Origin of the sequence: Bacillus sp. 7705b (assembly GCF_002289525.1) — a bacterium.
Classification (GTDB): Bacteria; Bacillota; Bacilli; order Bacillales; family Bacillaceae; genus Bacillus; species Bacillus halotolerans.
In genome coordinates this window covers 1-56,678 of record NZ_NSDH01000022.1, presented here as the reverse complement: position 1 = coordinate 56,678, position 56,678 = coordinate 1, and the positions used below count along the sequence as shown (strand labels likewise).

General features: G+C 43.9%; 63 protein-coding genes, 2 pseudogenes, 2 riboswitches and 1 other annotated feature (1 of these 68 running past the window's edge). Of the genes and pseudogenes, 45 read left to right on the top strand and 20 right to left on the bottom strand.

Annotation, left to right across the window (positions count from 1 at the left end):
* The 3 genes from CJU60_RS09400 to comZ all read left to right on the top strand — a co-directional run.
* Positions 1 to 472: the 3' portion of a hypothetical protein gene (locus CJU60_RS09400; RefSeq protein WP_095713628.1), read on the top strand. Its footprint begins 92 nt before the window's first position; the window shows 472 of its 564 coding nt (coding positions 93-564); the start codon falls outside the window, past its left edge; the stop codon is at positions 470 to 472.
* A 90-nt stretch (positions 473 to 562) separates the two neighbouring features.
* Positions 563 to 1,516: a BMP family ABC transporter substrate-binding protein gene (locus CJU60_RS09395; RefSeq protein ID WP_095713627.1), complete on the top strand. Its 954-nt coding sequence runs from the start codon at positions 563 to 565 to the stop codon at positions 1,514 to 1,516.
* Positions 1,517 to 1,530: 14 nt separating this feature from the next.
* Positions 1,531 to 1,722, top strand: coding sequence for a ComG operon transcriptional repressor ComZ (gene comZ / locus CJU60_RS09390; protein ID WP_003224559.1), 192 nt, complete (start codon positions 1,531 to 1,533; stop codon positions 1,720 to 1,722).
* A gap of 29 nt (positions 1,723 to 1,751) precedes the next feature.
* Here the strand turns inward: comZ and yjzB are convergent, their stop codons facing one another.
* The gene (gene yjzB, locus CJU60_RS09385) at positions 1,752 to 1,982 is read right to left on the bottom strand and encodes a spore coat protein YjzB (RefSeq protein ID WP_081638273.1); all 231 of its coding nucleotides are present in this window, start codon (positions 1,980 to 1,982) and stop codon (positions 1,752 to 1,754) included.
* A gap of 165 nt (positions 1,983 to 2,147) precedes the next feature.
* Between yjzB and fabH the strand changes: the two genes are divergently transcribed.
* The 9 genes from fabH to CJU60_RS09340 all read left to right on the top strand — a co-directional run bounded on the left by fabH (position 2,148) and on the right by CJU60_RS09340 (position 12,001).
* Positions 2,148 to 3,086: a beta-ketoacyl-ACP synthase III gene (fabH, locus tag CJU60_RS09380; protein WP_010333732.1), complete on the top strand. Its 939-nt coding sequence runs from the start codon at positions 2,148 to 2,150 to the stop codon at positions 3,084 to 3,086.
* Between the two features lie 22 nt (positions 3,087 to 3,108).
* Positions 3,109 to 4,347, top strand: a complete 1,239-nt coding sequence (gene fabF / locus CJU60_RS09375; RefSeq protein WP_095713626.1) for a beta-ketoacyl-ACP synthase II — start codon at positions 3,109 to 3,111, stop codon at positions 4,345 to 4,347.
* Between the two features lie 79 nt (positions 4,348 to 4,426).
* Complete coding sequence (locus CJU60_RS09370) at positions 4,427 to 5,212, top strand: DUF2268 domain-containing putative Zn-dependent protease (RefSeq protein ID WP_024120906.1); 786 nt, start codon at positions 4,427 to 4,429, stop codon at positions 5,210 to 5,212.
* 190 nt (positions 5,213 to 5,402) lie between these two features.
* Complete coding sequence (appD, locus tag CJU60_RS09365; protein ID WP_010333735.1) at positions 5,403 to 6,389, top strand: oligopeptide ABC transporter ATP-binding protein AppD; 987 nt, start codon at positions 5,403 to 5,405, stop codon at positions 6,387 to 6,389.
* A complete protein-coding gene (gene appF / locus CJU60_RS09360) occupies positions 6,386 to 7,375 on the top strand; it encodes an oligopeptide ABC transporter ATP-binding protein AppF (RefSeq protein WP_044156397.1) in 990 nt (329 codons plus the stop codon). Before appD ends, appF begins: the two co-directional genes overlap by 4 nt.
* A gap of 88 nt (positions 7,376 to 7,463) precedes the next feature.
* A complete protein-coding gene (locus tag CJU60_RS09355) occupies positions 7,464 to 9,092 on the top strand; it encodes a peptide-binding protein (protein ID WP_095713625.1) in 1,629 nt (542 codons plus the stop codon).
* A gap of 74 nt (positions 9,093 to 9,166) precedes the next feature.
* Positions 9,167 to 10,117, top strand: coding sequence for an ABC transporter permease (locus CJU60_RS09350; protein ID WP_024120910.1), 951 nt, complete (start codon positions 9,167 to 9,169; stop codon positions 10,115 to 10,117).
* Positions 10,118 to 10,133: 16 nt separating this feature from the next.
* Positions 10,134 to 11,045 (top strand): oligopeptide ABC transporter permease AppC, encoded by a 912-nt coding sequence (appC, locus tag CJU60_RS09345; protein ID WP_024120911.1) that lies wholly within the window; start codon positions 10,134 to 10,136, stop codon positions 11,043 to 11,045.
* Positions 11,046 to 11,248: 203 nt separating this feature from the next.
* Complete coding sequence (locus CJU60_RS09340) at positions 11,249 to 12,001, top strand: YjbA family protein (RefSeq protein WP_024120912.1); 753 nt, start codon at positions 11,249 to 11,251, stop codon at positions 11,999 to 12,001.
* Positions 12,002 to 12,039: 38 nt separating this feature from the next.
* Here the strand turns inward: CJU60_RS09340 and trpS are convergent, their stop codons facing one another.
* Entirely contained in the window at positions 12,040 to 13,032 is a 993-nt protein-coding gene (trpS, locus tag CJU60_RS09335; protein ID WP_010333741.1) for a tryptophan--tRNA ligase, read from the bottom strand.
* Between the two features lie 58 nt (positions 13,033 to 13,090).
* Positions 13,091 to 13,302, bottom strand: a binding site (T-box leader).
* 471 nt (positions 13,303 to 13,773) lie between these two features.
* On the opposite strand from trpS, the gene oppA reads away from it, so the two are divergent.
* The 8 genes from oppA to spx all read left to right on the top strand — a co-directional run bounded on the left by oppA (position 13,774) and on the right by spx (position 22,018).
* Positions 13,774 to 15,411 (top strand): oligopeptide ABC transporter substrate-binding protein OppA, encoded by a 1,638-nt coding sequence (gene oppA, locus CJU60_RS09330; protein ID WP_095713624.1) that lies wholly within the window; start codon positions 13,774 to 13,776, stop codon positions 15,409 to 15,411.
* Between the two features lie 107 nt (positions 15,412 to 15,518).
* Positions 15,519 to 16,454 (top strand): oligopeptide ABC transporter permease OppB, encoded by a 936-nt coding sequence (gene oppB, locus CJU60_RS09325; RefSeq protein ID WP_044156389.1) that lies wholly within the window; start codon positions 15,519 to 15,521, stop codon positions 16,452 to 16,454.
* Between the two features lie 3 nt (positions 16,455 to 16,457).
* Entirely contained in the window at positions 16,458 to 17,375 is a 918-nt protein-coding gene (gene oppC / locus CJU60_RS09320; protein WP_024120915.1) for an oligopeptide ABC transporter permease OppC, read from the top strand.
* Positions 17,376 to 17,379: 4 nt separating this feature from the next.
* A complete protein-coding gene (gene oppD / locus CJU60_RS09315; RefSeq protein ID WP_095713623.1) occupies positions 17,380 to 18,456 on the top strand; it encodes an oligopeptide ABC transporter ATP-binding protein OppD in 1,077 nt (358 codons plus the stop codon).
* Between the two features lies 1 nt (position 18,457).
* Positions 18,458 to 19,375, top strand: a complete 918-nt coding sequence (gene oppF / locus CJU60_RS09310) for an oligopeptide ABC transporter ATP-binding protein OppF (protein WP_095713622.1) — start codon at positions 18,458 to 18,460, stop codon at positions 19,373 to 19,375.
* A gap of 106 nt (positions 19,376 to 19,481) precedes the next feature.
* Entirely contained in the window at positions 19,482 to 20,699 is a 1,218-nt protein-coding gene (locus tag CJU60_RS09305) for an MFS transporter (protein WP_095713621.1), read from the top strand.
* Between the two features lie 165 nt (positions 20,700 to 20,864).
* Positions 20,865 to 21,443, top strand: coding sequence for a GNAT family N-acetyltransferase (locus CJU60_RS09300; protein WP_010333747.1), 579 nt, complete (start codon positions 20,865 to 20,867; stop codon positions 21,441 to 21,443).
* A 179-nt stretch (positions 21,444 to 21,622) separates the two neighbouring features.
* The gene (gene spx / locus CJU60_RS09295; RefSeq protein WP_024120919.1) at positions 21,623 to 22,018 is read left to right on the top strand and encodes a transcriptional regulator Spx; all 396 of its coding nucleotides are present in this window, start codon (positions 21,623 to 21,625) and stop codon (positions 22,016 to 22,018) included.
* A 42-nt stretch (positions 22,019 to 22,060) separates the two neighbouring features.
* On the opposite strand, the gene CJU60_RS09290 is transcribed toward spx, so the two are convergent.
* Positions 22,061 to 22,717 carry a TerC family protein gene (locus CJU60_RS09290; protein WP_044156385.1) on the bottom strand — a complete coding sequence of 219 codons (657 nt, stop codon included), beginning with the start codon at positions 22,715 to 22,717 and terminating at the stop codon, positions 22,061 to 22,063.
* 185 nt (positions 22,718 to 22,902) lie between these two features.
* Between CJU60_RS09290 and CJU60_RS21380 the strand changes: the two genes are divergently transcribed.
* The 4 genes from CJU60_RS21380 to pepF all read left to right on the top strand — a co-directional run bounded on the left by CJU60_RS21380 (position 22,903) and on the right by pepF (position 27,019).
* The gene (locus CJU60_RS21380) at positions 22,903 to 23,028 is read left to right on the top strand and encodes a hypothetical protein (RefSeq protein WP_120698858.1); all 126 of its coding nucleotides are present in this window, start codon (positions 22,903 to 22,905) and stop codon (positions 23,026 to 23,028) included.
* Positions 22,995 to 23,651, top strand: a complete 657-nt coding sequence (mecA, locus tag CJU60_RS09285; protein WP_024120921.1) for an adaptor protein MecA — start codon at positions 22,995 to 22,997, stop codon at positions 23,649 to 23,651. Before CJU60_RS21380 ends, mecA begins: the two co-directional genes overlap by 34 nt.
* Before the next feature lie 157 nt (positions 23,652 to 23,808).
* Positions 23,809 to 24,960, top strand: coding sequence for a competence protein CoiA family protein (locus tag CJU60_RS09280; protein ID WP_024120923.1), 1,152 nt, complete (start codon positions 23,809 to 23,811; stop codon positions 24,958 to 24,960).
* A 229-nt stretch (positions 24,961 to 25,189) separates the two neighbouring features.
* A complete protein-coding gene (pepF, locus tag CJU60_RS09275; protein ID WP_176471078.1) occupies positions 25,190 to 27,019 on the top strand; it encodes an oligoendopeptidase F in 1,830 nt (609 codons plus the stop codon).
* Positions 27,020 to 27,054: 35 nt separating this feature from the next.
* Here the strand turns inward: pepF and CJU60_RS09270 are convergent, their stop codons facing one another.
* From CJU60_RS09270 to CJU60_RS09245, 5 genes are all read right to left on the bottom strand, one after another.
* The gene (locus CJU60_RS09270; RefSeq protein ID WP_024120925.1) at positions 27,055 to 27,222 is read right to left on the bottom strand and encodes a hypothetical protein; all 168 of its coding nucleotides are present in this window, start codon (positions 27,220 to 27,222) and stop codon (positions 27,055 to 27,057) included.
* 313 nt (positions 27,223 to 27,535) lie between these two features.
* Positions 27,536 to 28,435 carry a protease adaptor protein SpxH gene (gene spxH / locus CJU60_RS09260; RefSeq protein WP_024120926.1) on the bottom strand — a complete coding sequence of 300 codons (900 nt, stop codon included), beginning with the start codon at positions 28,433 to 28,435 and terminating at the stop codon, positions 27,536 to 27,538.
* Positions 28,432 to 28,830, bottom strand: coding sequence for a globin domain-containing protein (locus CJU60_RS09255; RefSeq protein WP_010333756.1), 399 nt, complete (start codon positions 28,828 to 28,830; stop codon positions 28,432 to 28,434). The genes spxH and CJU60_RS09255 overlap by 4 nt, the downstream gene beginning before the upstream one ends.
* 256 nt (positions 28,831 to 29,086) lie before the next feature.
* Positions 29,087 to 29,818, bottom strand: coding sequence for a bifunctional muramidase/murein lytic transglycosylase (locus CJU60_RS09250; RefSeq protein WP_255238335.1), 732 nt, complete (start codon positions 29,816 to 29,818; stop codon positions 29,087 to 29,089).
* A 14-nt stretch (positions 29,819 to 29,832) separates the two neighbouring features.
* On the bottom strand, positions 29,833 to 30,405 hold the full coding sequence (locus CJU60_RS09245; protein ID WP_095713618.1) for a CYTH domain-containing protein: 573 nt from the start codon (positions 30,403 to 30,405) through the stop codon (positions 29,833 to 29,835).
* Positions 30,406 to 30,528: 123 nt separating this feature from the next.
* On the opposite strand from CJU60_RS09245, the gene CJU60_RS09240 reads away from it, so the two are divergent.
* Genes CJU60_RS09240 through CJU60_RS09225 form a run of 4 tightly spaced genes read left to right on the top strand, consistent with a single transcriptional unit; the run spans position 30,529 to position 33,295 of the window.
* Positions 30,529 to 30,897: a UPF0738 family protein gene (locus CJU60_RS09240; RefSeq protein WP_095713617.1), complete on the top strand. Its 369-nt coding sequence runs from the start codon at positions 30,529 to 30,531 to the stop codon at positions 30,895 to 30,897.
* A gap of 28 nt (positions 30,898 to 30,925) precedes the next feature.
* Entirely contained in the window at positions 30,926 to 31,561 is a 636-nt protein-coding gene (gene yjbM, locus CJU60_RS09235; protein WP_024120930.1) for a GTP diphosphokinase, read from the top strand.
* Between the two features lie 19 nt (positions 31,562 to 31,580).
* Positions 31,581 to 32,381, top strand: coding sequence for an NAD kinase (locus CJU60_RS09230; protein WP_010333761.1), 801 nt, complete (start codon positions 31,581 to 31,583; stop codon positions 32,379 to 32,381).
* A gap of 14 nt (positions 32,382 to 32,395) precedes the next feature.
* Entirely contained in the window at positions 32,396 to 33,295 is a 900-nt protein-coding gene (locus tag CJU60_RS09225; protein WP_176471077.1) for an RluA family pseudouridine synthase, read from the top strand.
* A 17-nt stretch (positions 33,296 to 33,312) separates the two neighbouring features.
* Here the strand turns inward: CJU60_RS09225 and prpE are convergent, their stop codons facing one another.
* Positions 33,313 to 34,071 carry a bis(5'-nucleosyl)-tetraphosphatase PrpE gene (prpE, locus tag CJU60_RS09220; RefSeq protein ID WP_095713616.1) on the bottom strand — a complete coding sequence of 253 codons (759 nt, stop codon included), beginning with the start codon at positions 34,069 to 34,071 and terminating at the stop codon, positions 33,313 to 33,315.
* Between the two features lie 162 nt (positions 34,072 to 34,233).
* On the opposite strand from prpE, the gene CJU60_RS09215 reads away from it, so the two are divergent.
* The 10 genes from CJU60_RS09215 to cotO all read left to right on the top strand — a co-directional run bounded on the left by CJU60_RS09215 (position 34,234) and on the right by cotO (position 43,272).
* Positions 34,234 to 36,078: a monovalent cation:proton antiporter family protein gene (locus tag CJU60_RS09215; protein WP_095713615.1), complete on the top strand. Its 1,845-nt coding sequence runs from the start codon at positions 34,234 to 34,236 to the stop codon at positions 36,076 to 36,078.
* A gap of 62 nt (positions 36,079 to 36,140) precedes the next feature.
* A riboswitch (TPP riboswitch) is annotated at positions 36,141 to 36,249 on the top strand.
* Between the two features lie 80 nt (positions 36,250 to 36,329).
* Entirely contained in the window at positions 36,330 to 37,037 is a 708-nt protein-coding gene (tenA, locus tag CJU60_RS09210) for a thiaminase II (RefSeq protein WP_095713614.1), read from the top strand.
* Entirely contained in the window at positions 37,015 to 37,632 is a 618-nt protein-coding gene (gene tenI / locus CJU60_RS09205; RefSeq protein WP_095713613.1) for a thiazole tautomerase TenI, read from the top strand. Before tenA ends, tenI begins: the two co-directional genes overlap by 23 nt.
* Positions 37,616 to 38,725: a glycine oxidase ThiO gene (gene thiO, locus CJU60_RS09200; protein WP_095713612.1), complete on the top strand. Its 1,110-nt coding sequence runs from the start codon at positions 37,616 to 37,618 to the stop codon at positions 38,723 to 38,725. Before tenI ends, thiO begins: the two co-directional genes overlap by 17 nt.
* Complete coding sequence (gene thiS / locus CJU60_RS09195) at positions 38,725 to 38,925, top strand: sulfur carrier protein ThiS (protein ID WP_081638285.1); 201 nt, start codon at positions 38,725 to 38,727, stop codon at positions 38,923 to 38,925. The genes thiO and thiS overlap by 1 nt, the downstream gene beginning before the upstream one ends.
* Positions 38,922 to 39,692, top strand: a complete 771-nt coding sequence (thiG, locus tag CJU60_RS09190; protein WP_081638278.1) for a thiazole synthase — start codon at positions 38,922 to 38,924, stop codon at positions 39,690 to 39,692. Before thiS ends, thiG begins: the two co-directional genes overlap by 4 nt.
* Positions 39,689 to 40,699, top strand: a complete 1,011-nt coding sequence (thiF, locus tag CJU60_RS09185; RefSeq protein WP_095713611.1) for a thiazole biosynthesis adenylyltransferase ThiF — start codon at positions 39,689 to 39,691, stop codon at positions 40,697 to 40,699. The genes thiG and thiF overlap by 4 nt, the downstream gene beginning before the upstream one ends.
* Positions 40,700 to 40,717: 18 nt before the next feature.
* Entirely contained in the window at positions 40,718 to 41,533 is an 816-nt protein-coding gene (thiD, locus tag CJU60_RS09180) for a bifunctional hydroxymethylpyrimidine kinase/phosphomethylpyrimidine kinase (protein ID WP_095713610.1), read from the top strand.
* A gap of 136 nt (positions 41,534 to 41,669) precedes the next feature.
* Positions 41,670 to 42,446, top strand: a complete 777-nt coding sequence (gene fabI, locus CJU60_RS09175) for an enoyl-ACP reductase FabI (protein WP_095713609.1) — start codon at positions 41,670 to 41,672, stop codon at positions 42,444 to 42,446.
* Between the two features lie 100 nt (positions 42,447 to 42,546).
* Positions 42,547 to 43,272, top strand: a complete 726-nt coding sequence (cotO, locus tag CJU60_RS09170; RefSeq protein ID WP_081638279.1) for a spore coat protein CotO — start codon at positions 42,547 to 42,549, stop codon at positions 43,270 to 43,272.
* Positions 43,273 to 43,358: 86 nt separating this feature from the next.
* Here cotO and cotZ read toward each other — a convergent pair whose 3' ends face one another.
* From cotZ to cotV, 5 genes are all read right to left on the bottom strand, one after another.
* Positions 43,359 to 43,808: a spore coat protein CotZ gene (gene cotZ, locus CJU60_RS09165; RefSeq protein ID WP_095713608.1), complete on the bottom strand. Its 450-nt coding sequence runs from the start codon at positions 43,806 to 43,808 to the stop codon at positions 43,359 to 43,361.
* 127 nt (positions 43,809 to 43,935) lie between these two features.
* Positions 43,936 to 44,424 carry a spore coat protein CotY gene (gene cotY, locus CJU60_RS09160; RefSeq protein WP_003239243.1) on the bottom strand — a complete coding sequence of 163 codons (489 nt, stop codon included), beginning with the start codon at positions 44,422 to 44,424 and terminating at the stop codon, positions 43,936 to 43,938.
* Between the two features lie 150 nt (positions 44,425 to 44,574).
* Complete coding sequence (cotX, locus tag CJU60_RS09155) at positions 44,575 to 45,081, bottom strand: spore coat protein CotX (RefSeq protein WP_095713607.1); 507 nt, start codon at positions 45,079 to 45,081, stop codon at positions 44,575 to 44,577.
* An 88-nt stretch (positions 45,082 to 45,169) separates the two neighbouring features.
* Positions 45,170 to 45,499: a spore coat protein CotW gene (cotW, locus tag CJU60_RS09150; protein WP_095713606.1), complete on the bottom strand. Its 330-nt coding sequence runs from the start codon at positions 45,497 to 45,499 to the stop codon at positions 45,170 to 45,172.
* A 40-nt stretch (positions 45,500 to 45,539) separates the two neighbouring features.
* Positions 45,540 to 45,926, bottom strand: a complete 387-nt coding sequence (gene cotV / locus CJU60_RS09145) for a spore coat protein CotV (RefSeq protein WP_095713605.1) — start codon at positions 45,924 to 45,926, stop codon at positions 45,540 to 45,542.
* 155 nt (positions 45,927 to 46,081) lie between these two features.
* Between cotV and CJU60_RS09140 the strand changes: the two genes are divergently transcribed.
* From CJU60_RS09140 to spoVIF, 4 genes are all read left to right on the top strand, one after another.
* Entirely contained in the window at positions 46,082 to 46,438 is a 357-nt protein-coding gene (locus CJU60_RS09140) for a DUF1360 domain-containing protein (protein ID WP_010333781.1), read from the top strand.
* Positions 46,439 to 46,723: 285 nt separating this feature from the next.
* Entirely contained in the window at positions 46,724 to 46,930 is a 207-nt protein-coding gene (locus CJU60_RS09135) for a hypothetical protein (protein WP_095713604.1), read from the top strand.
* Positions 46,931 to 47,011: 81 nt separating this feature from the next.
* Positions 47,012 to 47,152, top strand: coding sequence for a YjcZ family sporulation protein (locus CJU60_RS09130; protein WP_010333783.1), 141 nt, complete (start codon positions 47,012 to 47,014; stop codon positions 47,150 to 47,152).
* A 163-nt stretch (positions 47,153 to 47,315) separates the two neighbouring features.
* The gene (spoVIF, locus tag CJU60_RS09125) at positions 47,316 to 47,570 is read left to right on the top strand and encodes a sporulation-specific transcription regulator SpoVIF (protein ID WP_010333784.1); all 255 of its coding nucleotides are present in this window, start codon (positions 47,316 to 47,318) and stop codon (positions 47,568 to 47,570) included.
* A gap of 65 nt (positions 47,571 to 47,635) precedes the next feature.
* Here the strand turns inward: spoVIF and CJU60_RS09120 are convergent, their stop codons facing one another.
* Positions 47,636 to 49,915 carry an ATP-dependent helicase gene (locus CJU60_RS09120; protein ID WP_141243774.1) on the bottom strand — a complete coding sequence of 760 codons (2,280 nt, stop codon included), beginning with the start codon at positions 49,913 to 49,915 and terminating at the stop codon, positions 47,636 to 47,638.
* 115 nt (positions 49,916 to 50,030) lie between these two features.
* On the opposite strand from CJU60_RS09120, the gene CJU60_RS09115 reads away from it, so the two are divergent.
* On the top strand, positions 50,031 to 50,285 hold the full coding sequence (locus CJU60_RS09115) for a hypothetical protein (RefSeq protein WP_095713603.1): 255 nt from the start codon (positions 50,031 to 50,033) through the stop codon (positions 50,283 to 50,285).
* Between the two features lie 71 nt (positions 50,286 to 50,356).
* Here the strand turns inward: CJU60_RS09115 and CJU60_RS09110 are convergent, their stop codons facing one another.
* From CJU60_RS09110 to CJU60_RS09100, 3 genes are read right to left on the bottom strand one after another with little or no spacing between them, the layout of a single operon-like run.
* Positions 50,357 to 50,779: a GNAT family N-acetyltransferase gene (locus CJU60_RS09110; protein ID WP_010333787.1), complete on the bottom strand. Its 423-nt coding sequence runs from the start codon at positions 50,777 to 50,779 to the stop codon at positions 50,357 to 50,359.
* A 4-nt stretch (positions 50,780 to 50,783) separates the two neighbouring features.
* Entirely contained in the window at positions 50,784 to 51,299 is a 516-nt protein-coding gene (locus CJU60_RS09105) for a YjcG family protein (protein ID WP_010333788.1), read from the bottom strand.
* 28 nt (positions 51,300 to 51,327) lie between these two features.
* A complete protein-coding gene (locus CJU60_RS09100) occupies positions 51,328 to 52,050 on the bottom strand; it encodes an esterase family protein (RefSeq protein WP_095713602.1) in 723 nt (240 codons plus the stop codon).
* Positions 52,051 to 52,216: 166 nt separating this feature from the next.
* Positions 52,217 to 52,337: riboswitch (SAM riboswitch) on the top strand.
* Between the two features lie 67 nt (positions 52,338 to 52,404).
* On the opposite strand from CJU60_RS09100, the gene metI reads away from it, so the two are divergent.
* Positions 52,405 to 53,526, top strand: coding sequence for a cystathionine gamma-synthase/O-acetylhomoserine thiolyase (gene metI, locus CJU60_RS09095; protein ID WP_095713630.1), 1,122 nt, complete (start codon positions 52,405 to 52,407; stop codon positions 53,524 to 53,526).
* Entirely contained in the window at positions 53,519 to 54,679 is a 1,161-nt protein-coding gene (metC, locus tag CJU60_RS09090) for a cystathionine beta-lyase (protein WP_095713601.1), read from the top strand. Before metI ends, metC begins: the two co-directional genes overlap by 8 nt.
* Before the next feature lie 43 nt (positions 54,680 to 54,722).
* Here the strand turns inward: metC and CJU60_RS09085 are convergent.
* Positions 54,723 to 55,268: pseudogene (locus tag CJU60_RS09085) on the bottom strand (GNAT family N-acetyltransferase).
* Between the two features lie 57 nt (positions 55,269 to 55,325).
* A pseudogene (locus CJU60_RS09080) lies at positions 55,326 to 56,515 on the bottom strand (DUF819 family protein).
* Between the last annotated feature and the right edge of the window lie 163 nt (positions 56,516 to 56,678).

Below are 56,678 nucleotides of genomic sequence, written 5' to 3'. Positions count from 1 at the left end.
TTTGGCTGAAACAGATGATGAAAACAGACAAATGTACTTAGAAGAAAGACTCATGTGGCTTGGAAGAAACGAACACTTTCGGCAGCTTGAGCACATTGAGGATCAAAAGTATGATACAATTTGTATCCAATATGACTGCGGCTTTTTGCCTTTGGACCAATATAAATCCGCTTATGTATTGGTATACGAACAAGACCGAAAAGAGTGGGAGAAACGTGAAAAGACAGGTTCAGAAAAAGCGGTGATCCTTCCTAAAATGTATGGGCCGTGGAAAGAAGAACAGGAGGAAGAGGGCTTTTATACAGAAGATGTAGCTGACGAGCTGTTGAGATTCCTGCTTGAGCCCGGCCGTGATACCGGCAAAGATTGCATTTTTGATTTGCAAGTCACGAAAAAAACTTCAAAAGATGAAGCGAAAACAAAAATTCTCGGGTGGAAAAGACAATTTTCATCAATTTTCGACAAATATTAAGAAAAACCTTCCATGTTTCGAGTTTTCTAGATACAATAAACGTATCATTTTAATACATGTGATAGCTTGTCAAAAGGAGTTGAACATGACTTGATCACAAGGCTTGTCATGATCTTTTCTGTCCTCCTTTTATTAAGCGGATGTGGACAAACTCCGTTTAAAGGAAAAATTGAGAAGGTCGGCATGCTCTTTCCTGATACGATTAATGACCTCGTATGGGGCACAAAAGGGTATAAAGGATTACTGAATATACAATCTAAATACAATGTGGACGTCTACTATAAAGAAGGCGTAAAAACAGATGAAGATATTATAAATGCGATTGAAGATTTTCATAAGCGCGGCGTCAATCTCCTCTTTGGCCATGGAAGTGAGTATGAAGAAGTATTTAACTTGGTCAGTGAAGACTATCCGGATATGCAGTTTGTGATTTCAAATGCAAAAGCAAAAGCGGACAATGTCACAAGCGTTCATCTCAGCGGGGAAGCAATCGGCTTTTTCGGCGGAATGACCGCTGCCCATATGTCAAAAACCAATCAGGTCGGCGTCATCGCTTCTTTTTCATGGCAGCCAGAAGTGGACGGCTTTATAAAAGGGGCTAAGTATGAAAATCCTAATATAGAAGTGAATACAAAATATACGGATCACTGGGATGATGATTCGACTGCGGTGAACCTTTATCAAAAAATGAAGAACGAAGGCGCGGATGTTGTGTATCCTGCCGGAGACGGGTATAATGTTCCTGTCATTCAGCAAATCAAAAAAGACGGCCTATATGCGATCGGCTATGTCACAGATCAATCCGATCTTGGCGAAAACACCGTGTTAACCAGCACGGTGCAAAATGTGGACAAGGCCTATGAAATTATAGCTGAGCAATTCGACAAAGAGACTTTAAAAGGCGGCGATCACTATTACGATCTGAAAAGCCGAGTTGTCGAAATGGGAACCTTCAGTCCGCTTGTGGACAAAGCCTTTCAGAAAAAAATCGCCAAACTGGTCAAAACATATAACAAAACAGGTGAACTGCCAAAAAACGAGTAACGGGGTGACTTTACATGCAGCACGAAAAATCACTTGAGTTTCTGCAAATAGCAATGAAATATCTGCCTGAAGCGAAAGAGCAGCTTGAAAAATCAGGAATAGAGCTGTCGATGGAGGCCATTCAGCCGTTTATGAATTTATTTACAACGGTAATGGCGGAAGCCTATGAGCTGGGTAAATCCGACGCGAAATCTGAAACCGAATAAGAAGAAGCCACTTTCTCGAAAGTGGCTTTTCACATGATTTTCTTTTTAATAGCGGATACCATAGGCGCGAGTTCCTTCAGAGCGGGCTTGATTTGATCGAGAGAGTTCATAATCGAACCGATTTGGTTCATAATATACATGTAATCAATCGTCTCTTCTTCGTTTGTCGGGGAAACCTCCTCCTCCTGCACTTCTTCTTTTTCTGTTTTTTGTTTGGCGTTATCGCCGAACATCATTTTTGAAAACACATCCACCTGCATACGCCTCCTTTTCCATATACCATACTCTATGAGTAAGATGAACCGATAGTTTAGACGAATATATTGCCATGTGAAAAAAAATAAGATAGAATTAGTACCTGATACTAATAATTGATCATAACCTGATTGATCTTCTAAATTAACTATATAAAGGAGTCTTCCCTTATGAAAGCTGGAATACTTGGAGTTGGACGTTATATCCCTGAGAAGGTTTTAACAAATCATGATTTAGAAAAAATGGTTGAAACTTCTGACGAGTGGATTCGTACAAGAACAGGAATAGAAGAAAGAAGAATTGCCGCTGATGACGTATATTCATCACATATGGCTGTTGCAGCAGCGAAAAAAGCGCTGGAACAAGCTGAAGTGTCCGCTGAGGATCTCGATATGATTCTCGTTGCGACTGTCACACCTGATCAGTCATTTCCTACAGTTTCTTGTATGATTCAAGAACAGCTCGGCGCAAAGAAAGCATGTGCCATGGATATCAGCGCGGCTTGTGCAGGCTTTATGTACGGGGTTGTAACGGGTAAACAATTTATTGAATCCGGAACTTATAAGCATGTCCTTGTTGTCGGTGTAGAAAAGCTCTCAAGCATTACAGACTGGGAAGACCGCAACACAGCCGTTCTGTTTGGTGACGGAGCGGGCGCTGCGGTAGTCGGGCCAGTCAGTGATGACAGAGGAATTCTTTCATTTGAACTAGGAGCAGACGGCACAGGCGGTCAGCACTTGTATCTGAATGAAAAAGGACATACAATCATGAATGGACGTGAAGTTTTCAAATTTGCGGTCCGCCAAATGGGTGAATCATGCGTAAATGTCATTGAAAAAGCCGGACTCTCAAAAGAGGACGTCGACTTTTTGATTCCGCATCAGGCGAACATCCGCATCATGGAAGCTGCACGTGAGCGTTTAGAGCTTCCTGTCGAAAAGATGTCTAAAACTGTTCATAAATATGGAAACACTTCTGCCGCATCCATTCCTATTTCTCTAGTAGAAGAATTGGAAGCCGGTAAAATCAAAGATGGCGATGTGATCGTCATGGTAGGATTCGGCGGAGGATTAACTTGGGGCGCCATTGCAATCCGCTGGGGCCGATAAAAAAAGGTGAGGTGCACACAAGATGAGTAAAAAAAGAGTAGTTGTTACAGGACTCGGAGCATTGTCTCCGCTTGGCAACGACGTCGATACAAGTTGGAATAACGCAATCAACGGTGTGTCCGGGATCGGTCCGATCACTCGTGTTGATTCTGAAGAATATCCGGCTAAAGTAGCCGCTGAATTAAAAGACTTTAATGTTGAAGATTACATGGACAAAAAAGAAGCAAGAAAAATGGACCGTTTCACTCAATATGCGGTTGTCGCTGCGAAAATGGCAGTTGAAGACGCAGGTCTTGAAATTACTGATGAAATCGCGCCGAGAGTCGGTGTTTGGGTTGGTTCCGGAATCGGAGGGCTTGAAACGCTTGAGTCTCAGTTTGAAATCTTCTTAACAAAAGGCCCAAGACGGGTAAGCCCGTTTTTTGTGCCGATGATGATTCCTGATATGGCGACAGGCCAAATTTCTATCGCTTTAGGAGCAAAGGGAGTTAACTCTTGTACGGTAACTGCATGTGCAACAGGAACAAACTCTATCGGTGACGCATTTAAAGTGATTCAGCGCGGCGATGCAGACGCTATGATCACAGGCGGAACAGAAGCGCCGCTGACTAGAATGTCATTCGCGGGCTTCAGTGCCAACAAAGCGCTTTCTACAAATCCGGATCCGAAAACTGCGAGCCGTCCGTTTGATAAAAACCGTGATGGATTCGTTATGGGTGAAGGTGCGGGTATTATCGTTCTTGAAGAACTTGAGCATGCACTTGCACGCGGCGCCAAAATTTACGGAGAAATCGTCGGTTACGGTTCGACGGGAGACGCTTATCATATCACAGCGCCTGCCCAAGATGGCGAAGGCGGAGCGAGAGCGATGCAAGAAGCCATTAAAGATGCTGGTATTGCGCTTGAAGAGATTGACTATATCAATGCTCACGGCACAAGCACATATTACAATGACAAATATGAAACAATGGCGATTAAGACAGTTTTTGGCGAGCATGCCTATAAACTTGCGGTAAGCTCTACAAAATCTATGACGGGCCACCTTCTAGGCGCGGCGGGCGGTATTGAAGCCATTTTCTCTATCCTTGCCATTAAAGAAGGCATGATCCCGCCAACAATCAATATTGAAACGCCTGACGAAGAATGCGATTTAGATTATGTGCCTGATGAAGCACGCAGACAGGATCTCAGCTATGTTCTCAGCAACTCACTGGGATTCGGCGGACATAACGCAACGCTAATCTTCAAAAAATATCAGTAATCATGACGCCAAACCGGCTGCCCTAAAAGGGTAGCCGGTTTTTTTCGTGCGCATAGGATAAAAAAGAGGAGGCAATAGCATGAGCGTGGAACAAACATACAAATGGTTTGAAAAAGCCGCTTCAATAGATGATCTGGCGCATTACATTGTCCCGTACTTTTCAAGAACGAAGAAAGAAGACTGGAAAGGCATCTTGGGACATTTGCAGCATCACGGAATGTTTAAAAACATAAAAGAGGGAATAAGCACGTCTTCCATTCTGAAAGAAAAAGGGCTTTTCCGACATATACAAAAAGAGGAGCAGTACCTCAAAAAGAAGTGGCAAGGACCTGACGTGCCAATCGTAGCACTGCCGGTTGATGAACGAAACAGAAGAATCCGTTTAGAATTCGGGTCAAAATCAGGGCTCGCCTTTCCAGATAAAATGTTTCTCTTTCTCTCGTCAGATATCGAATTGTCCTCGGTTTCAGCCCTTATGACACATGAATATCATCATGTTTGCCGGTTAGATCATATGACAAAAGAGGAAAAAGACGTCACATTACTTGATACAATCATCATGGAGGGGCTGGCAGAATATGCTGTTTATGAGAGGTTAGGCCAGAGTCAAACGGCTGAATGGACCACCTGGTATACCCCTCTGCAGCTTGAGGTGTTTTACGAAAAAAAGATTGCGCCCCATCTGAACATCAAACGGGGTCATCGATTGTTCGATCAGCTTTTATACGGCAAAGGATATCAGCCGAAAATGCTTGGATACGCAGTCGGATTCAATATTGTAAAAAAATATTTAACAGAGAACAGAGCCAGTACAGCAGAAGGGTTGTCCATCTCTCCTGAAACCTTTTTGAAAGCAACGCTTTAATAGAATAAAATAATGGAATTTCGTTAATAATATTACATTTATCCTAAAAAATTCTTGATTTTGCAAAATGATTGTAATAATATACAACTATAAAATTTTTCGATAATTCAATATTATTTATTATTTCTGAATAAAGGGATTACTTTCTCTTGAAAACGTTTGACGACAAGAGGGGGAAAGGGGAGCTAGCATGAGCACACTTTTAGAAGTGAATAATTTAAAGACTTATTTTTTTAGAAAAAAGGAGCCGATCCCTGCGGTGGACGGAGTCGATTTCTACATCAAAAAAGGCGAAACCGTCGCGCTTGTAGGCGAATCCGGCTCCGGCAAAAGTATTACTTCATTGTCTATTATGGGTCTTGTCCAGAGTTCAGGCGGAAAAATCATGGACGGTACGATTAAACTCGAAGACAAGGACCTCACCTCATTCACTGAAAATGACTATTGCAAAATCCGCGGAAACGAAGTATCCATGATCTTTCAAGAACCAATGACCTCCCTCAATCCGGTGTTAACGATCGGAGAACAAATTACCGAAGTGCTGATTTACCATAAAAACATGAAGAAAAAAGAAGCATATCAAAGAGCCGTCGAACTCTTGAAGATGGTTGGGTTTTCAAGAGCGGAGCAAATTATGAAGGAATATCCGCATCGTTTATCTGGCGGAATGAGGCAGAGGGTAATGATCGCCATCGCGCTCAGCTGTAATCCAAAACTGCTGATTGCCGATGAACCGACAACGGCATTAGACGTGACGATACAAGCCCAAGTGCTGGAGCTAATGAAGGATCTCTGCCAGAAGTTTGATACGTCAATTTTGCTGATTACACATGACTTAGGTGTCGTATCGGAAGCAGCCGACAGAGTGATTGTCATGTACTGCGGACAAGTCGTAGAAAATGCCTCAGTCGATGAGTTATTTTTAGAGCCCCTTCATCCTTATACAGAAGGACTGCTTATGTCGATTCCCGTCATAGATGGAGAGATTGATAAATTAAATGCGATTAAAGGCAGCGTGCCGACACCAGATAATCTGCCGCCGGGGTGCCGTTTTGCTCCAAGGTGCCCAAAAGCCATGGATAAATGCTGGACCCATCAGCCTTCGCTTTTGACACACAAAAGCGGAAGGTCAGTGAGATGCTTTTTATATGAGGAAGAAGGTGCCGAACAATCATGACAGCAGCTAATCAGGAAACAATTTTAGAACTTCGGGACGTGAAAAAATATTTCCCGATCCGCTCAGGCTTTTTTCAAAGAAAAGTTGGTGATGTAAAAGCGGTGGACGGTGTTTCGTTTTCCTTAAAAAAAGGAGAAACACTTGGAATCGTTGGAGAATCGGGCTGCGGAAAATCGACTGCCGGCCGGACGATGATCAGGCTGTACAAACCGACTGAAGGCCAGATTCTCTTTAAGGGACAGGATATTTCCAATCTGTCAGAGGAGAATTTACGAAAAAACGTCCGCAAAAATATTCAGATGGTCTTTCAAGATCCATTTGCTTCGCTGAATCCAAGAAAAACGCTGCGTTCTATTATTAAGGAGCCTTTTAACACACATCACATGTACACGATGCGAGAACGAAATGAGAAAGTCGAAGAGCTGCTTGCGAGAGTAGGCCTTCATCCGTCGTTTGCCTCACGTTATCCCCATGAATTTTCCGGCGGGCAGCGTCAGCGGATCGGCATTGCGAGAGCCCTCACGCTGAATCCGGAGCTTATCATTGCAGACGAACCGGTTTCTGCACTTGATGTATCGATTCAGGCCCAGGTCATCAACTTAATGGAAGAATTGCAGGAAGAATTTAATCTGACGTATCTATTTATCTCTCACGATTTAAGTGTCGTCCGCCATATCAGTGACAGGGTCGGAGTAATGTACCTCGGCAAAATGATGGAACTGACCGACAAGCATGAGTTATATGACAATCCGCTACATCCATACACCCAAGCCCTTTTATCATCTGTCCCGGTTACAAGAAAAAAAGGATCTGTCAAACGCGAACGCATCGTCCTGAAAGGAGAACTGCCCAGCCCGGCCAATCCGCCTAAAGGCTGTGTTTTCCATACGAGATGTCCTGTTGCAAAACCGATATGCAAGGAACAAATACCAGAATTCAAAGAAGCTGCTCCCAGCCATTTTGTGGCTTGTCACCTTTATAGCTAACTGTCGCCCGCACAGCTTTGAGAGGGGGTATGCATACTACATAAACAGCAGCTAAGAAGAACGAACATTTCAAGAGGGGGAATATCTAATGAAAAGACGTAAAACCGCACTGATGATGCTAAGTGTATTAATGGTGATGGCCATCTTTTTATCGGCCTGCTCGGGATCGAAGTCAAGCAGCAGCGAGAAAAAATCAACCGGCAAACCGCAGCAGGGCGGGGACTTGGTTGTTGGTTCAATCGGTGCCCCGACACTTTTCAACTCATTATATTCAACAGATGAATCGAGTACGGATATAGAACAAATGATTTACAGCTATTTAACAAAAACAGATGAAAAATTAAATGTCAAAATGTCATTGGCTGAGAGTGTCAAAGAGCTGGATGGCGGTCTGAAATATGATGTAAAAATCAAAAAAGGCGTTAAGTTCCATGACGGAGAAGAACTTACTGCTGACGATGTAGTATTTACGTTTAACATCCCGCTGAACAAGGATTACAAAGGTGAGCGCGGATCTAACTTTGAAATGCTGAAATCAGTAGAGAAAAAGGGAGATTACGAGGTTTTATTTACCCTGAAATACAAAGACCCTAACTTCTATAACAATACATTAGACAGCTACGGCATTCTTCCGGAGCATATTTTAAAAGATGTACCGGTTGCGCAGCTTGAAGATAATGAATTTAACAGGAAAAATCCGATCGGCTCAGGGCCTTTCAAATTTAAAGAATGGAAAGATGGGCAATACGTCAAGCTCGTTGCCAATGATGACTACTATGACGGACGTCCGTATTTAGACAGTGTCACGTATAAAATCATTCCTGATGCCAATGCTGCGGTTGCCCAGCTTCAAGCGGGGGATATTGATTTCTTTAACGTTCCGTCAACTGATTATAAGACAGCTGAATCGTTTAATAATGTCAAGGTTGTAACAGACTTGGCGCTGAGCTACTCATATATCGGCTGGAATGAGAAAAACGAGCTCTTTAAAGACAAAAAAGTGCGCCAGGCGCTTACCACAGCGTTAGACCGTGAAACGATGGTGGAAACTGTATTGGATGGCGACGGAGAGGTCGCTTATATCCCGGAAAGTCCGGCTTCCTGGAACTATCCGAAAGGCGTAGAAGTGCCTAAATTTAAATACAATGTGAAGAAAGCGAAGAAGATGCTGAAAGAAGCCGGCTGGGAAGATACTGACGGTGACGGCATCTTAGATAAAGACGGCAAAAAATTCGAGTTTACGCTGAAAACGAACCAAGGAAATAAGGTGCGTGAAGATATTGCAGTTGTTGTTCAAGAGCAGCTGAAGAAAGTCGGTATTAAAGTAACGCCGCAAATCGTGGAATGGAGTGCGCTTGTTGAGCAAACCAGCGCCCCTAATTGGGACTATGACGCAATGGTATTAGGCTGGAGCCTGTCCACATTCCCGGATCATTACGATATTTTCCATTCAAGCCAGTCTGAAAAAGGCTTAAATAACATGTGGTATAAAAATCCAGAGGTCGATAAACTTCTGAAAGCTGCAAAATCGATCAGTGACCGTGAGCAATACTCTAAAGCGTATGAGAAGATTTACCAAAAGCTTGCTGAAGATCAGCCGTATACCTTCCTTTATTATCCAAACAACCATATGGCGATGCCAGCTAACTTAGAGGGGTATGTGTATCATCCAAAACGTGAACTATATCAGATTGAAAAATGGTGGCTTGCCCAATAATTTTCCCTTGAAGGGGAGGGAGCGAATTTCCTTCCCCTTCTATATTGAAAAAGAACCACAAAGGGGACAAGAATATGGTTACATATATCATTCGAAGAACATTAGCTTCGATTCCTATCTTATTAGGAATTACAATTTTGTCTTTTGTCATTATGAAAGCGGCTCCTGGAGATCCGATGACGCTTATGATGGACCCTACCATCAGCCAGGCAGACAGAGCGCAGTTTATTGAAAAATACGGCCTGAATGACCCGGAATACGTTCAATATTTAAAGTGGCTCGGCAATATGGTTCAAGGGGATTTCGGAACGTCCATTATCAGAAAAGGAACGCCTGTTTCAGAGCTGATTATAGCAAGGCTGCCTAACACACTCCTCCTTATGCTGGTGTCGACGATTTTGGCGCTGATCATTTCAATCCCATTTGGTGTGATTTCTGCAAAAAAACCTTATTCAAAACTGGATTATGGCATTACATTTACTTCATTTATCGGTTTAGCCATTCCGAACTTTTGGTTCGGTCTGATTTTAATTATGGTATTTGCTGTGAACCTCGGCTGGTTCCCAACTGGGGGAGTCGCTACTCTTAACACGGATTTTAGCTTATTAGACCGGATTCATCATTTGTTATTACCCGCATTTGTGTTAGCTACGGCAGATATGGCTGGCTTAACGAGATATACAAGGTCAAATATGCTTGATGTATTAAACCAAGACTATATCCGAACAGCCAGATCAAAAGGCTTTAAAGAAAATCGCGTGCTATTTAAGCATGGCTTGCGGAATGCGCTATTGCCTGTTATTACGATCTTCGGTTTAATGATTCCCTCATTTATCGGCGGAGCGGTTGTCGTAGAGCAGATTTTCACTTGGCCGGGCCTGGGAAAACTGTTTGTCGATTCGGCATTCCAGCGTGATTATCCGGTTATTATGGCAATGACCGTGATTTCGGCAGTGCTTGTCGTGGTCGGAAACCTCATTGCAGACATCCTTTACGCGATTGTTGATCCGCGGATCGAATATTAAGAGGAGGGAAACAGAGATGTCAGAGCTGCAAACAACTCCCTCGCCGGAGATCAGACTAAAAGAAAACATTTCGAAAAAACCAGAGACGATGACCAAGATCTTCTGGGAAAAATTTTCGAAAAACAAGCTGGCCATTCTAGGTGCCGTCATTCTGTTTATCATTGTTATGTCGGCTGTTTTCGCTCCTTTGATTGCACCTTACCCCCAAGAACAGCAAAGCTTGCTTGATAAGTATAAAGCGCCGGGCCTTGAACATTTGATGGGAACGGATAAATTCGGCCGCGATATTTTCAGCAGGATTTTATATGGAGCGCGCGTCTCTTTATTGGTCGGTTTTGCTTCTGTAGTCGGGTCTATTTTAATCGGAACTGTATTAGGGGCGTTAGCAGGTTATTTCAGAGGTATTGTCGACGCTGTCATTATGCGTTTAGTCGACATTGTATTATCCATTCCGGATATTTTCTTGCTGATCACGCTGGTTACCATTTTTAAGCCTGGCGTGGACAAACTAATTTTAATTTTCTGTCTCACCGGTTGGACAACAACGGCACGATTGGTAAGAGGAGAGTTTCTATCGCTTCGTTCAAGGGAATACGTTCTGGCTGCTAAAACAATCGGAACGAAGACTCACAAAATTATCTTTTCACATATTCTCCCCAATGCATTAGGACCGATTATTGTGTCAGCAACATTAAAGGTAGGTTCAGTTATTCTCGCTGAGTCCGCGCTGAGCTACTTAGGCTTCGGGATTCAGCCGCCAATCGCAAGCTGGGGAAATATGCTTCAAGACGCACAAAATTTCACAGTGATGATTCAAGCATGGTGGTACCCATTATTTCCCGGGCTATTTATTTTAATTACCGTGCTGTGCTTCAACTTTGTCGGAGACGGTTTGCGGGATGCTCTTGATCCTAAAAATATTAAATAAAAATGAAAATCATGTTCGTTAGAAAATGTAACGAATTCCTAGAGTAAGCAGATTTCCTTTGTCAGAAAATATACGAGGAAGTCTGCTTTTTGTGTTTATAACAGAAACCCAGTTATTCCAGATTTCCTCAATCTCTATGGAATAATTTCTCTGCACCTTGCCTATACTGTGGACAACAGTTTTTATAAAGTGAGGGGTTAGAGATGTTATTTCTTCATGATGTGTGGGTCAATTGGTTTGAAGGGGAAGAAAATGGCTACAATGTATGCCACTTTCATGAATGGCGCAAGGAAGATACGGTTGAGCTTTTGGATCAGGTGCCTCTCTTAAGGGTGCCGTCAGTATTGTTTCATTACATAGAAAACGATTTGTCAGAGCTTCCAAAAGATTTGCTTGAAGAGGTTCATCAAAAATCGTACATTCGCAAAAATCATGAACGCACAAAGCTGGAGTATTGTTTTGTTGTGACGGACGGAATCGGCATTTTGGCTGTTGATACAATCGGCTACACGATCCCTGTCAGAAAAAGCCGCCTTATTCCGCGCCAGGAGCAGCTCGTGTATGAAATGGTGAAAGATGTAGAGCCGGAAACGTATGAATTTGAGCCGAAGAAGCTGGAGTCTTCAAAAGAATATCATATCTTATCATTGGCACCAGAGCACGTCAGAGGATTAACGAGAAAAGAGCGGCAAATTAAGCAGCTTATGTTTATGGCGCTGGATCAATTAAAAGGGCTGAAAAACCGTGCGGAGATTGGCTACTGGTACACAGAGTGGAACCCGCATATGTACGAACAAATCAAACGGATGAGCTTTGAAGAGATTTGGGACATGCTGTATAACGAAACCATTGAAGGCTGGTCGGACAAGCATTTGGCTTTTTGCGAAAACCTGATCAAAGGACAGCCTTTTTTCGAGAAGCTTTGGGAAATAGAAAATGAATCAAAGGTAAATTAAAAAAACCGCTCTTGCAAATCGCAAGAGCGGTTTTTTTGTTATCGTCTTTTTCGGCCGAGACCCATGGCATTTTCCATTTTTTTGAGCATTTTGTTTGCTGTCCGGTTCGCCCGCTCAGCGCCTTCATCAAGAATCCGGTCTAATTCTTCGGACTCAATCAGTTCATGATAACGGTCTTGAATTGGCTTCAATGCACCGACTACCACTTCTGCCAAATCACCTTTGAACTCGCCATAGCCTTTTCCTTCGTATTTCGCTTCAAGCTCTTCAATCGTCGTATTGCCGAGAATTGAATAAATCGTAAGAAGATTGGAAACGCCCGGTTTGTTTTCTTTGTCAAATTTTACAATACCTTCAGAATCTGTCACAGCGCTTTTGATTTTCTTTTCAAGCTGCTTTGGTTCGTCCAGCAATGTTATAAAAGATTTCTGGTTCGGATCAGATTTACTCATTTTCTTCAGCGGGTCAGTCAGAGACATGATCCGAGCGCCTACTTTTGGAATCTTGACTTCCGGAATTGTAAAGATGTCGTTATATTTTTTGTTAAATCGCTCTGCAAGGTTTCGGGTCAGCTCAAGATGCTGCTTTTGATCCTCGCCGACAGGCACAAGATCTGTTCCGTACAGCAGAATGTCTGCAGCCATCAGCGGCGGGTACGTTAACAGGCCCGAGACAACAGCTTCTTTGCCATTTGACTTGTCCTTAAATTGAGTCATTCGTTCAAGCTCACCAATATAAGCGACGCACTGCATCATCCAACCGGCCTGTGCATGTGCGGGAACCTCTGATTGAATAAACAGTGTTGCCTTTTCAGGGTCGAGACCGACAGCTAGATAAAGCGCAGCCAGACTGCGGATATTTTTTCTCAGCTGAAGCCGATCCTGAGGCACTGTGATCGCATGCTGGTCTACGATGCAAAAATAGCTGTTATAATCATGCTGCAGTTCGACAAACTGCTTCATTGCACCGATGTAGTTGCCGAGTGTAACGGAACCGCTTGGCTGGATGCCTGAAAAAATCGTCTGTTTCATTGGAAAATCAACCTCATTTCTTAGAACATAATAAAAAAGGCTCATTCTTTCCCTGTAAAAAAGGGACGAATGAACCGTGGTACCACCCTGATTATTCCATTAAAATGGAATCACTCTGACGTTTGTAACGGAGACTGCTCCGGCTGAGCCTACTTTTTGGTTCGGTCAGCTGCTCCAAAGTCCATTCCACATTGCCCGTTATCTGCTCCCAGCACCGCAGACTCTCTTCAAACGGGTGAAATGTGTACTACTCTTTTTCATAGCAAGCTTTTCTTTTGATTGCTTCATTATAAATCAATTATAACCAATTGTCATCCTGAAAAAACGTTCTTTTTGCATGAAAATTGTAATGATATAAATAAAAGAACAGTTATAAATCGCCCAAATGATAACCGCTCTCAGCAGTTAAACAGCCAGATATTATATGTATAAAGCAATATGGATTGGAAACTCCTAAAATAGTTTTTAATCAATTTATGCTTTAAACGGCAGAAGGATATCGCGTTATTGGCAGAAAAACTAACGAAGTTTAAAAATTTTAAATTGATAAAATAATATTGCAATAAAGAATTTGTTTCATTATAATGAACTTGTTCACTCTATTGTTACAGCTTTTTTACAAAAATAATCAGAAAAGACGGAACAGAATAAAAGTTATGTAAACTTAGGTTCATTTGTCTGATATTTCTGAGGATTTAGCCGTAAGGAGCTGAAAAAATGATTATTAGGGGGTTTGTGGATATGAAAAAACGTTGGTCGATTGTCACGTTAATGCTCATTTTCACTCTCGTGCTGAGCGCATGCGGCTTTGGCGGCAGCGGTTCAAACGGTGATGGGAAAAAAGACAGCAAAGGGAAGACGACTCTTAACATTAATATTAAAACTGAGCCGTTCTCCTTACATCCCGGATTGGCAAATGACTCGGTATCAGGCGGGGTTATCCGTCAGACTTTTGAAGGATTGACACGTATTAATGCAGATGGTGAACCTGAAGAAGGCGCAGCTTCTAAAATTGAAACAAGCAAAGATGGAAAAACCTATACGTTTACGATTCGTGATGATGCCAAATGGTCAAACGGTGACCCTGTCACAGCGCAAGATTTTGAATATGCATGGAAATGGGCGCTTGATCCTAATAACGAATCACAATACGCTTACCAGCTCTACTACATAAAAGGTGCTGAGGCGGCAAATACCGGTAAAGGCAGCCTTGATGATGTGGCAGTAAAAGCGGAAAACGATAAGACATTAAAGGTTGAACTAAACAACCCGACTCCATACTTCACTGAATTAACAGCATTTTATACTTATATGCCGATTAACAAAAAAATTGCAGAGAAAAACAAAAAGTGGAACACAAATGCCGGAGACGATTATGTGTCAAACGGGCCATTTAAGATGACGGCATGGAAACACAGCGGATCTATCGATCTTGAAAAGAATGATCAATACTGGGATAAAGACAAAGTCAAACTGAAGAAAATCAATATGGTTATGATCAACAACAACAATACTGAACTTAAAAAATTCCAAGCTGGTGAACTTGATTGGGCCGGTATGCCGCTCGGACAGCTTCCGACTGAATCTCTGCCTAGCTTGAAAAAAGACGGTTCTTTACATGTTGAGCCGATTGCAGGTGTGTATTGGTACAAATTTAACACAGAAGCTAAGCCATTAAACAATGTAAATATCCGTAAGGCTTTAACTTATGCAATTGACCGCCAATCAATTGTTAAAAACGTGACGCAAGGCGAGCAAATCCCGGCAATGGCCGCAGTTCCGCCGACAATGAAGGGCTTTGAAGATAATAAAGAAGGATACTTCAAAGACAACGATATCAAAACGGCAAAAGAATACCTTGAAAAAGGCCTAAAAGAAATGGGCTTAAGCAAGGCATCTGACCTGCCTAAAATCAAATTGTCTTATAATACGGATGAAGCACATGCGAAAATCGCGCAAGCTGTACAAGAAATGTGGAAGAAAAATTTAGGCGTTAATATTGAGCTTGATAACTCAGAATGGAATGTATATATTGATAAGCTTCACAGCCAAGATTATCAAGTCGGCCGTATGGGCTGGCTTGGCGACTTCAATGATCCTATTAACTTCCTTGAGCTGTTCCGTGACAAAGACGGAGGAAATAACGATACCGGCTGGGAAAATCCAGAATTCAAAAAGCTTCTGAACCAGTCACAAACTGAAACAGATAAAACAAAACGTGCAGAACTGCTGAAAAAAGCAGAGAATATTTTCATTGATGAAATGCCTGTAGCCCCAATCTATTTCTATACTGATACTTGGGTACAGGATGAAAACCTAAAAGGTGTTATCATGCCAGGTACTGGTGAGGTTTATTTCAGAAACGCATATTTTAAATAAGGCTTTATCTGAAAATAAAAGACCTCAAGGTATATGGGGAAAAAAGCCCCATATACCTTTCTTACTGATGGAGTATAAAAAAGTAAAAACCATGGAGGTGTTCCCCCTTGCTAAAATATATCGGAAGACGTTTAGTCTATATGATCATCACATTATTTGTGATTGTAACCGTGACATTCTTCTTAATGCAAGCAGCACCGGGCGGGCCGTTTTCAGGTGAGAAAAAGCTTCCGCCTGAAATTGAAGCAAACTTAAATGCGCATTATGGCTTGGACAAGCCGCTGTTTGTACAATATGCGAGCTATTTGAAATCTGTTGCAATGTGGGATTTCGGACCGTCATTTAAATATAAAGGTCAGAGTGTCAATGACCTGATCAGTTCAGGTTTCCCCGTTTCATTCACTCTTGGAGCAGAAGCTATTCTCCTCGCTTTAGCGTTTGGTGTACTGTTTGGGGTGATTGCAGCCCTTTATCATAATAAATGGCAGGATTATACCGTCGCGATTTTAACGATCTTTGGTATTTCAGTTCCGAGTTTTATCATGGCGGCTGTGCTGCAATATGTGTTCTCCATGAAGCTTGAGCTGTTTCCGGTCGCGGGGTGGGAGTCCTGGTCATACACCTTTTTGCCTTCCATCGCACTTGCTTCCATGCCGATGGCGTTTATTGCCAGACTTTCCCGTTCAAGCATGATCGAAGTGTTAAACAGTGATTATATTCGCACAGCGAAAGCAAAAGGGCTGTCGCGTCCTGCAGTTACAGTGCGGCACGCCATCCGAAACGCGCTGTTGCCGGTCGTTACATATATGGGCCCTATGGCCGCTCAAGTTTTAACTGGAAGCTTTATCATTGAAACCATTTTTGGTATCCCGGGGCTTGGTGCACACTTTGTTAACAGTATTACAAACCGTGATTATACAGTCATTATGGGTGTAACGGTGTTCTTCAGTGTCATCCTGCTGTTATGTGTATTAATCGTAGACGTGTTATACGGCATTATTGATCCAAGAATTAAGCTTTCCAAAGCAAAGAAAGGAGCCTAGGCCATGCAGAACATTCCAAAAAACATGTTTGAACCAGCCGCAGCGAATGCCGGCGATGCTGAGAAAATAAGTAAAAAGAGCCTTTCCCTCTGGAAAGATGCGATGTTACGCTTCCGCAGCAATAAGCTTGCGATGGTCGGGCTTGTTATTATTGTTCTCATTATTCTCATGGCGATTTTTGCGCCTGTTTTCTCAAAATATGATTATTCGACTACCAATCTCTTAAATGCGGATAAGCCGCCTTCAAAGGATCACTGGTTCGGGACTGATGATCTAGGAAGGGACATTTTCGTCCGTACATGGGTAGGTGCGCGAATTTCAATCTTTATCGGTGTCGCAGCCGCTGTTCTTGACTTGCTGATCGGTGTTATTTGGGGCAGTATTTCAGGGTTCCGCGGAGGCAGAACAGATGAGATTATGATGCGTATCGCAGATATCCTTTGGGCTGTTCCTTCATTATTAATGGTTATCCTGCTGATGGTCGTTCTTCCGAAAGGGCTGTTAACGATTATTATTGCCATGACGATTACGGGCTGGATTAATATGGCCAGAATCGTTCGCGGACAAGTGCTGCAGCTGAAGAACCAGGAATACGTGCTTGCGTCGCAGACACTCGGGGCGAAAACATCCCGTCTGCTGTTTAAACATATCGTGCCGAACGCAATGGGCTCTATTTTAGTCACGATGACACTAACTGTTCCAACCGCGATTTTTACAGAAGCCTTTTTAAGCTATTTAGGGCTTGGTGTTCCGGCTCCTCTTGCAAGCTGGGGAACGATGGCTTCTGACGGATTGCCTGCATTGACCTATTATCCGTGGCGTTTGTTTTTCCCTGCCGGTTTTATCTGCATTACCATGTTTGGTTTTAACGTTGTCGGCGACGGATTAAGAGACGCATTGGATCCTAAGTTACGTAAATAAGGGAGTGATACGGGTGACACGCCTATTAGAAGTAAAAGATTTAGCGATTTCATTTAAAACATACGGCGGAGAGGTCCAGGCGATCCGCGGAGTGAATTTCCATCTGAATAAAGGAGAAACATTAGCAATCGTCGGGGAGTCAGGCTCCGGAAAAAGTGTGACATCTCAAGCGATCATGAAGCTGATACCGATGCCTCCGGGTTATTTTAAACGCGGTGAGATTTTATTTGACGGCAAGGATTTAGTGCCGCTGTCCGAAAAAGAGATGCAAAATGTACGGGGGAAAGAGATCGGAATGATATTCCAGGATCCGATGACCTCTTTAAACCCGACAATGAAAGTCGGTAAACAAATTACGGAAGTGCTTTTTAAACACGAAAACATTTCAAAGGAAGCTGCGAAAAAACGTGCTGTTGAGCTGCTTGATTTAGTAGGTATCCCAATGCCGGAAAAACGGGTCAACCAATTTCCGCACGAGTTTTCAGGCGGGATGAGACAGCGTGTTGTCATTGCGATGGCACTTGCGGCGAATCCGAAGCTGTTAATTGCCGATGAGCCGACAACTGCTCTTGACGTGACCATCCAAGCGCAGATTCTTGAATTGATGAAAGAATTGCAAAAGAAAATCGACACGTCCATCATCTTTATCACTCACGATCTCGGTGTTGTGGCTAACGTTGCTGACCGGGTCGCTGTCATGTACGCGGGACAGATTGTAGAAACCGGTACGGTAGACGAAATTTTTTACGATCCGAGACATCCGTATACTTGGGGGCTGCTGGCATCCATGCCGACACTTGACAGCTCAGGAGACGAACAGCTGACGGCAATCCCGGGCACGCCGCCTGATTTGACAAATCCTCCAAAAGGAGATGCCTTTGCGCTCCGGAGCTCATATGCGATGAAAATTGATTTTGAACAGGAGCCGCCAATGTTTAAGGTTTCCGATACTCATTATGTGAAATCGTGGCTGCTTCATCCTGATGCGCCAAAGGTAGAGCCGCCTGAAGCGGTAAAAGCGAAAATGCGGACGCTGGCGAATACGTATCAAAAACCTGTCTTAGTGAGAGAAGGTGAATAAATTGACGGAGAAACTATTAGAAATCAAACATTTAAAGCAGTACTTTGTTACACCGAGAGGAACGGTTAAGGCCGTAGATGACCTGTCGTTTGATATCTATAGGGGCGAAACATTAGGTCTGGTTGGTGAATCCGGCTGCGGTAAATCGACAACAGGCCGAAGTATCATTCGGCTATACGAAGCAACCGATGGCGAGGTGCTGTTTAACGGTGAAAATGTTCACGGTAAAAAATCCCGCAAAAAGCTGCTTGAATTCAACCGCAAAATGCAAATGATTTTCCAGGACCCATATGCATCGCTGAATCCGAGAATGACAGTCGCAGATATTATTGCAGAAGGCCTCGACATTCATAAGCTGACGAAAACGAAGAAAGAGCGTATGCAGCGGGTTCATGAGCTCCTGCAAACAGTCGGTTTAAACAAGGAGCATGCCAATCGTTATCCGCATGAATTTTCCGGCGGACAGCGGCAAAGAATCGGGATCGCGAGAGCTCTTGCCGTTGATCCTGAATTTATTATCGCGGATGAACCGATTTCTGCATTGGATGTGTCTATTCAGGCACAAGTCGTGAACTTAATGAAAGAACTCCAAAAGGAAAAACGGCTCACCTACTTGTTTATCGCCCATGATTTATCAATGGTCAAATACATCAGCGACCGTATCGGAGTGATGTATTTCGGAAAGCTGGTTGAACTTGCGCCGGCAGATGAACTTTACGAAAACCCGCTACACCCGTATACAAAATCATTGCTTTCTGCCATTCCGCTTCCTGACCCGGATTATGAGAGAAATCGTGTCCGCCAGAAATACGATCCGTCCGTGCATCGGTTAAAGGATGGAGAAAAGATGGAATTCCGTGAAGTAAAACCAGGTCATTTTGTGATGTGCACGGAAGAAGAATTTAAAGCCTATTCATAAGTTGAAAATCCTTCAAAACAAATGTTTTGAAGGATTTTTTTATACAGGCTGATAGAAAGTAAGAGTCATATCTTTTACAATTAGAGGAAAAAAGGAGGCGGACACTATTCAAATTATTCATCAGAAAAATGTCTTTGCGCTGGTTCTGTCGCAATCTCTGCAATCTTTAGCTGGAGTACTGGTGACAATCGTTTTAATGGTAAGGGTCTATCAAATGACCGATTCTGTCTTTTTTTCGGGTCTTATTTTATCATTCATGTCGTTTGCAAGTGTTGCGGCAAGCTTTTGCATTTCAGATGCACTCCATAAGCTTGGTTTTAAAAAGGTGCTTGCCGGTGCAAGTCTGCTGAGAGCGGTCTTTGCGATGCTAATCGCATACAGTGTCAGCCAAAACGGAATTTCCTCCTTGATCATGACGCTGCTGTTTGTTTTTTGTTTTTCATTTTCGGGCGCCTTTTTTCAGCCTGCAAGGTTCGCGCTGCTGCCTGTCATTGTTTCAAAAGAGCATTACGTGAAAGCGAACGGCGTGATTTCACTCGCTAATCAATTGTTTTTAACAGCTGGCTGGGGACTTGGAGGTTTTCTTACATATGCTGTATCTTTTGAGTTCGTTGTCGGCAGTGCCATATGCCTGTTTGTCTTTTCCGGAGCTTTCATCAGCCTGCTTCATGTGAACGATGAAGGAATGAAAAGAACAGCTGAAACAGCATCTGCCAGAAGTGTATGGAAGGATTTGATGACAACCCCGATTGTAAGAGACATCACTGCAATGGACATGATAGAAGCTCTTGCCGGCTCAGTTTGGTCATCTGCCATTCTTTTGGCTTTTACAGTGGCTGTTCTGCATGAAACAGAAGTGTGGTGGGGAATCTTTAACGCTTCTTATTTTATAGGTGCTATGATCGGCAGTGTCATCGCCATCCATTTTTCTGCATTTTTTGAGCGAAACATGGGGTACGCGATTATATTCAGCTCACTTGTAATGTCAGTGCTGACATTTTTCTTTGCGGTTTCTCCCTTGCCATTTTTATGCGCCCTGGCTTGCGCGGCGATGGGGCCTTTTTATCAGGTCAGAGATATTTGTCAGGAAACCGTATTGCAGGAGGTCATTCCGGCACATAAGCGCATCGGGATCATGGCTGCCAAAAACGCGCTGTTGACTCCTTGGTCTGGTGTTACTTATTCCATCATGGGACTGCTGGCTGATGCTGCTGGTGCAAAAACAGCTTTTATTTCGGCGGGTGTATTATATGGCATGACTTTTTTGATTGCGTTGGCACAGCCCGGCCTGAGTCGTTACAAACGGGAAAAACACGCGAATTGAGCATGACAAACATCTCCGGTGGAACGACGAATCGTCTTACTTGCCGAAAAAAAATGAAACCATGCGGAACGTTCGTACGTCTTTATAGATGTAAGGCTGTTTAAACAAGAAGAAATGGGGTATATCTAAAAGTATGAAGACAACGAACTCATAAGGAGCAAATCAATGAACTGGTACGAAAAGCTTAGCGAGTACTTTCCAATTGAAGAATTGAAATCAAAAGCGCATATGGAAGCTCTCTTGAAAGAGCGAAGCGATATTTATCATAAAGACGAAGGCAAGCATCATATTTTAATGTTTGCGGAATTTGAATCTTTTATCTTCGTTGATTATCTGTATGTGTCAAAAGATGCAAGAGGGCAGGGGCTTGGCGGCAAACTGATTGCCAAGCTGAAAAAGAAAAATAAGCCGATATTGCTTGAGGTGGAGCCTGTGGATGAAGATGATGCTGATACAGAAAAACGCCTGAGATTTTATCAAAGAGAGCATTTTAAGCATGCTCAGTCAATTGGGTACCGGCGCCGGTCATTGGCTACGAATGAAGTCAACAAGATGGAGATTCTGTACTGGTCACCGAAAACAGAATCAGAAGAAGAAATTCTTGAAGCCATGAAACAGACATATGAAAACATTCATACTTATAAAGATGAGAAATGGTACGGGGAATCATACGAAAAAACGGATGAAGTCCTGACACTCATTGATGAAGAAAAGCAAAAAAATATTTTCGATGAATTAAGCTAATTGAGAATGCAAACACATGAATAAAATAAAAATTTGCTGGATTGACACATTTTTTTCTTAGGACACTGTTCACACTTACTTTTTTATAGTATAATACCTATAAAGATTCCTTTTTTAGAGTAATTTCAATTTAAGAATAAAATAGATGTTCATCCTACTAATTAGAGGAGTGAAGATGAATGGTTACATTATACACATCACCAAGCTGTACTTCATGCAGAAAGGCGAGAGCGTGGCTCGAGGAGCATGAGATTCCTTATGTAGAAAGAAACATTTTCTCTGAACCTTTATCAATTGATGAAATAAAACAAATCTTAAGAATGACTGAGGACGGAACAGATGAGATCATCTCAACCCGTTCAAAAGTATTCCAAAAATTGAATGTGAACGTTGAATCAATGCCGCTGCAAGACTTGTACCGCTTGATCAACGAGCACCCAGGTTTGCTTCGCCGTCCGATCATCATCGATGAAAAACGTTTGCAGGTCGGATACAACGAAGACGAAATCAGACGTTTCCTGCCAAGAAAAGTCCGCTCTTTCCAATTAAGAGAAGCACAGCGTTTGGCAAACTAATAGATCGCACGTTAAAAAGAAGGCTGAGACATCAGCCTTCTTTTATTTTTCAACCTGCTGATAATAAATGCTGGCAAGGATGACAAAGACGACGGTTAAAATGGGGAGAAGCGCTTCAACGGCGCCGTGCTGAGCCATAAAAAAAGACAGCTTTTTATCCCGGACAATCATTTCTCCGCCTGTATAAGCCAATAATCCGCTTCCCGCATAAATCAATAAAGGTATTTTCTCAAGCGCGATGTGGATAAGTTTGCTGCCCCAAATAATTACCGGCACCGATACACACAGACCAATCATAACGAGAGAAAGCTCACCGTGCGACGCTCCTGCGACAGCAATAACATTGTCCAGCGACATAAACAGGTCTGCGAGTACAATTGTTCGTATGGCTTTCCACAGAGAGGTGCTGCTTTTGACATGCTGGGCGTCTTTTTTTTCAATTAATAGCTGGTATCCCAAATATAGAAGGAAAATTCCGCCAGCGCATTGCAGGAAAGGAATATTCAAAAGATAAACCGCTGCGCTTGTTAATCCAATTCTCATCGCAACGGCGATAAATGTTCCGAGAATAATGGCTTGCTGTCTTTGCTTGTCCGGTAAATTTCGGCTGGCCATGGCGATCACGACTGCATTATCGCCGCCGAGAATCAGATCAATTCCGACGATAAGCAGCAGCGATATCAGATAGTCATGCTCCATGAATCGGCACCTCGCTTTCGTTCCATCGCTTGTACCATAATATATGAAGCGGGACGCAATTTATGATAGCGGTGCGGAAGACAAGCCATTTTTTGGCCGAAGATGCATTTTTATTTCTTTTGTGACTGATTTATCATAAAATAGAAATACAAAGGAATTCACACTTGCCTTGGTTCAAGGTTAAGATGTGGACGGAATGGGTAAAGTGTAGTAAAGTACTATTAATCGGGAGCTTAGATGTCCCTTCAACATCTTATATAGAAGGGAAGGTTGGCAAATGGAAATTGAAAGAATTAACGAGCATACAGTAAAATTTTATATGTCTTATGGAGATATTGAAGATCGCGGTTTTGACAGAGAAGAAATTTGGTATAACCGTGAGCGCAGTGAAGAACTATTCTGGGAAGTTATGGATGAAGTTCATGAGGAAGAGGAATTCGCTGTTGAAGGTCCTCTTTGGATTCAAGTTCAGGCACTGGACAAAGGATTAGAAATTATCGTCACCAAAGCCCAGCTTTCCAAAGACGGACAAAAGCTCGAACTGCCGATTCCTGAGGATAAAAAGCAAGAACCAGCATCTGAGGATCTTGACGCCTTGCTGGATGATTTTCAAAAAGAAGAGCAAGAAGTCAATCAGGAAGAAAAGGAGCAAAAGCTTCAATTTGTCTTGCGGTTTGATGACTTCGAAGATGTAATTTCTCTATCTAAATTAAACGTTAACGGAAGTAAAACGACTTTATATTCGTTTGAGAACCGATATTATTTATATGTGGATTTTTACAATTTGACTGATGAAGAGGTTGAAAATCAGCTAAGCATCCTGTTGGAGTACGCGTCTGAATCCTCAATCAGCATACACCGTCTTGAAGAATACGGCAAGCTGGTTGTATCAGAGCACGCTCTTGAAACGATAAAAAAACACTTTGCATCATAGCAGACCGATTTCTTGACGGAAATCGGTTTTTTTCTATTTCAAAACAACATATTGAAGCTGGAAAATCAAAAACATACATAGAGGCAAAACATCAGCGAACAGGAGTTCATCGGTTATTTCCAGAAAGAGTTATGAATCTGGAAAGGAGAGATGACAATTGTTTAGTGCTGTGACGGAAGACGGCCAAGTGTTTCACCTTATAGGCAGGCAGAGGAGAGAACAATTAAAGCAGACCAGATTTTTCTGCCCGGTGTGTGCAGAGGAGCTCGATGTGAAGTTGGGGTCTCAGAAAGCGCCGCATTTTGCCCATAAACAGAACAAGTCCTGCACGATAGACATAGAACCTGAGAGCGCCTATCACTTAGAAGGAAAACGGCAGCTTTATGTATGGCTGAAAACGCAAAAGGCTTCCCCGCTCTTAGAGCCGTACGTGAAAGAGATTAAACAAAGGCCCGACATCTTGGCAAAAGTAAAGGGGGATACGCTTGCAGTTGAATACCAATGCGCGACTCTCGCTCCAGATGTCTTTCAAAAAAGAACAGCCGGTTTCAAACAAGCAGGACTGATACCGCAGTGGATTCTTGGAGGCAGCCGCTTAAAACGGACATCATCATCCTTTTACCAGCTGTCCGCTTTCCATTGGCAGTTTATCAATGCCAGTCCGAACAGTGATCTGTTATGTTACTGCCCCGAAACACATTCTTTCCTGAGGCTCAGCCGCATGATCCCGTTTTACACAACCCGTTTTTACTGCTCCGTCCAAACGATTCCAATCCGCCAGGCAGCGGCTGAAGATTTATTTTGCACTGAACCAGATTCTTCGTTTAAGCACTCAGATTGGACAGGAGCCATTCTCCGTTTTCGCCGCAAAACTCATCGCTTTCTCTCTAAAGATATGAATCGGATCAGGCTTCTGTTTTATGAAAAACGGCAAACACCTCTCTCTTTTCTTCCGACAGAGGTGTTTGTTCCTGTAAAGAAAGGAGCTGTTTTTAAGAGTCCCGTTTTTGTATGGCAGGGCTATCTTTATCTGTTTATTACGGATCTTGGATACAAACATGCGCCTATTCGCTTTTCAGCCGTTTTGCAGCACTGCAAAATACACATTCATAAAAAGAACATTTTGCTAAGAGGCGTATACAGGAATCAGGATTTCATTGAGGCGGTTAAACAGTACATTGAGTTTTTGTGCAAGAAGGGATTTTTGAGGGAGACTCAGAAAGAAGTATATGTGCTGAATCAGCCCGCAAAGCGCAGCCAATCATTACAGGATCTCATTGAAAAAGACAGAAGCTGTTTTATCGAATGAGTTTTCCTGATTTGGCTCAACCTAAGACAAAGGTGGTGGGCTGGTTGTGAGAAGCACAAAAGGAAAGGTTTTTCGTGTTTTTACTGCTTTTTTGGCATTCGTTCTCTTCATAACTGCATATGATTTGACAAATGGCAGTGAAAAACCGGAAGATATTCACAACACAAGTTTATTGAGAAACAACCGTTTTTTCAATTGGCTTGAATTAAAGAAAACGAGGGGGATCACCATGGCTGAGGAAAAAAAAGCTAATCAACTGCCTGACCGAAGCGAGGTAAAGGTAGAGGACACATGGAGACTAGAGGATATTTTTCCTAGTGATGAGGCCTGGAATAAAGAATTTCAAGCTGTCAAAGAATTAATACCGGATTTATCTAAGTATAAAGGCAAGCTGGCTGATTCAGCTGATCATTTATACGAAGCCCTTACTTACCAAGATAAGGTGATGGAGCGTTTGGGCAAACTTTACACATACGCGCATATGCGCTCAGACCAAGATACCGGGAACTCCTTTTATCAGGGGCTTAATGATAAGGCTGGAAATCTGTATACACAGGCCGCAAGCGCAACAGCCTATCTTGTTCCGGAGATTTTATCCATAGAGGAAGACAAACTGCAGCAGTTTATTCTTGAAAAAGAAGAGCTGAAGCTTTACTCACACGCGATTGAAGAAATCACAAAGGAACGCCCGCACGTGCTGAGCGAGAAGGAAGAAGCGCTGCTGGCTGAAGCTTCTGAGGTGCTGTCTTCGTCGTCAAATACGTTCAGCGTGTTAAATAATGCCGATATTACATTCCCATCTATTAAAGATGAAGAGGGAAATGAAAAACAGATCACTCACGGCAATTTTATTAATTTCTTAGAAAGCGAAAACCGCGAAGTCCGCAAAAATGCGTTCGACGCTGTATATAAAACATACGGCCAATATAAAAACACAATGGCGACTACCTTGAGCGGGACTGTGAAAAAAGACAACTTCTACGCAAGAATGAAAAAGTACAAATCAGCACGAGAAGCTGCGCTTTCTAACAACAGTATCCCTGAAGAGGTATACGACAATCTCGTCAAAACGATTAACAAGCATCTTCCGCTGCTGCATCGTTATATTGCACTGAGAAAGAAAGTGCTTGAGCTGGATGAAGTGCATATCTATGATCTGTATACACCGCTTGTGAAGGATGCGGGGATGAAGGTTACGTACGAACAAGCTAAAGATTATATGCTAAAGGGGCTTGCACCTTTAGGAGAAGAATACCGCTCTATCTTAAAAGAGGGGCTTGAAAACCGCTGGGTTGATGTTTATGAAAATAAAGGGAAACGCAACGGCGCTTACTCTTCTGGAACATACGGCACAAATCCGTATATTTTAATGAACTGGCATGATAACGTCAATAATCTCTTTACGCTGGTCCATGAGTTCGGCCACTCTGTTCACAGCTACTATACGAGAAAACACCAGCCATATCCTTACGGCAATTACAGCATCTTTGTCGCGGAAGTTGCCTCCACGACAAATGAAGCGCTGCTTGGTGAATATTTGCTGAACAATTTAGAGGACGAAAAACAGCGTTTATATATTCTCAACCATATGCTTGAGGGCTTTAGAGGAACCGTCTTCAGACAAACGATGTTTGCAGAATTTGAACATCTTATCCATATAAAAGCGCAAGAAGGAGAGCCGCTGACACCTGAGCTCCTGACCAATGTATATTATGATCTGAATAAAAAGTATTTCGGAAACGACATGGTGATTGATAAAGAAATCGGACTCGAATGGTCACGGATTCCGCATTTCTATTACAACTACTATGTATATCAGTATGCGACAGGGTACAGTGCGGCCCAGGCGTTAAGCAGCCAAATTTTGAAGGAAGGCAAGCCTGCGGTTGACCGTTATATTGACTTCCTGAAAGCGGGCAGCTCACAATATCCGATCGACATCCTGAAAAAAGCGGGCGTTGATATGACGTCTCCAGAACCGATTGAAGCTGCGTGCAAAATGTTTGAGGAAAAACTTGATGAGATGGAAGAACTGCTGTTAAAAGTAAAGCAGTCTTAAAAAAATTGCCTGTGCATAAATGATGCACAGGCTTTTTAAAATCCTTTAAAGGTTTTCCGATGGTTCAGGCGGTACAAGGTAAACAGAATAGAGAGAAACAGCAGAGGGGATGTAATGTAAAGAGGCAGCATATGCATCATAGCTAATAAATTTAAACAGAAAAAAACAACAATGCACACAATTGAGATCACATTAAACATCATGGCGATCCTCCTCGTCCTTGTTCCTTACAAGCATATGAATGAAATCTGTCAGTTATGTTTTGTGACAAAAATATGAACATTAAGCTTAATGGTTGTCAACAGTCGACAACTTTTGATATGATAAGGATGTGAAATTGATCACAAACAAACATTACCCCTTTGTTTGACCGTGAAAAATTTCTCCCATCCCCTTTGTTGTCGTTAAGACATATGAAACCGCGCTTATCCCGGCGCGGTTTCTTTAGTGCTTTGAACAGAACATATGTTTGATTTTTGCGCAAAAAAACAGCCTCAAGCATATACACGCCTGCGGCTATTTTTCACATGATTGGTATTCATCAGAACTGCTTGTAAGGGACTGCCAAAACATTCCGTGCTTGGCCTCTACTTTGGCAACCTTTTTAGCAAACGCCAATTTTTTCATTTCCTTTTCTACCTCTTCAAGACTCAAATCATATACAAGAGCGATTTCCTTAGAGGCAACGAAACGGAAATATTCAATAAAACATTCCAGAGGCGGTGTTTCTGACGGCTTCGGCTCGTCGCCAAGCATCTCAAATAAGATTTCTTCATATACATGATATGAATAGCTGCCGGGGACTTTAAGTCCTTCGTCTTCATGCTGCGTATTAAAAAACGTCAGCGTCGGTGTGGCTGTAACATCCATCTCAGCCGCGATTTTCATGTCACATTGAAGCGCCTTTACCGCGCTTTGGGAGTGAAGGTCTTTTTGAAATTCCTCGAGATCTAGGCTTGTTTTTGACGCTATTTCCAAAAGCACGTTTTCATCCGTAATATTCTTCTTCGAAACGAACAGACTCTCTTGCATATTCCGAAGAAATTGCATACCGGCTCTTCTTCCTTGAAGTTCGGCTGCCTTAAATGCGAGAGCGGCCATATATGGAGAAGAGAGCGGCTGATCTTGCTCAAACCATACACTGCCGTCACACGGCATACCGGAACGGCTAGCGATCTTTTCCCAGGCTTCTGCCAGAAGATGCTTTTTGCGTTTCTTATTTAACGCTGTAAGGCTTGCGGATGCTATGATGCGTAAGGTAAAAAAACGTCCGTATCTGATTTTCATTTTTTTTATGACAGGCTCTAAGGACCAGCATTCGGGACATAAAGGGTCAACAAACATGTAGATTTCCAGCGGTTTTTTTGGATGGCCGTGGCAATGGGCGAAGTATTGCTCATGCTGATAGTTTGTCAATATGATCGATCCTCCGCTTCTGTTTGATTCACCATATGCCTTGCTGTCAACTCCAGCCGGCCAAACAAAAATTCACGAATATCGCCCTCTAGTCCTACATGGTCCATTGCGTCTTTCATACAGCTGAGCCACGCATCGGCCCTCTCGTTTGTAATTGGAAAGGGAAGATGTCTTGCCCTGAGCATGGGATGGCCGTGTTCCTCAGTATAAAGGGGAGGCCCGCCTAAATACTGTGTCAAAAATTGCTTCTGTTTCCTGGCCGTTTCTGTTAAATCGCTCGGAAATATGGGCTTAAGCAAAGGATGAGACGCGACACGCTCATAAAAAGTATCAACAAGTTGCGATAGAAGTTCTTCTCCAATCGCTTCATAAGGTGCGTTAAACGATTGTCCCATGTTGACTACTCCTTTAAATATGGCTAATAGGAATCATAATTCCTATTGCAAAAAGTTATTTTCTGTATTTATTTCAATTCATCTATGATTTATTTTAGCAACAAGGCATCATTTCTACAAACAAACTGCCTTTTATGTGCTTGAAGACAGGGTTCGGCTTTAGAGCCGGGTTTGTATTTCATATCATATCACATACAAATCATGAATGTGTAAGATTTCACTCCGCAAAAAAACCGGAGGGCAAGAGCCGCTCCGGTTACGCGTAATAGGTTGCTGTTATTTTTTTTACATAGTTTTGAGTTTCTCTGAAAGGCGGAATGCCTCCGTATCGATCAACGTTTCCCGGTCCGGCGTTATAAGCTGCTAACGCCATGGATACATTGCCATCATATTTATCCAGCATTTGTTTTAAATACTTCGTTCCGCCCTCAACGTTTTGTTGCGGATTAAGCGGATTGGAAACGCCAAGTGAGGTTGCTGTTGACGGCATCAGCTGCATTAAGCCCATTGCGCCTGCACCGCTGACGGCTTTTGCATTGAAGCCTGATTCCTGTTTGATGACAGCGCGGATTAATTTTTCATCGACTCCGTATTTGTCAGAGGCTTTTTTTATAGCGCTGTCGATTGAGAAATCACCCGAGCTGACGGTTTTATCCTCTTGTTTGTTTGAGGAGACATCAACAGCAGCTGTTTCAGTGCTTTCACTCGCTTTTGTCATTTGGGCGACATTGCCGTTTGAATAGGAGTTAAGCCCGTAAGCTGAAAGCAGTGACGGCGATGTCCCGTAAACGCTGTTCAGCTGGCTGAGCGGGCTTGAAGATGCTGCTGACGCTGTTGTTTGCTGGGACAGTCCATTTGTATATTGGCTGAGCAAGGAGCTGAAGCTTGAAAGCGGGCTTTCGGCACTCTGACTGCCCGTGCTGCTTGCATTTGATATAGACTGTAATGCCTGAAGCTGAAGGAGAGCCGCCCAATTCGTTACGTTCACTATGTCATTCCACCTTATATAGACTTTCGTTTTTCTTCATAAAAACGCTGAATTTTATTTTTGGTTTCGCGCAGAGGAATACTGAATTGCTGAAGCAGCTTTTCAAAGGCCAGCTTGCCTTTATGCCAGTCAGCCGCCTCAAATTCGATTTCATAATCCTCTTTATTTAAATATCGGCTGTGATCTAAAACTATTAAACCTTTTTCTGTTTCTTTTTCTGCACGATTTGTTGCTAAAGATCCAAAATAATGAATGGCGTCTGTATCGATGTGAAGCTTCTTCAGCTGGTCCTCGACAGGGCCTTTCGGAATCGTGAAACGTGTAAAGTCGGATACGCCGGAAAGTTTCTGGTGGGTTTCCAGAAGTCCAACTTCAGCCGGTTCTTTTAAGGTCAGCACATACTCGCCATTTTTCTTGCGTATTCGAAGCGCCGCATGTTTTTGTTTCAGTGCGAAGCTGTTTGTATCAAAATAGTGATTCTCTTGATTTGTAAATTCTTTTTCTGTCAAGTGCAGTGCTGCAGCTATGTTTTCAAATTCATGTTTTGTCAGCAGATTTTTAAATTCAATTTCAATTTCTTGGCTCATGATTGTCTTCCTTTCAGCTCTGTAAATCTCATTTTTACTATTATCTCTTTAGATGTTAGGTTTATCAATATCGAGCTTGATATGATAAAATGAATCTGTACTTTGTTTATAAAGGAGAGCATTATGCAAAACAGAATCGAAATCTTAAATGCAACACTATCGGATGATGAGCTTCGCCTTACCTGTGAGACAGAAGGAATCGAAGCAGAGCGCAAGCCGTCAGGTCAAATGCTTGTTGATTCTGACAACATTGCTTTTGTATACATACTTGAATTAGCTGATTCTTTTGAATATGTCATGATAAAGGAACATATATGGCCTGAACTGAAGCAGGCCCATGATCAAAGAAAACCGATTGTTTTAGAGGCAGGGAAGGAAAGCATTGAGCTGTCAGGCCTCTATGAGGAGCTGGAGTATCTTTTAGAAAATATTAAAGATAATGCGAACTACGGAGAAGAAATGGAAGAAAAAGTGAAACGCGTATTTCTATAGAAACTGGTGCTGAATTGGGGGATGTATGATGGATGACAAGCAATGGGAGCGTTTTTTAGTGCCGTACCGCCAGGCTGTTGAAGAATTAAAAGTGAAGCTTAAGGGGATCCGCACGCTTTATGAATATGAGGATGACCATTCACCGATTGAGTTTGTGACAGGACGCGTCAAGCCTGTGGCGAGTATACTCGAAAAAGCCAGACGGAAAAGCATACCGTTACATGAAATTGAAACCATGCAGGATATCGCAGGCCTTAGGATCATGTGCCAATTTGTCGATGACATCCAATTTGTAAAGGAAATGCTGTTTGCCCGAAAAGATTTCACCGTTGTGGATCAGAGAGATTATATTGCAGAACATAAAGAGAGCGGGTATCGGTCATATCACCTTGTCGTGATGTATCCTTTGCAGACGATATCCGGAGAGAAACATGTTCTTGTTGAAATACAGATCCGTACGCTGGCGATGAATTTTTGGGCGACCATTGAGCATTCATTAAATTATAAATACAGCGGAAACATTCCTGAAAAAGTAAAACTGAGGCTTCAGCGCGCTTCTGAAGCGGCTTCGCGGCTTGATGAAGAGATGTCGGAGATCAAGGGTGAAATACAGGAAGCTCAAGCTGCCTTTTCTAGAAAGAAAAAAGGAAGCGAGCATCAATAGGTAAAGGGGAAGAAAAAGCATGAAATTTGCCGTATCGTCAAAAGGAGATAATGTTTCTGATACGCTGAAAAGCAAAATACAGGCGTATTTATTGGATTTTGACATGGAACTGGATGAAAATGAACCGGAAATCGTCATTTCAGTCGGGGGCGACGGGACGCTCTTATACGCTTTTCACAGATACAGCGACAGGTTAGATAAAACGGCTTTTGTCGGCGTTCACACGGGTCATCTTGGGTTTTATGCGGACTGGGTTCCTCATGAAATTGAAAAACTCGTGCTCGCAATTGCGAAAACACCGTATCATACTGTGGAATATCCGCTCCTTGAAGTGATAGTGACCTATCATGAAAATGAGCGAGAGGAAAGATATTTGGCGTTAAATGAATGTACGATTAAAAGCATAGAAGGAAGCCTTGTGGCGGATGTGGAAATCAAAGGGCAGCTCTTTGAAACGTTCCGAGGCGACGGCCTTTGCCTGTCCACGCCTTCCGGGAGCACAGCCTATAATAAAGCGCTGGGCGGAGCAATTATCCACCCATCCATCAGAGCGATTCAGCTGGCGGAAATGGCATCTATCAATAACCGCGTATTCCGGACGGTCGGATCACCGCTCCTTCTCCCATCCCATCATGATTGCATGATTAAACCGAGAAACGAAGTTGACTTTCAAGTAACAATTGACCATTTAACTCTGCTTCATAAGGATGTAAAGTCCATCCGCTGCCAGGTTGCATCCGAAAATGTAAGATTTGCAAGATTCCGTCCGTTTCCGTTTTGGAAAAGAGTCCAGGATTCATTTATCGGAAAAGGTGAGTAGAAAGAGGACGTATCGTGGAGCAATTTATTATTGAAAAGAACATCACTTCCGCTGAAGACGGAATGACCTTAAAGGAATATGCGGGCGAGCTGGGGATTTCTAAACGTCTGCTGACCGACATCAAGTTTAGCGGAGGAGATCTTCTCATTAACGGTAAGCATGTGACTGTTAAATACGTATTGAGAGAGGGAGACCTTCTTGTTGTAAAGTTTCCTGAGGAACAGGTGAGCGAGACGCTTTTGGCCGAGCCAGTTCCGCTCGATATTCTGTATGAGGATGAACACGTGCTTGTGATAAACAAACAGCCGTATGTGTCATCTATTCCGTCGCGAGAGCACCCGGCGGGAAGCATAGCAAATGGCATCATCCATCACTACCAAAAAAACGGATTGCGGGCCACGGTGCATCTTGTCACCCGGCTAGACCGGGACACGTCTGGTGTCATGCTGATTGCCAAACATCGCTTTGCCCACTCCATTTTATCGTCGGCGCAAAAAAACGGCCTTGTGAAACGCAGATATGTTGCGGTTGTGCATGGACGTATGACAGAGACAGAGGGAAAGATAGACGCCCCGATTGACAGACATCCTGACAGTATCATTGAACGGATGGTGACACCGGGCGGTCAGAAGGCTGTTACTCACTTTCGTGTCACACGTATAACAGATGACTTAACCTCGGTGGCATTGCAGCTTGAGACAGGGCGGACCCACCAGATTCGCGTCCATATGAGCTATCTCGGACACCCGCTGTGCGGCGATACGTTGTACGGCGGAACGAGACAAAAGATTGACAGGCAGGCGCTGCACAGTGAGCAGCTGTCGTTTATCCACCCGCTGACGCAGGAGAAAATGACGTTTCATGCGGCTCTGCCGCACGATATGCAAGAATTAGTTAAAGGAGAGAATCATTAAAACGATTCTCTCCTTTTTTATATGGGGCGAAATCTAGATTCGTCATAGGGCATAGAGCTTGGAACGGAGACTGTCTCCAGTTCGGGAAAACGCAAGGCCGTCAGTTCATTCCCAAACACACAGCCTGTATCAATGTTAATGGTGCGATTTATGATGCGGGGCTCTTGAACAGGTGTGTGTCCGTATACAACCCATGCTTTCCCGTTATAGGCGGCGGCCCAATCCCTCCTGACGGGTCTGCCGTCCGGATACGTTTCACCCGTCACATCGCCGTAAAGTACAAAGTCCTTTACTCTCCTTGTGTTTTTGCCGATATCGTCAGCCTTTATGCCAGCATGGGCGACAACCAATTCTCCATTATGTAAAATGTCGTAAAGCGGCGCAGTTTCATACAGCTTCATAAATTGTTCGCTGACTTTTCTTCTTTCTTCTTCAGAAAGTGCTTTAAGCTCTGCCGCAGTTGTTTCAAGACCGTGCATCACTTTAACGGGATTTCCTTTTAAGTAGCGGTACAGCTTATTGCAATGATTTCCCGGGACATAACGCACTGCTCCTTGTTCATAAGCGCCGGCTACAAAGCGGATGACTTCAATTGATTTAGGGCCTCGGTCTGTCAAATCCCCGGCAAAAACAAGCATCCTGCCTTCATCATGTACAGGCAATCCATTTTTTATTGTGTATCCAAGTTTTTCTATCAGGGCTGTCATTTCATCGTAGCAGCCATGAATATCGCTGATAATATCGTAGTAAGCCAATGCAGCATCCTCCTTACTCATGATTTTATTTATTATGAAGCAAATTGCTGTGAGTCATCACCAGCTTTTATGTGCAAATTATAGAAGAATCATTTTCTAAAAAAAATGAGACCTTATTACTTTATTTTTCATCATCACCCTTGTTAAAATCGCGTTATGTTTTTTTAAAAGGAGGTTCAGATTATGGCGCATACATCTGTCGCATCATTAGTTGTCGTACTTATCGTTGCATTTTTAACTCCCATCCTTTTGCATCGGTTTAAACTCAGCATTCCTGTTGTAGTTGCTGAAATTATTATGGGATTGATTATAGGAAAAAGCGGTCTTAATTTAGTTGTGGAGGGTGATACTTGGCTTCAGACGCTCTCTATGCTGGGATTTATCTTTTTAATGTTTTTAAGCGGGCTTGAAATTGATTTTTCATCCTTTGAGAGAGGAAAGAAAAAACAGTTTCTGCAAAACGGCAAGGAAGCACCCAATACATTTGCCACAGCATCCATTATTTTTATCGGTATTTTTATTTTATCATTGCTGCTGTCCTATGGGTTCGTCTTGGCCGGATTTATCCAAAATGCTTTTTTAATGACGCTTATTATTTCTACGATTTCGTTAGGTGTTGTTGTTCCAACCTTAAAGGAAGAACGGATCATGGATTCAAACATCGGGCAGATCATCCTGCTTGTTGCTGTGATTGCTGACTTGGTCACTATGATTCTTCTTGCTGTATTTTCTTCTCTATACGGAGAGGACAGCGGAAACATGTGGCTCTTGATGATCCTGTTCGCAGCCGGAGTAGTGCTTTACTTCTTCGGCCGGGTCTTCAAACACCGTTCTTTTGTTCAATCCATGTCAAAAGGGACGATCCAGATCGGGACTCGTGCTATTTTCACCTTAATTATCGTACTAGTGGCTCTGTCTGAATCACTGGGGGCAGAAAATATTCTCGGCGCTTTCTTAGCGGGCGTGCTTGTTTCCCTGCTCTCGCCGAACAAGGAACTGGTTCAGCAACTTGATTCCTTCGGCTACGGGTTCTTAATACCGATTTTCTTTGTGATGGTCGGTGTAAAATTGGATATTTGGACACTTTTTCAGGACCCGAAAATTTTAGTGATGATTCCGCTGTTGCTTATGGCGCTGTTAGTAAGCAAAATTCTTCCTGTCCTGTACTTGAAGAAATGGTATGATAACCGCACAATATTGGCGTCTGGTTTCCTGCTGACATCAACGCTTTCTCTTGTGATTGCCGCTGCGACAATCGGCCAGCAGCTTCATGTAATCAGCGCGAATATGTCAGGAGCGCTTACGCTGGTGGCGGTTATTGCAAGTATTTTTACGCCGGTCGGTTTTAAAAAGCTGTACAAAAAACAGGAGCAGCCGGAGGAGAAAAAGAAGATCACATTTATCGGCGCTAATCAAATGACACTGCCTGTGACACTTGAATTGCCTGAGAGCGAGTATAAAGTGCGTGTCGTGCACGTTTATCAAGAAAACGCTGAGGAAAAGCTGTCAGACTCAGTATTTTCCGTCGAAACGATTTCTGATTATGAGCATCAAACCCTTGAATCACTCGGTATATTTGATACAGAAATCCTTGTAGTGGCGACAGGGGATGAAGACATGAATACGGACATCGCATTATACGCCAAAGAAAAAGGAACAGAAAGAGTCATTGCCAGCACCGGATCACCGGAGAACGAAGCGAAATTGAAAGAGCAGGGCATCAGCATCTTTTCCATCTTGCTGTCGACCAAAACGCTGCTTCGCGCGCTGATAGAAGCGCCTGGCGTCATGAAACTGCTCACGAACCAGGAGTCCTCGCTGTATCAAATTAATATGGAAAACAGCAAATACGATGGCGTGATTCTCCGTGAATTCCCTTTAACAGGCGACGTGATTTTTGTCAGGATTTTCCGAGGTGTGGACAGCATTGTTCCTCACGGCGATACAAGGCTGAAAATCGGAGACCGCTTAATTGTCACCGGATCACGCGGGTACGTAACGGATCTTAAGAAAACATTGGAAGGATAATATCTTGACCAAATAAGGATTCGTGTTAATATAGAGGTGCAGAACAATTCAATATGTATTCGTAAAACCACTAGGGGTGTCCTTTATAAGGGCTGAGATAAAAGTGTGACTTTTAGACCCTCATAACTTGAACAGGTTCAGACCTGCGTAGGGAAGTGGAGCGGTATTTGTGTTATACAACTATGCCAATTCCAAACCACTTTTCCTTGCGGGAAAGTGGTTTTTTTATTATCAGACAGGGGGAATGACGTGTGAAGTTTTCAGAAGAATGCCGCAGTGCAGCCGCAGAATGGTGGGAAGGCAGCTTTGTCCATCCATTTGTTCAGGGGATCGGTGACGGAACTCTCCCGATCGACCGCTTTAAATATTACGTGCTTCAGGATTCTTACTATTTAACTCATTTTGCAAAGGTGCAATCGTTCGGTGCCGCTTATGCAAAGGATCTTTATACAACAGGACGCATGGCCAGCCATGCTCAAGGTACATATGAAGCGGAGATGGCGCTTCATCGCGAGTTTACGGAGCTTTTGGAAATCAGTGAGGAAGAACGGAAGTCATTTAAGCCATCTCCTACCGCTTACTCCTATACATCCCATATGTACCGTTCGGTTTTGAGCGGGAATTTTGCAGAAATCTTGGCAGCTCTTCTCCCGTGCTATTGGCTTTATTATGAGGTTGGTGAGAAATTGCTGACATGTGATCCGGGGCATCCGATTTACCAGAAGTGGATTAGCACATACGGCGGTGACTGGTTCAGACAGCAGGTGGAAGAACAAATTAACCGCCTGGATGAGCTGGCGGAAAACAGCACCGAGGAAGTGCGTGCCAAGATGAAAGAGAATTTTGTTATTTCCAGCTATTATGAATATCAGTTCTGGGGAATGGCTTATCGAAAAGAAGGCTGGTCAGACAGCGGCGTAAAAGAGGTGGAAGAGCTTGGAGCTGCACGCCATAACTGATGACCGCAAGCCGGTTGAAGATCTAATGAGATCAATTATAGCCATTCAGGATGAGGTTGATTTCATCCATATTCGTGAACGGTCTAAATCGGCGGCTGACATTTTGAAACTGCTGGAGCTTATTTCTGAAGGCGGTGTTGATAAGCAAAAGCTGGTGATGAATGGCCGGGTTGATATTGCGCTTTTTTCAAATATTCACCGCGTTCAGCTGCCGAGCAGCAGCTTTTCGCCGAAACAAGTAAGAGCCAGATTTCCTCACCTGCACATTGGGCGATCGGTGCATTCACTGGAGGAAGCGCTTCAGGCAGAAAAGGAAGACGCTGATTATGTTTTGTTCGGCCATGTGTTTGAAACGGATTGCAAACAAGGCCTTGATGGCAGAGGCGTGTCTTTGCTTTCAGAAATCAAACAGAGGATCTCGATTCCGGTTATTGCAATTGGTGGAATGACACCTGCCAGATTAAGAGAAGTGAAACAAGCAGGTTCAGACGGTATCGCTGTCATGTCCGGAATTTTTTCTTCCGATGATCCTTTGGAAGCTGCCAGACGATATTCCCGCAAGCTAAAGGAGATTCAGTATGAAAAGGCATTATGATGCAGTTGTCATTGGAGGCGGAATTATTGGTTCCGCGATAGCTTATCAGTTGGCAAAAGAAAAGAAAAACACCGCATTGCTTGAAAGCGGAACAATCGGCGGCAGAACAACAAGCGCCGCGGCAGGGATGCTTGGCGCCCATGCTGAGTGCGAGGAGCGGGATGTGTTTTTTGATTTCGCCATGCACAGTCAGCGTTTGTATCAGGGTCTTGGAGAGGAGCTATTTGCATTATCCGGCATTGATATCAGAAGGCATGAAGGCGGTATGTTTAAGCTTGCATTCTCCGAAGAAGACGTGTCCCGCTTGAGACGGATGGACGATTTGCATACTGTCAGCTGGCATACAAAAGAAGAAGTGCTGGAAAAAGAGCCGTATACGGCCGGTGAGATTTACGGGGCGAGCTTTATTCAGGACGATGTTCATGTTGAGCCTTATTTTGTGTGCAAGGCATACGCTAAATCGGCTAAAGCGCTTGGTACGGATATTTTTGAGCATACTCCCGTTCTTGATGTGACACGTGGCGGTGAATCCATTTTGATCAAAACGGGTTCCGGTGACGTGCATGCGGACCATGTCGTGGTTGCCAGCGGGGTCTGGAGCGGGATGTTTTTTAAACAGCTCGGGTTGAACCAGTCATTTTTTCCTGTAAAAGGAGAGTGCCTGTCTGTTTGGAATGATGATATTCCGCTGACAAAAACACTTTATCATGATCATTGCTATATCGTACCGAGAAAAAGCGGCAGACTGGTTGTCGGCGCGACGATGAAGCCTGGTGATTGGAGCGATAAGCCGGATCTTGGCGGACTTCAGTCGGTTATGGAAAAAGCGAAAACGATGTTGCCGGCGATTCAGAATATGAAGGTTGATCGTTTTTGGGCGGGACTGCGTCCGGGGACAAAGGACGGAAAACCATACATTGGCAGACACCCTGAGGACAGCCGCATTTTATTTGCGGCGGGCCATTTCAGAAACGGGATTCTGCTTGCTCCTGCAACGGGTGCTTTAATCGGTGATCTCATTATGAATAAAGAGGTCAAGGCAGACTGGCTGCACGCCTTTCGAATTGATCGCAAGGAGGCGGTTCAGATATGATGCTTCAGCTGAACGGTAAACAAGTTGAGTGGGATAGAGACACAGGTACGATTCAGGATTTGCTTGCGTCTTATCAGCTTGAAAATAAAATCGTGATCGTTGAAAGAAATAAAGAAATTATCGGTAAAGAACAATATCACGAGGTAGAGCTTTCTGATCGTGATGTCATCGAAATTGTCCATTTTGTAGGAGGCGGATGAGAATGCTAACAATTGGTGGGAAACAATTTCAATCAAGGTTGCTGCTGGGCACGGGAAAATATCCATCGTTTGACATTCAAAAGGAAGCGGTGGCTGTTTCAGAGTCTGATATTTTAACATTTGCTGTGCGGAGAATGAATATCTTTGAAGCGTCTCAGCCTAATTTTCTGGAGCAGCTTGATTTATCAAAATATACGCTTCTGCCAAATACAGCAGGCGCCAGCACGGCGGAAGAAGCAGTTCGAATTGCACGGCTTGCGAAGGCATCCGGGCTTTGTGACATGATTAAAGTCGAAGTCATCGGGTGCAGCCGCTCCTTGCTGCCCGATCCTGTGGAAACGTTAAAAGCGTCTGAACAGCTTCTTGAAGAAGGGTTCATTGTGCTGCCGTACACTTCGGATGATGTGGTACTGGCGAGAAAGCTTGAAGAGCTTGGTGTTCATGCCATTATGCCGGGGGCTTCTCCGATTGGATCGGGACAGGGGATTTTAAACCCTCTGAATCTGTCATTTATCATTGAACAGGCGAAAGTGCCTGTCATCGTGGATGCCGGAATCGGATCGCCAAAAGATGCGGCATATGCAATGGAGCTTGGAGCGGACGGCGTACTGCTGAATACAGCCGTATCAGGTGCGAACGATCCGGTGAAAATGGCACACGCCATGAAGCTCGCGGTAGAAGCAGGCCGTCTATCTTATGAAGCAGGCCGCATTCCAGCCAAGTCATATGGGACGGCAAGCAGTCCGGGAGAAGGTCTTCCTGTATGACGGACAGGTATTCCAGACAGGAGCTGTTTGCTCCAATCGGCCCCGAAGGCCAGAAGAAACTGAGAGAGGCGCGCGTTGTGATCATCGGCGCCGGCGCACTGGGAACAGCCAGCGCAGAGATGCTGGTGAGAGCGGGCGTCGGATCGGTGAAAATCGCCGATAGAGATTACGTCGAATGGAGCAATCTGCAGCGCCAGCAGCTTTACACAGAAAATGATGTCAAAAAGGAACTGCCGAAAGCAGCAGCTGCTGAGCAGCGTCTTCGTTCCATTAACAGTGATGTGGATGTGACCGGACTTGTCATGGATGTCACAGCAGAAAACGTATCCGAGCTGATTCGCGGCGCATCAATCATTGTAGATGCCGCCGATAATTTTGAAACCCGGCTCATTGTGAACGATGCTGCGGTGAAAGAAGGCATTCCGTTTCTTTACGGCGCTTGTGTGGGGAGCTACGGTCTTACGTTTACTGTATTGCCGGGAGTAACACCCTGCCTTCATTGTTTACTCGATACTCTTCCGATTGGCGGTGCGACATGCGACACAGCCGGCATTATCAGCCCGGCTGTTCTGCAGGTTGCTGTCCTTCAGGTGACAGACGCCCTGAAACTGCTGACGGGAGAGGAATGCGAGCCTGTGCTGCGCTCCTTTGATCTGTGGAAAAATGAGCGGTCAGAGGTAGGAGCAGCGGGACTTAAAGATGACTCGTGTCCAAGCTGCGGCACAAAGGATTTTCCGTTTTTATCATATGAAAATCAAACGAAAGCAGCAGTATTGTGCGGCAGAAACACGGTGCAAATCAGATCCTCTTTCACAAAAGAAGCAGATCTTGACGTGATGGCGGGGCAGCTGAGGCAGGCGGGGCTGGAAGTAGCAGCGAATCAGTATTTAATTTCCTGCCGCTCGGATGACATGAAAATGGTGCTGTTTAGGGACGGCAGAGCATTGATCCACGGAACAAATGATATTGCCAGGGCAAAATCCATCTATCATAAATGGATTGGGTAATAAAAGGAGTGTAGTTTGATGAGTATATATAAAGCCTTGACGATCGCCGGCTCTGACTCAGGCGGCGGTGCGGGGATACAGGCAGATATTAAAACCTTTCAGGAGCTTGGTGTATTCGGAATGTCTGCCATTACGGCGGTAACTGCTCAAAATACACTTGGCGTCCACGGTGTGTACCCGCTGACTGCAGAGGCATTGAGAGAGCAAGTTGACGCTGTGGCGGAGGATTTGAGACCGGACGCCGTAAAAACAGGAATGCTTTGGAATGCGGAAATGATTGAAGAAGTGGCAAGAAAAATTGATCAATACGAATTAAGCCGGGTGATCGTTGATCCGGTTATGATCGCGAAGGGCGGGGCGTCCTTGCTTCGCGATGAATCAATCGCTACGCTGAAGGAGCTGCTGATTCCAAGAAGCTATGCGATCACGCCGAATGTGCCGGAAGCAGAAGCGCTGACGGGTATGGCGATCCGTTCGCTTGATGACCGGAAGAAAGCTGCGGAACAGCTGGTGAAGATGGGTGCGCAGCATGTGATTATCAAAGGCGGGCACCAGCCTGAGGACAATCACATTACTGACCTTCTTTTTGATGGAAACATGTTTATGCAAATCAGCCATCCTTATATCGATACGAAGCATACGCATGGCACAGGCTGCACCTTTGCTGCGGCTTTAACAGCCCAAACCGCTAAAGGAGACAGCATCCATCAGGCATTCGAGGTTGCTGCCAACTTTGTCCGCGAAGCTGTGGAAAATACGCTCGGCATCGGATCGGGCCACGGACCGACAAATCATTTCGCTTTTAAACGAAACAGTATAAAAATAAACCGATGAGACCACCTGCTTATGGTGGTCTCTTTCATGTTTGACTTTGGTATGCGCTTTTCATCTGGACAAGGTTATGATATGATAGGTATTAAGATCAGGTACTAATACTATGTCTTTAACAAATATAGGAGGCTTTATACATATGAATTTTTCACTTGAAGGCCGCAACATTGTTGTTATGGGAGTAGCCAACAAACGCAGTATCGCTTGGGGAATTGCGCGCTCTTTACATGAAGCGGGCGCACGATTGATTTTCACATATGCAGGTGAACGCCTGGAGAAATCTGTTCATGAACTCGCTGGAACTTTGGAGCGGAACGATTCCATTATCCTTCCTTGCGACGTGACAAACGACGCGGAAATCGAAACTTGTTTCGCAAGCATTAAGGAGCAGGTCAGTGTGATTCACGGTATCGCGCATTGTATCGCGTTTGCCAACAAAGAAGAGCTTGTCGGCGAATACCTAAACACAAATCGTGAGGGCTTCCTTCTAGCTCACAACATCAGCTCGTACTCACTGACCGCTGTCGCAAAAGCGGCGCGTCCGATGATGACTGAAGGCGGAAGCATCGTAACGCTGACTTACCTTGGCGGAGAGCTCGTTATGCCGAACTACAACGTGATGGGTGTAGCGAAAGCTTCTCTTGACGCAAGTGTGAAGTACTTAGCTGCTGACTTAGGAAAAGAAAATATCCGCGTTAACAGCATTTCTGCCGGTCCGATCAGAACATTGTCTGCTAAAGGCATCAGTGACTTCAACTCCATCTTAAAAGACATCGAAGAGCGTGCGCCGCTACGCCGCACGACTACACCTGAAGAGGTGGGAGATACAGCAGCATTTTTATTTAGCGATATGTCCCGAGGCATCACAGGTGAAAATCTTCATGTTGATTCAGGTTTCCATATCACTGCCCGCTAAGCAGATTCACCATCAAGCAGTCCCAAATAGGGATTGCTTTTTTATTTCTTCTGATTTTCAGCATTCTGTCATATAGATAGAATATGACAGAATCGGAGGGATGAAGATGTCTAATAAGAAAAGAAACGCGGATAAAAAACCGCTCATGTATATTGTTCAGCCGGATTATATGGAAACACGCTCGTCCATGCAGGAGATCGTCATTAAAAGAAAAGCCAAACCGGCTCCGACAAAAGCAGAGGAACAGCCGGTTTATCATGAAAAAGAGCGGGAAGACATTCAGGTAAAAGGTGCAATTGAAACAGAGGAAAAAGAGCGGGAAGACATTCAGGCAAAAGATGCTCAGCAAACAGAGAAAAAACAGGCAGAGGAACAAGTGAGTCAGCAAAAACAAGAGGCGAGAGAGCCGGAGAACCAGAAAAAGCAGCAGGAACCGTTAGAAGAGCCGCAGGCAATTGAAGACACCGCCAAACAGCAACCTCAGGAAGCGGAAAAAAAGGAAGAGCCTGCACCTGAAGCCCGTAAGCCTGAAAAGGAACCGGAGGCCGTGCATAATGCAGCTAAAGCTGAAGAAAAGACACCGCCGGCCAGAAAAGTGAAAAAACCGATGAGCAAGATGTCCATCCATGAAAAAATCGACTTTTTAACAAAACTGCCGCATAACATGCCGAGAGCGCTTTGTCTGATCGAAGCCAATGGGAAAACGTACAGAGGCGTGATTGTCGGAAGAAGAAATGATTCCGTTCTGCTTCGGACGACCGGAAACGGCGCTCCGACTGAGCTGGCGATCGATGATATCACATCTCTGCACCCGTTAGGTTTTTAATGAAAGCAAAAAGCTGCCCGGCAGTTCGTTCCGGCAGCTTTTTTACATAGAGAAAAGCCTGCAAATCTGCAAGCTTTTCCGCCTTATCATGAATGATGATGTGTTCGATTGATTAAACGGGGATTTAAGCAATTAATCGCGCAGAAGCAGTCTAAATCCACTTCAATGCAGTAGTGCGTTTTTTCAAGTCGGAACACTTCACAAATCGTGTCTTTATCGGTGAAGTCCAAAATGTGTTTGTGTTCGTCAAAAGCGATTAATAAGGATAGCGTTGCGCAGCTGCCATGAACTTTTTCCACTCTAAAAAATACTGTATTAAAGCAAGGTCCGTTATCCAGCTCGCCGACATTACCGAAGGCGACTAAAGGCTTTGATTTTGATGTAAATATTGCAAAAGGCACTGTATCGCCTAATGAATGGCTTACAGACAAAAGCTTGGAATGGCAGCCGGTCGGGCAATCCTCTTCAACCGCGTTTTGCAGATCTTCAATTTGTTCTACCGCTTCACGCACGCAGCTTGATGTTTTCTGGCTCATATTATCCCTCCTGCCTTGTAATTTTGAGACTGGCGAAATGATGGAGAGTCAGCTGCCTCACTTTCGAAGCAGCTGAATAATTTGCACCTGTAATAGAGCTTGGAAGGGGATTCCTCTTTACAAGTGTTTATCCATTGTGATGATGCTTTTTATCTTTATGAGGCGAAGTTCTGTCAACTAACTCTGGTGACAGGCATTGAATCGCACAGAAGCATCCGAGGTCCACTTCGATGCAAAAATCTGTTTTTTCTAGCCCGAAGAAATCCGGGTCGCAAGGGTGGCAAACACTTAAGGTATCGCCTTTGACATCGACCGGGCGTAAAATAGAAAGTGTTGCACAGCAATCGCATAATTTTTCAACGCGGAAGAAAATGGATTCAAAGCATTGCATATCATCCACAAATCCCCCCACGTTTCCGAATGTGGAGAACAATCCGCCTTTTTTATCAAAAACGAGAAACGGAATTGTGTCTTTTCCAGCAATCGTAGGGTTTAAAAGGTTGGTATAGCAGCCAGTCGGACACTGTTCTTCAACTGCCTCCTGCTCTGCTAAAATCTTTTCCACTGCATCGCATACACAGTTCTCATGCCGGCCATGGGTTTTTCCGCAGCTCATTGATTTCAGCTCCTTCTTTATAGGGTATTTGACTTTAGTCCTTAACAACATATGTACTCGTGCCTCACTTGGTGTGGGTGAACGTCTATATATTCATCATATGCTGGGAAAATAAGAAAAAGCAGAGCGTTTTAGCTCTGCTTTTAGGTCCTAGAGGACGAGTGTGATAACTAGGATGGCAATGAGAGTGTTTGTTGCTGTAGAGACAAGTGTTGCAATATCGACATCTACTGTTGAGACGTTTACGCCGCGGGAGCATTCGATGAGAAGTTTTTGGCGGTTTACTTGCTTGTTAGCTGTCAGCTGCAGTAAATCTTGTGCGACTAATTCAGCGATTACACCATCTGCAATGGATGTGAGAGTTGCTGTTACGACAGCGGCATTAATTGCAGTTACAACTGATGTAACGGCTTGAACGTCTGTTGATGTAACGTTGATATCACAAGAGTCTCTGATAATAATTGTCTCATCGGAGACTTGTTTGTTAAGATTTGCCTGAGCCAGATCTTGATTGATAAAGGCATTGTCGTCGCCGAATCCATTGCCATTGCAGCAAATATCGCAATTACATTTTCTTTCTTCTTTTTTATCTTTTTCGTCTAACGGATGGTCACAGTCAGGATCAAGTGCAACCCAAGAGTATGGTCTGCTTTCCATATCTATTCCTCCTTTTCTTTTACTGTTATTAAATGAGCGAGCCTCTTACTTTGACTGAGGCATATATCCTGATGAAGAACCCTATTTTTTATGATTGGTTTGAATTGTTATTGTTTTGCCGTCTTTGTCTGAGCTGTTCAATTAATTGCTCTCTGCGGCTTAGCGGTTTTTCGTTCTTTTTCTCTTGCGCGGCTGCTTCTTCTTTTTTCTTCTTTTGATTTTCAACTAATGCAGCTGATTTAGCCTGCAAGTCTTTTACCAGATTCAAGAGCATTTCTTTTTCTTCATCTGATACTTTTTTCATTTTGTCTTTCGTGACGCCGTGTTTAAGAAAGATATTTTGAACAAGCATTTTCGTCATTGGATCAGCTTCCGGCAGCTTTGCAAGCTCTTCTTTGAATTTATCGTTATCTGACATTTGTTTTCACCTCGACTTTTAAGTTTATGAAAAGAAAGGGTTAAAGGACGTCAAGTTCATTGAGAATGCTGTTTAGCACCTGAAGCAAAATTTGTACAAAGGTTATTATTTCGTCGGCAGATAAAGTAATTTTGATGTTTCGGCTGTTGATAATTTTAATGATGGTTCTTTTTTTGATTTGGGAGTTATCGAGGATGAGTATTTCGCTTGCGACTGCGTCAGCTAAGTTCTCGTCGGCGATGACGAGCTGTGTTGCCAGGATAATCATTGTTGTGACCAAGGCTTGTATAGAAAGGGCAGCTGTTATATGTGACGTATCTACTGTGATATTTTCGCAATCAATGACTTCGATCTGCTGCTCGAATTCGCTTGATAATTGCTCAAATATTTCAGGATGCAGGGATTCAACTTCTTCTTCAAATGACATAACCTTCACTCCTTTCTTATCCATACTGTATATAATGCAGAACAAGTGCAGAGCGGAATAAGAAAAATAACCAATTTTCAACAGGACAAGATACAAATTCATGAAAGCTAGGGTTTCTGCATATATGTGAAGGGGATGATGAAAGGAGTGAACCAGTGGTTATCAATTGGCTGTCTCTTTTCCTTCTTTCGCTTGCGGTCTTCCGGCTCGCGCGTCTTTTCGTGTTTGATACGATTATGGCGCCGCTGCGCAGCCTTTTTCATGAAGAGAAGGAGGAAAAGGACGCGGACGGGAACATTGAAACGTATATTGTCATAAAGGGAACGGGTGTGAGGGCGTTTATCGGTGAATTGCTGAGCTGCTATTGGTGCACAGGCGTGTGGTGCGCCGGCTTTTTGATTTTGTGCCAGGCCTTTATTCCAGAGGCGGCCCAGTGGCTGGTTTTGCTGCTGGCAATCGCAGGGCTGGCCGGTATTATTGAAACCCTTGTATCAAAATGGCTGCAGGAATGAGGCATTCCCACCAGCAACTTTCCGTCAGTATCCGCATAAAATAGCATATATGACATAAGGAAAGGAAGGGATCAAAGTGAATCAATTTAACAAACCTTCCCAAAAAACTCCATATACAGATTCATCGTATCAAACAAAAAAGATCAAAAAGAAAGGCTGCGGATGCGGCAGTAAAAAGAAAAAACCTCAATAGCTTGACACTGACAAGAGACCGGAGATGTCCGGTTTTTTGTTTTTTTAACAATGCTGATACGCTCAGCATATGTCATGAGAGGGGGGGATCTCATGAACGAGTTTGAAAAATTCATAGAGGGCAGGTATGGACCGCACGATCAAAAGCAAAACAAACATGACAAGACGATCAAACATATTGAAAAGGAATTGGCTTTATTTGACGAAGCCGGCCTGTCGTTTGAACAAGAAATTGAAGAATTGGCTGAAAAGACGGAAGCCTTACTGAAAAAACGGCAGGCTCAGCATGATCCATCATAAATCCGCAAGCGCCCTATGCGAATATCCAAGCCGATCATGATGTCTCACATAGTGTATAGAGAGTAAAGGAGGTGCTTAGTTATGGGGTTTGGTTACGGAGGCGGCTGCTACGGCGGCGGTTATGCTGGAGGATATTCAGGCGGTTACGGTTCAACATTCGTTCTTGTGGTCGTACTGTTCATTCTTCTCATCATCGTAGGTGCATCTTTTTTTAACTACTAAGAAATGAATGAAGGAGGAAGTGCGGATGATTCCCGTGCTTCTTCCTACTTTATGTACCCTTTGCTGCTTTTTAAATCAGTAACTTATTTTTGATTGCAAATTATCACATTATGCGTAAAGCGTTCATACAATACTGTATTACTCCGCCAAAAGGAGGCGTATCATGGATAATCAATTTTTTAAGAACATTGAAAAGAAAACAGGCGTGAACATGCAGGATGTCATGAATCTTGCAGGATCACTTCAAAACGCCAATTTTAAAGATGAAAACACAGTCCGTAGCGTCATTAAACGCGTGGCGCAGCTGGCAAACAGACGCGTGCCGAAAGAAATGGAAGATAAGATTGTCCAGTCCATTACAAGCGGAAAAGAAAAGCTTGATTTTGGAACGATTTCTAAAATGTTGGATAATAAATAAGCGGATGGCCTGGGCAGCGGGCCTTTTTTACAGTGAAAAACCCGGCAGTATCACTGCCGGGCTGTTTATTTGGGCAAAGGCTGTCTCGTTTGCTGCAAAAGAGGATACAAAAACCTTGAACGGTGGGCTGTTTTGCCGCGCCTGTTTGCGGGACAAGACAAATATAAATGCTGTTTGGCCCGTGTCATTGCAACATACAGAAGGCGTCTTTCTTCTTCAAGCGGAGCTTCGTCTCCCTTTCTCGCTGTTTCTAGTGAGAAATCATGCGGGATGGAGCCGTCTACCGTACCTAATACATAGACGGTTTTGAATTCGAGGCCCTTTGACCGGTGAATGGTCATCAGCTGCACACCGTTTTCATCCGTTTTGTTTTTTTTAGCAGCCCGCATGTGATCAACATGGGCGAGAAAGTCAGGGATGGTTTTGAATTTTTTGGCGACAACCTTGACGTCACGCAGGTCATCAGAGCCTTTTTCCAGCTTATTTCCTTCGTTGCCCCGTTTTTTTAAGTATTCGGAGAAGCCCATTTTTCCTTCGGCAAAGGTAATGGCTTCCACCGGCTTCATGGTGCGGATGCTTGCGAAAAAGGGCACGATTTTTTTGATTTTATCCAGCTGGAACGGCTTCAGATCCGGCAGTTTGGCCAGCGCCTTGATCATTGAGCAATCCTCGGTAATCGAGAGCGCCTTCAGCGTGTTTAATGCAGACTGTTTTAGAAATAAGGCAGGCAGCAAGTGTTTAATCGCTTCAGTATCATCCTCGTTTTGGCTTGCGTACAAGTATGCGAGTATCTGGCGGACGATCCTTCTGCTGTAAAAGGACTGGACGCCGCGATCTGCGGTATACGGAATTGATGATTGATGAAGCCTTTCATAAATGGCGCGGCCGGCGCTGTTTGTCCGGTAGAGAACCGCAAAATCTTCAGGTTTTGCGCCGTTTTGAATTTTTTCTTTCATATCGGAAACCACCATGGTCGCTTCTTCTTCTTCGTCATAAGGATAAAACAGCACAGGGACCTGCGCGTCGTCACGAGCGGCTTCCAGCATCTTGGCATACCTGTTTTTGTTCTTTTTCACGACAATATCAGCACTGGAAACGATCGGATGTGTTGAACGGTAGTTCGCTGTTAAATAGATTGTTTTGGCACCGGGATAATCCTTTTGAAAATCCAGAATAAAAGAAGGGCTGCTGCCGCGAAACGCATAGATTGACTGATCATCGTCACCGACACAGCACAGGTTTTGTTCCGGACTCGCCAGCATTTGCATGATTTTATATTGAACCGGATTAATGTCCTGAAACTCATCGATTAAAATATACGTAAACCTAGATTGATATTGCTCCAGAAGGTCAGGCCGTTCGATAAACAGTTCATAGCAGGCTGACGCCATATCATCAAAATCAAATTGGCGGTGTTCTTTTTTCTGGCGCTCATAATATTCGTATAGGCGGTAGACTTGTTTTTCCCACTCATCCTTTAAAGGAATACGTTCATTCGGCAAATAAGTGTTTTTCCAGAAGCCGATTTGCTGCAAAGCCTGATCGACAGGGAACTCTTTCTCATCTACGCCTTCTTCATAGAGTGCTTTTTTCATATATTGTTCCTTTTGCCACTCCATTTTCAGCAAATGTTCGCCATTCCATTTGGCAGAATCATAGTGATACAGGATTTTATAAAACAAGCTGTGGAATGTTCCGGTGACAAGTCTTCTGACTTTTGACGGCTGTAATCCGTACTGCTTCGCCATGCGATCTTTCATTTCCGCGACGGCTTTTGTTGTAAAGGTGACAAGCAGCATATGTTCCGGCGGTATGTCTAAGTGTTCGATCATGTGGGCAGCGCGCGCGGTCAGCACACGTGTTTTTCCGCTTCCTGCACCGGCAAGCACCAATAAAGGGCCTTCCGTTTCCGTGACAGCTTTCAGCTGATCTGTGTTTAAGCCGACAGTCGGAAAAAGGCTCATATCAGGTGTTTCCGGTCTTTTTATAAAAGGTGTACCAGGTTTAATATGTCTTGGAGTCTGCCATTCCGTGACACCGGGTGCCGAATCAGCTGATATCGCTTTTCCTTTAGGCAAACGAAAGACGCCGGATTCCTGAAAGTCTTCTTTTCTCTCTTCTTTCGCCGGTTTCGGTTCGCAGGCTTCCTCACACGCCGGGAAATCACCAGGCTGCCGGTGAATAAATGCAGGCGGTTCAGCGATGTTGAGCCTTAACAAAACAGGCTTTCCGCAATGAGAACAAGATAAATTCCCTTTTATTCCTTCTTCATAGAGGAATTGATAATGTTCTCTCGAATATGTATGTAAATGTATTGTTCGATCATTCAGTCGGGCGCATTTCAAAAAGGGGTCCTCCCAATAAAAAGGTGTTCATTACAGACAAAGACTATCATATCAAAAGAAACGTGTTTCAAAAAGTAAGTTTAAGGGAAAAGAACAGCAGAAGGGTGGGGATCGTATGATATATGCAGGTCAAATTCAGAACCAGCAATACGCTCAATATGCCAATCGCACAATAGGCCATAAACAGGATTATGCCGGAACAGAGAAGATCAGCTATGTCCCATTTCAGCGGGTATACAAGGAACTTGAAAAGCAGCAGGAGAATCTAACGGCTGCTGAAAGGAAAGTAAACGAGGCAAAACGTAAGCGCTCTCTTTATAAAAGATTTCGAGAAAAAGGGATAGGCACATCTATTAATCGATATGTATAAAAAACCGTTCACATGAGAGAGCGGTTTTTTATATGCGAAAAAATCCGGATCTCAGAAGACCCGGATGGTGTTTAATCCTTAATCATTTGCAAATGGGGAATGCCGGCATCGAGAAATTCCTCTTCAGACAGCACCCGATATCCATGTTTTTTGTAAAATGGCACTGCTTGTGTCTGCGCATTTAACATAAAACCTGAAGCACCGCCGTCTGCTGCCGCTTTTTCCAGCGCTTTCATAATGATGCCGCCGACACCGGCTGAGCGGTGGCTTTTTAAGACACAAATTCGCTCTAATTTGCCGTATCCGTTCTTTAGCCGCCATCTTCCGGCGCCGACCGGCTGATCTCCGTCATATACCACAATATGCTCTGATTCGTTTTCTAGCTCATCAATTTCTTCTTCAGCTGGTACGTTTTGTTCTTTGACAAAGACTTCTTTTCTTACATAAAATGCATCTTTCATTTGTTCTTCATTTTTTGCGATAACTGCTTCCAATCGTTTATTCTCCTCCGCCTAACAGGAACGTTTCATATACCGTCCACGAACCGTTTTCCAATTGATACAGCAGATGAAAACGGTCAACAATTTCTTCATGAGATACTTCCTGCATTTTTAACTGCCCTAATACATCCGAATGCTCATCGTCGGAAAGGTTTTGGCCGACCGTCACATGCGGAACAAAATTGTATTCCTGATTACCGGCTAATACACCGGTGTAAAGTTTTTCATTCAGTGTTTTTAATTCTTCCGTCGGTTCTGCTTTAATGTAAATGACATTATTGACAGGCGCAAAAGAACTGTATTTGGTCATTTTGAGAACAATCGGATGAGATTCTTTAGCGATTTCTCTCAATTGTGATACCAATTCACCGGCTTCCTCTTCTGTAAATTCAAATGAAGATCTCAGCGTCAAATGAGGCGGGATCAGGGAATAGCTCGGATCATAGCGCTTTCTGTAAGAGTTCGCGAGATCTTGCAGTTTTTTTGATGGAAATAAAACAATTCCGTATTTCATAGTATGTCCCTCCTGAAAATAAAGTATGTTAGAGCATTTTTTTCAGAGCCGGCGTAATGAGCGGCTGCCAGTATGTCCACTTGTGGTCTCCGTCAAATGGCTCAAAATAATAATCGGAAAGCTTTTCCTCCAAAAGCTTTTTCAGCTCCTGATTCGGTTCTGTGAAGTCCAAAATATTGCCGTCTGTCGTATGGACGTCTGTTTCTTTTGTTCCGATTTGGTGATAAAGAGAGAGGTGTTTAATGTCGTCTGACTGTTTCACGGCTTTTAATACATGTTGATCTACATAGGGAGACTGCATGATGATGTTACCAAACATATTCGGATAATCAAGCGCTGTCATAAGAGAAACGGTCGCTCCGAGAGAATCACCGATCAGTGTCCGCCCGTAGCCGACTTGGTACGTCGGAAATTCATGGTCCGCAAAAGGAACTAGCTCGTGGGCAATAAATCGTTTATATGCCGAAAACTTAGAACCTTCCGGATGATAGGTTTTTCTGCGTTCTTTTACATCCTTGTAAGGAACACCGATAATAATGCATCGGTCTATTTCTCTTTTGGACAGCAATTCCTCCACTTGTCTGCCGATTCTCCCCAGCCTGAAATAATCGTGGCCGTCCTGCGCGATAATAAGATGATATTTATAAAGAGGGGAGTAGTTTGACGGCAGATAAACGAGTACTGTCATTTCCTCGTTAAGCTCTTTTGAAAAGAGCTTCTTTTCTTGAACTGTGCCGTTTTTCGGTGCCATAATACATTCCTCCAGGACATCACTAGACTTTCTTGCGTTTGAAATTATTGTACCATGAATTATTAGAAATTTCTCTCTTTAAACAGTTCGGTGCCCGAAGAAAAAAGTATTGAAATAAACTGCAAATTGCGCTAATATAAAACAATCAGAAAATTGAAATCGATATTTCTTATCGTGAGAGGTGGAGGGACTGGCCCTTAGAAACCTCAGCAACCGGCTTGTTTTGCATACGTGCAAAGCGCCAAGGTGCTAAATCCAGCAAGCGTACTATGCTTGGAAGATAAGAAGAAGCGTTAAACCCCTTCTTCTTATGAAGAAGGGGTTTTTATTTTGAAAAGGGAAGGTGTCAGCTATATGTCACAGCACGTTGAAACGAAATTAGCCCAAATCGGAAACCGAAGCGACGAAGTAACGGGAACAGTGAGTCCCCCTATTTATTTATCAACTGCATACCGCCACAGAGGGATCGGCGAATCGACCGGATTTGATTATGTTCGGACAAAAAACCCGACACGCCAGCTTGTTGAGGACGCGATTGCCAGTTTAGAAAACGGAGCGAGAGGGCTTGCCTTCAGTTCGGGAATGGCCGCGATTCAAACGATTATGGCGCTGTTTAAAAGCGGGGATGAACTGATCGTTTCATCGGATTTGTATGGCGGCACGTACCGTCTGTTTGAAAATGAATGGAAAAAATACGGCTTGACCTTTTATTATGATGATTTCAGCGATGAGGACTGTTTACGCTCCAAGATTACACCAAATACAAAAGCGGTGTTTGTGGAAACACCGACAAATCCGCTGATGCAGGAGGCGGACATTGAAAAGATCGCCCGGATCTCAAAAGAGCACGGTCTTCTGGTGATTGTTGATAACACATTTTATACACCGGTTTTGCAGCGTCCGCTTGAGCTCGGAGCCGACATTGTCATTCACAGCGCAACCAAATATTTAGGCGGCCATAACGATTTGCTCGCAGGCCTTGTTGTTGTAAAGGATGAACAGCTTGGAGAAGAAATGTTTCAGCATCAAAACGCCATCGGCGCGGTCCTGCCTCCGTTTGACTCATGGCTTTTGATGAGAGGAATGAAGACGCTCAGTCTCAGAATGCGCCAGCATCAGGAGAACGCGCAAGAGCTTGCGGCCTTTTTAGAAGAGCAAGAAGAAATCAAGGATGTGCTTTACCCGGGAAAAGGAGGCATGCTATCCTTCCGTCTGCAAAAAGAAGAGTGGGTGAATCCATTTCTAAAAACACTGAAAACGATTTGCTTTGCAGAAAGCCTCGGCGGGGTGGAGAGCTTTATTACATACCCTGCCACACAGACGCACATGGATATTCCTGAAGAAATCCGTATCGCAAACGGTGTCTGCAACCGTCTGCTGCGTTTTTCAGTCGGAATTGAACATGCGGAAGATTTAAAAGAGGACCTAAAACAGGCTTTATGTCAGGTCAAAGAGGGAGCTGTTTCATTTGAGTAATCACAATTGGACGCTGGAAACCCAGCTCGTGCACAATCCATTTAAAACAGACGGTGCAACCGGGGCGGTCAGTGTACCGATCCAGCACGCCTCGACCTTCCATCAATCTTCATTTGAAGAATTTGGCGCATATGATTACAGCCGCTCAGGCACGCCGACAAGAACAGCTCTCGAAGAAACAATTGCCGCACTGGAAGGCGGAACGAGAGGGTTTGCTTTCAGTTCAGGCATGGCTGCGATCTCAACAGCATTTTTACTTCTCTCACAGGGCGATCACATTCTTGTGACAGAAGATGTATACGGCGGAACCTTCCGCATGGTGACAGAGGTTTTGACCCGTTTTGGCATTGAGCACACGTTTGTTGATATGACGGATATCAACGAAGTGGCACGGAATATCCAGCCAAACACAAAGGTCATTTATATGGAGACACCGTCAAATCCGACACTTGGAATTACTGATATTAAAGCGGTTGTCCAGCTTGCAAAAGAAAACGGCTGTCTGACCTTTCTGGATAATACATTCATGACACCGGCACTGCAGCGTCCGCTTGATCTCGGCGTGGATATTGTGCTTCACAGCGCAACAAAATTCCTGAGCGGACACAGCGATGTGCTGTCAGGACTGGCTGCTGTCAAGGATGAAGAGCTTGGGAAGCAGCTGTATAAGCTGCAAAACTCGTTCGGCGCCGTCCTTGGCGTGCAAGATTGCTGGCTCGTGCTGCGCGGCTTAAAAACATTGCAGGTCCGTTTAGAAAAAGCGAGCCAAACAGCGCAGCGGCTTGCGGAATTTTTCCGGAAGCATCCGGCGGTGAAACGCGTGTATTATCCGGGGCTGTCTGATCATCCGGGGGCCCAAACCCATAAAAGTCAGTCGATGGGAGCGGGTGCTGTGCTTTCTTTTGAGCTTGAAAGCAAAAAGGCCGTTAAGAAATTAGTAGAGAATGTATCACTTCCGGTCTTTGCTGTGAGCCTTGGCGCCGTCGAATCGATTTTGTCCTATCCGGCAACGATGTCTCACGCGGCAATGCCTAAGGAAGAGCGTGAAAAACGCGGCATCACAGACGGCCTGCTCCGTCTAAGTGTGGGAGTCGAACATGCAGATGATTTAGAACGTGATTTCGAACAAGCGCTGAAAGAAATTGGCCCGTAGCTGCGCGTTAAAAAAGAAGCCGGGCGATATCCCGGCTTCTTTTTTATTTTTCATCATCAGGATTCAGAATCGCCAGTACTTGATGATCCTCCCATTTTCCATTGATTTTCACGTTTTTTCGGGCAATACCCTCTTTATGAAATCCCGCTTTTTCTAATACGCGCATGGACCCCAGATTGCGAGGCATGACACCGGCTTCAATGCGATGCAGTTTCAAATCGTGAAACGCATAATCAACAATCAGTCTGACCGCCTCTGTCATAAGGCCCTTTCCGTTATGGGCTTTATCTAAAAAGTATCCAATAAACGCGCATTGCAGCGCTCCGCGGATGATTTGGAAAAGGGAAACCGTCCCGATTAATGTATGGTCTTTATTTGTGAAGATGCCGAAGTGATACTCTTGGTCATTTACCAGCCTTTGCTGATATTGTTCGATCCTTTATCTCTGCCCTTCAATCGTATAGTAATCGTCTGCGCGAATCATGGAGAACTGTTCAAAAAATGCCCGGTTTTCGCTTTGCAGCCGAAGATTCTCTTCAGCATCTTCTGTTTCTAAAGGTCTTATATAAATGGTATGTCCTTTTAACATACAGTGATCTCTCCGTTTCTCTTACATAGTATTCTGAGGAAAGTGTGAAAATCCTTTTTATAAAAAGGAAGAAAACCAATTTCCCATAAAGGTGCCAACATAATTGCCGATCAAGTAGCCGAGTGTGCCGACCAGCATAATCGGTGCAACAAGCTCCCGCCATCCTTTGGCAATCGCCATCGCAGCTGCTGTCGTAGGGCCGCCGACTGTGGCGTTTACGGCAAGCAGAATTTCCTCAAGGCGCACGCGGAACAATTTACCGACAGCTAAGGAAACCGCTAAATTGCTGATGGCGATGATAAAGACAAATAAGAGAATAAGAGGCGCATTTGTGATGATTAACCGGAGATCTGCAGGAATGCCAATCACCACAAAAAACAAATAAATCAAGTAGGTGCCAAGCTCCTGAGATCCATTGAGCCTTTCAAAAAAACGAGGGACAGAAAGATGATAAGAACGGATAAAGACGTAAGCACAAGGTACTGATCGCCAAGCGTCCCGGTCAAAAGGGGGTGAGAGAACGTAATTTTGAAATAGCCGGAAACCTTACCGCTTACCGCAACAAGAGCAAAAGCAGCTCCAGCGTTAAAGGCAATGTCCTTTAATGAAATGTCTTTCCGCTTCCAATAGCTTTCCGCGCTGTTACCGCTGTTTCCTTCCGCTTTTGCCTGATCTTCAAACGGCATCGCATAATGACGGCGAAACCATTTGAGTGCAGGAATGCTGATTAAAATAAAAAACAACAGCGCCATCATAAAGTTATCTGCCACAACGGTTGCTGACACATATTCGCCCGGTGTCTCAAATTTCGCAGCCATCGCTGCAAAATTAATCCCGCCGCCAATATAGGAGGCACTGATCATCCCGCCGATCTTATCTAGATAGGGAATATGCTGTTTTAATAGAAAAAAAGCGAAGATGCTGCCAACCACTGTCCCTAAGGAGCTTATAAGAAAAATAAACAGCAAACGCCTGCTTTCCTTAAAAATCTGCCGCACATTGATCTGAAACAGCAAAAGAGGAATCGCAAGCGGCACTACATATGACCATACGGTGTCGTATACAGGCGATTCAACAGGAAGCACTCCTATATTTGTAAACACCATTGCACCTGCCAGTGCGATAATAGCCCCTGACACAGCGGAAGCCCACTTAAACCGCTGCTCCAGCCAGATGCTCACTGCCGCCCACACTGCAATAAATCCCCATAATACCCATACATCATCAGAAGAAATCAAAGAATGCAAAACCCCATCACCCCTATTGTTAGAAAATTAAGACATATTATAATAGCCGATGAACATAACAGCAAGTCCGAAAAAAAGTTTTTCTAAAAAAGCAGTTGACGAATAGAAGGGAAGGTTATATAATAGAACTTGTCAGAAAGACAACAACATACCCAGCAACACA

Excerpts from the sequence above, each read along its gene's own strand:
- oppA (WP_095713624.1), top strand. The coding sequence starts at position 13,774 with ATGAAAAAACGTTGGTCGATTGTCACGTTAATGCTCATTTTCACTCTC.
- appF (WP_044156397.1), top strand. The coding sequence starts at position 6,386 with ATGACAGCAGCTAATCAGGAAACAATTTTAGAACTTCGGGACGTGAAA.
- CJU60_RS09300 (WP_010333747.1), top strand. The coding sequence starts at position 20,865 with ATGAACTGGTACGAAAAGCTTAGCGAGTACTTTCCAATTGAAGAATTG.
- prpE (WP_095713616.1), bottom strand. The coding sequence starts at position 34,071 with ATGAGTAAGGAGGATGCTGCATTGGCTTACTACGATATTATCAGCGAT.
- CJU60_RS09100 (WP_095713602.1), bottom strand. The coding sequence starts at position 52,050 with ATGGCACCGAAAAACGGCACAGTTCAAGAAAAGAAGCTCTTTTCAAAA.
- CJU60_RS09340 (WP_024120912.1), top strand. The coding sequence starts at position 11,249 with ATGTTATTTCTTCATGATGTGTGGGTCAATTGGTTTGAAGGGGAAGAA.
- fabF (WP_095713626.1), top strand. The coding sequence starts at position 3,109 with ATGAGTAAAAAAAGAGTAGTTGTTACAGGACTCGGAGCATTGTCTCCG.
- CJU60_RS09290 (WP_044156385.1), bottom strand. The coding sequence starts at position 22,717 with ATGGAGCATGACTATCTGATATCGCTGCTGCTTATCGTCGGAATTGAT.
- yjzB (WP_081638273.1), bottom strand. The coding sequence starts at position 1,982 with ATGCAGGTGGATGTGTTTTCAAAAATGATGTTCGGCGATAACGCCAAA.
- fabH (WP_010333732.1), top strand. The coding sequence starts at position 2,148 with ATGAAAGCTGGAATACTTGGAGTTGGACGTTATATCCCTGAGAAGGTT.
- CJU60_RS09350 (WP_024120910.1), top strand. The coding sequence starts at position 9,167 with ATGGTTACATATATCATTCGAAGAACATTAGCTTCGATTCCTATCTTA.
- CJU60_RS09240 (WP_095713617.1), top strand. The coding sequence starts at position 30,529 with ATGCAAAACAGAATCGAAATCTTAAATGCAACACTATCGGATGATGAG.
- trpS (WP_010333741.1), bottom strand. The coding sequence starts at position 13,032 with ATGAAACAGACGATTTTTTCAGGCATCCAGCCAAGCGGTTCCGTTACA.
- CJU60_RS09270 (WP_024120925.1), bottom strand. The coding sequence starts at position 27,222 with ATGATGTTTAATGTGATCTCAATTGTGTGCATTGTTGTTTTTTTCTGT.
- spx (WP_024120919.1), top strand. The coding sequence starts at position 21,623 with ATGGTTACATTATACACATCACCAAGCTGTACTTCATGCAGAAAGGCG.
- CJU60_RS09115 (WP_095713603.1), top strand. The coding sequence starts at position 50,031 with ATGATATATGCAGGTCAAATTCAGAACCAGCAATACGCTCAATATGCC.
- yjbM (WP_024120930.1), top strand. The coding sequence starts at position 30,926 with ATGGATGACAAGCAATGGGAGCGTTTTTTAGTGCCGTACCGCCAGGCT.
- CJU60_RS21380 (WP_120698858.1), top strand. The coding sequence starts at position 22,903 with ATGTGGACGGAATGGGTAAAGTGTAGTAAAGTACTATTAATCGGGAGC.
- CJU60_RS09245 (WP_095713618.1), bottom strand. The coding sequence starts at position 30,405 with ATGAGCCAAGAAATTGAAATTGAATTTAAAAATCTGCTGACAAAACAT.
- metI (WP_095713630.1), top strand. The coding sequence starts at position 52,405 with ATGTCACAGCACGTTGAAACGAAATTAGCCCAAATCGGAAACCGAAGC.
- pepF (WP_176471078.1), top strand. The coding sequence starts at position 25,190 with ATGGCTGAGGAAAAAAAAGCTAATCAACTGCCTGACCGAAGCGAGGTA.
- appC (WP_024120911.1), top strand. The coding sequence starts at position 10,134 with ATGTCAGAGCTGCAAACAACTCCCTCGCCGGAGATCAGACTAAAAGAA.
- comZ (WP_003224559.1), top strand. The coding sequence starts at position 1,531 with ATGCAGCACGAAAAATCACTTGAGTTTCTGCAAATAGCAATGAAATAT.
- thiS (WP_081638285.1), top strand. The coding sequence starts at position 38,725 with ATGCTTCAGCTGAACGGTAAACAAGTTGAGTGGGATAGAGACACAGGT.
- CJU60_RS09255 (WP_010333756.1), bottom strand. The coding sequence starts at position 28,830 with ATGGGACAATCGTTTAACGCACCTTATGAAGCGATTGGAGAAGAACTT.
- fabI (WP_095713609.1), top strand. The coding sequence starts at position 41,670 with ATGAATTTTTCACTTGAAGGCCGCAACATTGTTGTTATGGGAGTAGCC.
- CJU60_RS09130 (WP_010333783.1), top strand. The coding sequence starts at position 47,012 with ATGGGGTTTGGTTACGGAGGCGGCTGCTACGGCGGCGGTTATGCTGGA.
- CJU60_RS09215 (WP_095713615.1), top strand. The coding sequence starts at position 34,234 with ATGGCGCATACATCTGTCGCATCATTAGTTGTCGTACTTATCGTTGCA.
- CJU60_RS09355 (WP_095713625.1), top strand. The coding sequence starts at position 7,464 with ATGAAAAGACGTAAAACCGCACTGATGATGCTAAGTGTATTAATGGTG.
- appD (WP_010333735.1), top strand. The coding sequence starts at position 5,403 with ATGAGCACACTTTTAGAAGTGAATAATTTAAAGACTTATTTTTTTAGA.
- CJU60_RS09105 (WP_010333788.1), bottom strand. The coding sequence starts at position 51,299 with ATGAAATACGGAATTGTTTTATTTCCATCAAAAAAACTGCAAGATCTC.
- cotZ (WP_095713608.1), bottom strand. The coding sequence starts at position 43,808 with ATGAGCCAGAAAACATCAAGCTGCGTGCGTGAAGCGGTAGAACAAATT.
- cotV (WP_095713605.1), bottom strand. The coding sequence starts at position 45,926 with ATGTCATTTGAAGAAGAAGTTGAATCCCTGCATCCTGAAATATTTGAG.
- cotX (WP_095713607.1), bottom strand. The coding sequence starts at position 45,081 with ATGGAAAGCAGACCATACTCTTGGGTTGCACTTGATCCTGACTGTGAC.
- CJU60_RS09230 (WP_010333761.1), top strand. The coding sequence starts at position 31,581 with ATGAAATTTGCCGTATCGTCAAAAGGAGATAATGTTTCTGATACGCTG.
- spoVIF (WP_010333784.1), top strand. The coding sequence starts at position 47,316 with ATGGATAATCAATTTTTTAAGAACATTGAAAAGAAAACAGGCGTGAAC.
- cotO (WP_081638279.1), top strand. The coding sequence starts at position 42,547 with ATGAAGATGTCTAATAAGAAAAGAAACGCGGATAAAAAACCGCTCATG.
- oppC (WP_024120915.1), top strand. The coding sequence starts at position 16,458 with ATGCAGAACATTCCAAAAAACATGTTTGAACCAGCCGCAGCGAATGCC.
- CJU60_RS09370 (WP_024120906.1), top strand. The coding sequence starts at position 4,427 with ATGAGCGTGGAACAAACATACAAATGGTTTGAAAAAGCCGCTTCAATA.
- cotW (WP_095713606.1), bottom strand. The coding sequence starts at position 45,499 with ATGTCAGATAACGATAAATTCAAAGAAGAGCTTGCAAAGCTGCCGGAA.
- CJU60_RS09135 (WP_095713604.1), top strand. The coding sequence starts at position 46,724 with ATGAACGAGTTTGAAAAATTCATAGAGGGCAGGTATGGACCGCACGAT.
- thiG (WP_081638278.1), top strand. The coding sequence starts at position 38,922 with ATGAGAATGCTAACAATTGGTGGGAAACAATTTCAATCAAGGTTGCTG.
- thiO (WP_095713612.1), top strand. The coding sequence starts at position 37,616 with ATGAAAAGGCATTATGATGCAGTTGTCATTGGAGGCGGAATTATTGGT.
- mecA (WP_024120921.1), top strand. The coding sequence starts at position 22,995 with ATGGAAATTGAAAGAATTAACGAGCATACAGTAAAATTTTATATGTCT.
- thiD (WP_095713610.1), top strand. The coding sequence starts at position 40,718 with ATGAGTATATATAAAGCCTTGACGATCGCCGGCTCTGACTCAGGCGGC.
- thiF (WP_095713611.1), top strand. The coding sequence starts at position 39,689 with ATGACGGACAGGTATTCCAGACAGGAGCTGTTTGCTCCAATCGGCCCC.
- cotY (WP_003239243.1), bottom strand. The coding sequence starts at position 44,424 with ATGAGCTGCGGAAAAACCCATGGCCGGCATGAGAACTGTGTATGCGAT.